This is a genomic window from Candidatus Sulfotelmatobacter sp. (genome assembly GCA_035504415.1).
Lineage (GTDB): Bacteria > Vulcanimicrobiota > Vulcanimicrobiia > Vulcanimicrobiales > Vulcanimicrobiaceae > Vulcanimicrobium.
In genome coordinates, this window is the sequence record DATJRY010000021.1 from 341235 (window position 1) to 397399 (window position 56165).

The window sequence follows — 56165 nt, forward strand, 5'->3', positions numbered from 1 at the left end:
CGGTTGCGCGTGCTGCACAGCTGGCAGGACCCGGCCGACAAGATCGCCGCCGACGTGCGCACGCTCCTCTCCTAGCGGTCAGCGTTTGGCGGCGGCGGCTGCCAGCGCCGCGAACTCTTCGCGGCCGAAGGCCGTGCCCGCGATCCCCCAACCGCCCTCCGCGGCTTCGGTCAGCAGGACCCAGGTGCGCTGCGCCTGGGTCGGATCGCCGGCGATCTTGGCGACGATCGCCGTCGCGTCGGCGACCAGCTGCCGCTGTCCCGCTCGGTCGAGCACGCCGGGCGGCGTGATCACCTGAACGCGAACGGTGCGGGCGCTGCCGTCGGCCGCGGTGTTGACGGCCTCGGCCGGCAGGCGGTGGATGTAGCAGCCGGTGTTGTGCAGATGGGCGGGACCGGGCGTCGTCACGCCTTCCGCGCGCAGGAGCGCCTGCGTGAGCTCCTCGGCCAGTTGCCGGTCGGACCCGGCGGGGAAGAGGTCCGCCGCTGCGGTGACGTCGATCATGGGCACGGCCCGGCTCCTTCTGCGACTATGACGATATGCATAGACGATAGGCTATGACGGTCAGCATAGTCAAGACAACGCCATGGCCGGTGAGGTCCGGGCGAAGATGGTCGCGGGCGCGATGCAGCTCTTGGCGCGCCAGGGGCTGCAGAGCACCTCGTTCTCCGAGGTGCTGGCACTGACGGGCGCGCCGCGCGGCTCCGTCTACCATCACTTCCCGGACGGCAAGGAGCAGTTGGTGACCGCCGCGATCGATCACGCCAGCGCGCTCGCGCTGGCCTACGTCGAACGCGCCGCCGGCGGCGACGCCGAGCAGATCACCCGCCGCTTCTTCGCGATGTGGCACGGCGTGCTCGAGCACTCGCGGCTGACGGCCGGCTGCGCCGTGCTCGCGGTCGCCGTCGCGGCCGACACCGACACGCTGCTGGAGCATGCGGCGAGCATCTTCCGCGGTTGGCGGGCGCGGTTGACGGAGCTGCTGGTCGACGGTGGGCTGGCGCAGGCCGACGCGGTGCGCTTCGCGACGACGCTGATCGCCGCCGCGGAGGGTGCCGTCGTGCTCAGTCGCGCCGAGCGCAGCCTGGAGCCGCTCGAGCTCGTCGCCGACGAGCTGGCGGCCCAGGTGCGCAGGCTCGCGCGCGGGTCAGTGGCAGGCGACTGAGACGATCTGCTGCCCCGGCTCGAAGTCGACCGTGTTGCCGGCGATCGAGGTGGGACCGAAGGTGACCGTGTTGCCGGAGATCGACGAGCTCAGCAACGTGTTCCAGGCCAAGCCCGAGCCGCCGTGGTTGCTGTACGAGTCGAAGTTGCAGGTGGTCTGCGAACCGAACCCGGCGCTGTCGGCGACGGAGATCTGCGGGATGTTCGCCCCGAAGCTGATGTCGGTCGTGCCCGGGTTGTAGACCGACAGGTAGACGACCGGCGTATACCCCGTCGCCGCGTTGTCGGCCGGGACGGTCGGCGTGACGTCGCCGTTGTCGAGCCCGTCGTTGAAGATCAGCGTGCCGCTCACGCTCGGTGCCGCGAACTGCGCGGTGATCGTGATGTTGTCGTACGTCGGCTCGGTGACGAGGGGCGGCGTCTGGTTGGCGGTCAGCGTGAGCGTCGCCTTCGTCGACGCCGGGAAGACGTAGGTCGGCGTCGCGGCGCCCGTCGGACTCGCGGTCGGCGTTGCGGTCGCGGTGGCGCTCCCGGTCGGGCTCGCGGTCGGCGTGGCCGTCGCGCTGCCGCTCGGCTTGGGCGTCGGCGTCGCCGTCGCGCTGCCGGTGGGCGTCGCGGTCGCGCCGGCGGACGGCGTCGAGCTGCTGGTGCCGCCGCAGGCGGCGAGGCCGGCGGCCATCGCCAGACCCAGGCCACACGTCAGGAACGCTAGAGAACGTCGCATGCCTCGAAGTCTAGCGGGCGCTCCGTTACAACGGCGTTACACGGTTCGCTTCGCGCCGGCCAGTACCGCCAGCTCCGGCGACGGTTCGGCGCCGAGCTCGCTGGCGAGCAGGGTGCGGTACTTGCGGTAGGCGCGCTGCGCGGCCGCGCGTCCGTCACCGGCCAAGATGGCTCGAATCAGCAACTCCCAGGCCGGCTCGTCGCACTGATCGTGAACCAGAACGCGCTCCGCGTACGCGCGTGCCGCGGCATCCCGGCCGTGCTCGAGAGCGTCGTGGCCGAGCCGCAGCAGCACGCCCCGCGCGATCTCCTCGACGCGCGGGGCGAACGGTGCGGTCCACTCCCACGCCGCGAGCGTCGCCGGTAACGTCCCGTCGGTGACGCGCGCATATCCTTCGAGTCGCGCGCGCAGGTCGGCCGTCAGCGGAGCGCCGGCAGCCAGGCGCAGCGTCCGGTCGCACTCGTCCAAGTCGACGCGCACGTCGGCGGCGAGCTGATACTCGCCGGACGGCAACTGGCGGACCACGTCGTGATCGTGCAGGCGTTCGCGCACCCGGCGAACGGAGACGCGCAGCAGCGAGCCGGTCCCCTCGTGCTCGGGCCAAATCGCATCGAGCAGCTCCCCACGCGTGCACGCGCGGCGATGAAGCGCGAGGTAGACGACCAGCTCGCGCTCGCGATTGGAGAGCGCGACCGGCTCGTCGCCACGGCGCACCACCCCGTCGAAGATCGAGACCGACAGACCGTCCGCGCTCTCGACCGGTTCGACGAGCCTGCGCGCGCGGAGGCGCCGCACCAGCGGCCCGAGCAGCCCCAGCTCGTCGTCGGCACCGCGGGCGTACGCGTCGATCGCCGCCGCGAGCGCCGGCGCCTCCACCAGCCCGGCCGTCGTGCGGGCGCGCGCGACGAACGCGGCGCGCTCGCGCGGCACGCACTCCGCGCAGACGATGCTCGCGATGGCGATGTTCGCGGGCTCCGCCGACGTCTCGGCCGCATCGAGCGCGCGCCGCGCGTACGCCGCGCGCGACTCGCCCTCGCTGATGCCGCAGGCCACCAGCGCGGCGTAACCGCGCTGCCGCGGCCGCTCGAACGCCTCGCGACGCTGCAGCGGCCCGAGGTCGCCGCGCAAGCTGGCGCGGAACACCTCGGTCCCCTTGGCGGTGTTCGGCCGCACCGCGCTCTCCAACTCCAGCGCGTACTGTTCGACCAGCGCGTCCTCGCCGGCGAACCAGGCGCCGAAAACCGCTTCTTGCAGGGCGAGCGCCGTGACGGTGGCGTCCCCCGATTCGTGCGCCAGCGCCACCGATCGGTCGAGCAGCGCGCGTTCGGTCGCGCGCGGTTGCGTCAAGCGCGCGACGCGTGCCACGACTTCTTGCAAGCCGAGCGAGCGGGTGAACGCGACGTCGGCGAAGTACGGCTCGGCCTGCGCCCACAACCGCAACGCGTCGGCGAAGCGCCCGACCCGCGTCGCGACGCTGGCTTGAAAGAGCAGGCGAATGCCGCGGTACCGGTCCGGCAACGCGGTGCCCGGTGGCGTTAGCACTTCGAAGATCTCCAGCGCCTCGTCGTGCCGGCCCAAGTTCGTGAGGACGTTGCCCAAGCTCGTCAGCACGCCGATGCGGGTCGGCAGCGGCGTATCGTCGGTCAGCGCCTCACGCACGGCCAGCGCTTCGTAGAGCCACTGCCGCTGGGAGATCCCGCTCGAACGGACCGCGGTCGCCGCCGCCCACAACGCGCCGTGCCGCATCAGCTCGCGTTCGTCGAGCTTGCCGACGACCTCGGCGAACAGGGGCGGCACCTCGTTGACGAACAGCTCGTACTGACCCTCGAGCAGGTGCGCAGCGCGCGCCGGCTCGCCGGCGGCCTGATAGAGCTGCGCGCCGCGCAGCGGCGCCCGTGGCGCGAGCCGTTCGGCGGCGCGCAGCAGCATCGCGCGACAGCGTTCCGGATAGCGCTCGTGCAAGGTCGCGCGCGCCAGCGGGTGGGCCTCGTAGGCGTCCTCGCCGATGCGATAGACGAAGGGCGAGGAACGGGCCACTTCGGCCAGCTCGGCGGCGGCCGCCGGATCGTCGAGCACCTGGGCGATCTCCTCGCCCCGCGCGCCCGGAATGCTGGCGATCGCCATCAGCCGCTCGAACTGCCGCGGCGCGAGCACGGCGAAGATCTGTTCGACCAGATAGTCGTAGAGGTCGACGAACTCTAGGCCGCTGGTGACCTCGAGCGCTTTGCTCAGCGAGCCTTCGCGCGCCAGCCGCGCGAACAGCAGCACCGCGATCGGCCAGCCGCGCGTGATGCGCGCGATCTGATCGAGCGCGCCGCGCGGCAGCTCGGCGTCGCGAAACGCTTCGGCGATCTCGCCCGCGTCGAACGCCAGCTGCTCCTCGCGCAGCGTCACCAGCTCGTGCGGCGCGGCAAACCGGCTCAGCGTGAGCGGGAGCGCGCGGCGAGAGCAGATCGCGATCTGGCGCTGCGGCGGGGTGCGTGCCAACAGCCGTGCCAGCAAATCGATCCGCTCGACCGACTCGGCCAGGTGCTCGGCGTTCTCGAACACGAACAGCGGCTGTTGCGGCGACTCCGACCACGCATCGAGCATCAAGCCGGCCCACGTCGCCACGTCGTCGGCGTCGGCCAGCCGCTGCTCGGCCAGCGCGCGTTCGCGCCGCGCGTCGCCGCCGGCCAGCGCGCCCGCCACCCGTCCGGCGAAGTCGACGCTGCCGGTCAGATCGCGACAGTCACAGACCGCGTATGAGGTGAACGTCTGCGCATATTGGCGGATCGCCGCGCTCTTGCCGTAGCCGGCCGGTGCGATCGCGGCGACGATGCGCGGCGCGCCGAGCGAGAGCCGCTTGGTGAGCGACGTGCGGGGAATCTGGTGCCGCCAACCTGCGGACGCGTCGACCCTGGGCATCGTTCCGTACGTTCGGAGCGATTTCGTGCGCCTGCGACGGTGGACCTACGCTTTCTCGACGATCCCCGTTCGCCTCCGCAACGCGCGTCCGGTGCGCCTTCTCAGAAACGCGCCGATGCGGCGCGAATGCGCTACGTGAGGACCGGCAAGGTCGCGAAGCTTCCGTTGACGATGGCGGTCGACGGGCGTCCCAGCCACTGCTCGAGCACCGTCGCGTAGACGGTCCGGAAATCCGTCGAGAACGGCAGATTGCCCATGCTGAGCTGCGCGAGCTCGGGGTGCCGGCCGTACAGGCCGCCCTTGACGCCGCCGCCGATGAGGAACAGCGGTGCGGCCTCGCCGTGATCGGTGCCGCGGCTGGCGTTCTCTTCCACCCGCCGGCCGAACTCGCTGAAGGTCATGGTCAGCACGCGGCGGTCGTTGCCGTGCGCGGTCAGGTCGGCGTAGAACGCGGCGACGGCGTTCGCGAAGTCGGCCAGCAGCCGGTCCTGCGTCTGCGGCTGGGTCGTGTGCGTGTCGAACGAGCCGTGCTGCACGTAGAGCACGCGCGTACCGAGCTTGGAGCCGACGATCTGCGCCGCCAACGCGAGACTGCGCCCGAGCGGCGTCGCCGGATAGGTCGCGTCGGTCTTGTAGCCCGCGATCAGCTTGGGCAGCTCTTGCGCGCCGCGCTGGGCGTGGTCTTCGATCTCGGCGACCTGCGCCAAGTACGGCGAGTCGAACGGCACCTGCGCATCCTGCGCGAAGGCGTGGAAGGCGTCGCGGTTGAGCGCGACCCGGTCGCTGACCAAACCGTAGCCGCGCAACGCGTCGATGGCGGGGACGTCGGTCGTCTTGGCGACCAGCACCTCCGGCAACACGTTCGTCAGCGCGACGGCGTTGAAGAGGTTGTCGTGCGGCAAGCCGGCGCCGTCGAGATAGCGCCCGAGCCAGCCGGTCGAGACGTAACCGTCAGGCGTCGCCGTCTGCCAGATCTCCGTCGAGCGGAAGTGCGAGTGGTCGGGGTTGGGGTACCCGACGCCCTGCACGACCGCGACCTGCCCGGCGTCGTACATCTTCTTGAGCGGCGCGAGCGCGGGATTGAAGCCGACGACGTCGTCGAGGCGCAGCACGTTGCCGGCCGGAATCCCGATCGTGGGCCGGAAGCGGTAGTAGTCGGGCATCCCGAACGGCACCACCGTGTTGAGGCCGTCGTTTCCGCCCTGCAGGTTGACGACGACCAGCACGCGATCGTCGTCCGCACCCGCGGCACCCAGCGGCGCCTGCGCGAGCGCTCGCGCGAAGAAATCGTCGGTCCGTCCGACGACGGTAAGCCCCGAGAGCGCACCCAGGAGAAACGACGAACGAGAGAGCTGCATCGGCGTGAGTGTTCCTTTATGCCAACTGATACGCAGGCATCGCCATCGTCAGATAGGCTGCGCCGCGGACGCGTTCGTCGATGTTCTCGACGGAGAGCTGGGCCAGGGCCGATTGGCCGCTGCCGGAGAGATACGAGACGAGCTGCGTCTGGGCGGCGTGCGAGACGTCGCCCTGCAGCATCGTGTCGGTGAGGATGAAGGCGACTTGCGTCGGGTCCATGGTGCGCATCGTCGGCTGGATCCAGGCCGCGTCGGCCGTCATCTTCGGGTTCTCGGCGACGGCGTTGGCGAAGTTCTCGCGGGTCAGCACCGTCTGGCTGTTGAGCCAGGCCGCGCCGCCGTCCCAGCCTTTGACGTTGGGCGGATAGAACAGCACCTGGCCCATCGCGCGCAGCGCGCCGAGCTCGGCCGGCCGGACGTCGGAAACGCCGAACAGCTGATGCGTTCCGACGACGAACTGCACGGGGCTCTTGACCAGCGCCCGATAGGCGCGGTCGCTGTAGAAGACGTTGCTGGCCAGCAACGTCGCCATCACCGGGCGCAGGTCGAAGTCGTGGTGCCGTAAGAGCGCCGCGACCTGATCGACCAGCGCGGGCTCGGGATCGTCGTAGACGAAGAACGAGAGCAGCTTGGTCGCGAAGAAGCGCGGGCACGCGGGCTGCTGGAAAATGATGCGCACGATGTCGCCGCCGTCGAAGTTGCCGGTTTGGCGCAGGAACGTCTTGACGCCCTCGTCGTGCTGGAAGCGCCGTGCCACGAACGTTCCGGTGTCGTCGGCGTTGCGACGGAAGCTCCAGCCGGTGAACGCTCGCGCCGATTCGCGCACGTCGGTCTCAGTATAGTTTCCGATTCCGAGCGTGAAGAGCTCCATCAGCTCGCGGGCGTAGTTCTCGTTCGGGTGCGCCTTGACGTTGACGTTGTTGTCGAGGTAGCGCAGCATGGCGGGGTCCTGCGAGACCCGCAGCGTCAGTTCGCGCACGTTGCCCAGCGCGAAGGTGCGGAAGAGCTGGTTCTGTGCCAGCAGCTCCTGCTCGGTCGTGCCCTTCTCCGGCGAGCTGGTGAAGTGGCCGTGCCAGAACAGCGCCATCTTCTCTTGCAGCGGCGCCGGCGTTGCGATCATCCGCTCGAGCCACCAGGTCTGCAACGCGATCAGGTTGTCGCGGCGGATGACGTTGTTGCGCATCTGGAACGATTTGCGCGCGGCCACGGTCGCGTCGTCGGTAGCCGCGTTCTTCCCGTACAGACCCGGCGGCGCGACCAGCTGCGGCTGCAGCAGCGGCGGCTCGGCGGCCGGCCCGTCGTCGAAGCGCACCAGCGCGGCGGCCGCCTGCGCCGGGCCGAGCGACGTATACCGGTCGACGTCGGCGGGCGAGCCGCCGAAACCGGCACGCCGCAGCAGGTGGGCCGCGAGCCGGCGGTTCCACGGTCCGGCGTACGGGCGGAGCGCGGTCGTCGCATCGAGCGAACCGGCCGGGCGATATGACGGTGAAGCGAGAGTCGTCTGCGGAGCGGCCACGATGCCAGGATAACGCCAGGGACGCGATTCGCGCACGGCGGCATGGATATTCTCATCCCGCCCTTAAAAACGGCAATCGTGAGCCTGCTCGAATCCCACGTCGACCGCGACTCGGCCTTCGAACACAACGCCGCGTCGATGGCGACGCTCGTCGAGGATCTGCGCGCCAACCTCGCGCGCGTGCGCGGCGGCGGCGGCCCCGCGGCGGTCGAACGCCATCGCGCGCGCGGCAAGCTGACCGCGCGCGACCGCATCGACCGCCTGGTCGATCCCGGCAGCGCGTTCCTGGAGCTCTCGGCACTGGCCGCGCACGACATGTACGGCAACGACGCACCGGCCGCCGGCATCGTGACCGGCATCGGCGCGGTGTCGGGAACCGACTGCGTCATCATCGCCAACGACGCGACCGTCAAAGGCGGCACCTACTATCCGATGACCGTCAAGAAGCATCTGCGCGCGCAGGAGATCGCGGCGCAGAACGGTTTGGCGTGCATCTACCTGGTCGACTCCGGCGGCGCGTTCTTGCCGCTGCAGGACGAGGTCTTCCCCGACCGCGACCATTTCGGGCGCAACTTCTACAATCAGGCGCGCATGTCGGCCGAGGGCATCCCGCAGATCGCCTCGGTGATGGGCTCGTGCACGGCCGGGGGCGCCTACGTGCCGGCGATGTCCGACGAGACCGTCATCGTCAAGGACGAGGGGACGATCTTCTTGGGCGGGCCGCCGCTGGTGCAAGCCGCGACCGGCGAGATCGTCACCGCCGAAGAGCTGGGCGGCGCCGACGTGCACACTCGGATCAGCGGCGTCGCCGATCACTTCGCCGTCGACGACGAGCACGCGCTCGGCATCGTACGGCAGATCGTCGCGCACGTCGACCGCCGGCCCTACGATCCGTGGCCGCTGCGCACGCCGCGGCCACCGGCGCGCGACCCGCACGATCTGTACGGGATCATCCCGGCCGACGCGCGGCAGAGCTACGACGTGCGCGAGGTGATCGCGCGCCTGGTCGACGGCTCCGACTTCGCCGAGTTCAAGGCGCGCTACGGCACGACGCTGGTGTGCGGCTTCGCGCACCTCGAGGGCCACCCGGTCGGCATCCTCGCCAACAACGGCATCTTGTTCAGCGAGTCCGCGCTCAAGGGCGCGCACTTCATCGAGCTGTGCTGCAAGCGCGGCATTCCGCTGCTCTTCCTGCAGAACATCACCGGGTTCATGATCGGGCGCGAGTACGAGAACCGCGGTATCGCCAAGGACGGCGCCAAGCTCGTCACCGCGGTCGCCTGCGCCGAGGTGCCGAAGTTCACCGTCGTCATCGGCGGCAGCTTCGGCGCCGGCAACTACGGGATGTGCGGACGCGCCTACGCGCCGCGCCAGCTCTGGATGTGGCCCAACGCGCGCATCAGCGTCATGGGCGGCGCGCAGGCGGCCTCGACGCTGCTGACGGTGCGCATGAACGCCGACGCCGAGCGCGACAAACCAGCGCTCAGCGCGGCCGAGCAAGACGCGTTCAAGGCGCCGATCCTCGAGAAGTACGAGCTCGAGGGGAACCCGTATTACTCTTCGGCGCGGTTGTGGGACGACGGCATCATCGATCCGCTCGACACGCGCCGCGTCCTGAGCATCGGCTTACGCGCCGCGCGCTACGCGCCGCCGAAAGCGACGACCTTCGGCGTCTTCCGCATGTAAGCGTCAGCGCTGCGACAAACGTCGCTGGCGTGACAAAGGTCGGAGGCGACTGGAAAACGTCGAGTAATCGACCGATCACTAGGCCCATGAGACTGCGGATGGGTACTCAGCTCGCGTTCGGCTTTTTCGTTCCGATCGCGGCACTGGCGCTGGCGATCGTCGCCGTCACGGCCGAGATCGCGCACGTGCAAACGCTCAAAGACGACTTGCTGCTCAAGTCGAACATACGCGCGCACACGCGCGACATTCTCTTTCAGGTCACGGCGGCGCGCTACGCGACGCGCGGCTACACGCTCACGCTGCAGCCCAAGAATCTCGAAGCGCAGCACGCAGCGATCGTGACGGCGCACGACGACGTGGCCTTCGTCGTCGCGCACGAGGCGACGCTGCCGGCGGCCCTCGCACCGCAGATCGACGGACTCGACGCGATGGTCACCGCCATCGACCAGCGCAGCACCGAGGTCGCGGATCTCGCCAAGCGCGATCGCGCGATCGTCCTCGAGACGTACATGGGCCACACGAGCGGGCGCGACGCGCACGCGAGCGCGGTCATTGCGGGCAACGTCGGCGGCTTCGCCGCGCTGGCGCGGACGCTCGACGTCATCCTCAAGGCGGCGGGCGCTTCGGCCGACGCTTCGGCGGCGACGATGCACGACCAGCTCGTCCTGCTCGAACGGCTGCTGCTGGGGATCGGTTTGGCGACGGTGCTCGCGACGATCGTCGTCGCCGGACTGCTCGCGCGCCGTATGACTCGCCGGCTCAGCCGCGTCTCGGGCGCGCTCGACGCGATCGTCAGCGACGATTTCGAACGGCTCTCGCAAGCGCTCGACCGGCTCGCGCACGGTGATTTGCGCGTCGGCTTCCGCTCGGAACGCGTGGCGCTCGCCGATCCGTCGGCCGACGAGATCGGCGATCTGACCCGCAGCTACGACGCCCTGGCGGCCGGCCTGGGCGCCGTCGGCGCGCGGCTCAACGACGGGACCGCGCAGTTGCGCTCGCTGATCGGTGGCGTCGTCACCGCCTCGCGCAGCCTCTCGCTGGCCTCGGACCAGACGTCGAGCGCGGCCAATCAGGCCTCGGCGGCCGTCGAGCAGATCGCGCGCGCCGTCGAGAGCGTGGCCGAGGGAGCCAAGGAACAAGCGCACCGCACCGCGCAGGCCAGCGCGGCCGTCGAAGAGCTGGCGCGCTCGGCCGAGATGATCGCGACGACCGCGGCCCATCAAGCCGGTGCGATCCAAGACGCGACCGGCGGCTTGCAGAAGCTCGACGACGGGATCGCCTCTCTCTCCACGCACGGCGACGACCTGGCGCGCAGCGCGCGCGACGCGACGCAAGAGGCGGGCGGCGGGAACGACGCCGTCACCCGCACGCAGGCCACGATGCGCCAGCTGCGCGAGGTTTCGCAGCGAGCCGCGGAGGCGATGCTCGCGCTCGAAGAGCGTTCGCAACAAGTCGAGACGATCGTACGGGCGATCGAAGAGATCGCCGAGCAGACGAACCTGTTGGCGCTCAACGCGGCGATCGAGGCGGCGCGCGCCGGCGATCACGGCCGGGGCTTCGCGGTCGTCGCCGACGAGGTCCGCAAGTTGGCGGAACGCTCGGCCGGCGCGACCAGCGAGATCTCGCAGATCCTCAGCGCGATTCGGCGCGAAACGCTCAACGCGGCCCAAGCGATGCGCGCGTCCGACTCCTCGATGGAAGACGGACTCACGGTCGCCGAACGCGCCGCCGCGGCGTTGGCCGGGGTCGAGCGCGCGATCGAGACGACGACCTCGGTCGCCGAGGAGCTCGCCTCGCGCGCACGCGCGATGCGCGACGCCTCGCTGCACGTGACCGAGAACGTCGCCAGCGCCTCGGCCGCGGTCGAGGAGAACGCCGCGGCCGCCGGCCAGATGCGCGTCACGACGCACGAGATCACCTCGACGATGACGCCGGTCGCGCAGGCGGCCGAGGAGCAGTCGGCGGCCGCGCAGCAGGCGGCGCTCGCGACGGGCGAGCTGGCCTCGGGCGTGGTGGAGATCGACGCCACGGCGCGCGCCCTGCGCGATCAGGCCGAACAGCTGGACCGGCTGGTGGCGCGCTTCATCGTCGACGGCGACGCGCCGCTGGCGGTGCCGGGCTTCGGCGCGTTGGTGGCCGCCGGCTGAGCCCGTCTCCTCACCAAGCTGAGACGATGGTGGGGAAACGGTAAAGAACGTGCTAAACCCGGCCGCGCTCCGCGCCGACGTTACCTTTGTATGAAGGTGCGCATCGGAGCACAGATCGCGGCCGGGTTCGCCGTGCCGCTGGTCGCGCTCGTCATCAGCCTGGCCGCGGTCGTCACCGGCTTTGCCGCGACGAGCGCGGCCAAGAACGACTTGCTCGAAAAAGGCGTCTTCCGGGCCAACGCGCGCGACATCAGCGTGCAGAACGCCTATCAGCGCGAGGCCATCGCCCGCTTCGTCCTGACCCGCAGCGCCGACGCGTACACCCAGTATCAGACCGCCGGCGACGTGGCGACCAAGGACCTCGCGTACATCGAGGACCATCAGGCCTCGGTCCCGGGCGCGAAGGAAGCGTCGGCCCAGATCAGCTCGCTGATCGGTTCGATCCAGGAGCACGACGAAGCCGTCATCACCGCGGCGACCAAGAACCCGCAGGCGGTGCTGGCCGCGTACGGCGGGACGAAGACCGGCGCGTCGGCCCCCATCGCGGCCGCGCTCGCCGGCGCCGCCAGCGCGCAAGCCGATCTGGGCAAAGCGATCACCGCGCTGATCAAGGCCGCCTCGGTCGCCTCGGACAAGTCGAGCGCCGCTTTCGACGAGCGCACGCGCACGACCGAGTACGTGCTGATCGGCCTGGCCGTGCTGGCGTTGGTCGTCTCGACGCTGCTCGCGCTGTGGCTGACGCGGCGCATCCGCAAGCGGTTGGCCGACGTCTCGCAGCGGCTCGACGCGGTCGTCAGCGACGACTTCGCGCGCCTCTCCTCGACCCTCGACCGGCTCGCCGACGGCGATCTGCGGATCGCGTTCCGCTCCGAGCGCGAGACCATCCACGACGACAGCGGCGATGAGATCGCCGACGTCGGCCACGCCTACGATGCGCTGGTCGACGGCTTCGCCGCGATCGGCGAACGGCTGACGGTCGCCGCGCAGCGGCTCGGCGACGCGATCGGCGGCGTGACCCGGGCCTCGCGCAGCGTCGCGCTGGCCAGCGATCAGGCCTCGGCGTCGGCCGCGGAGGCGTCGCGCGCGGTCGAGTCGATCGCGCACACCGTCGACGAGGTCGCGAGCGGGTCGCGCGATCAGGCGACCAAGATCGCGCAAGCCAGTGCCGCCGTCGAAGAGCTGGCGCGCGCCTCGGCCGCGATCGCGGACGGCGCCAACGCGCAGTCGACCGCGATCCAGGAAGCCGCTTTGGCCATCGAGTCGCTCGACCGCGAGATCACGCGCCTCTCCGAGGCCGGTGTCTCGCTGGCCGGCGCGGCGCGCAGCGCCTCGAGCGAAGCCGACGCCGGCGAGAACGCCGTCGAGGCGACGCAGCGCGCGATGCGCGATCTGGGCGAGGTCTCGCAGAAGGCGGCCAACGCGATGATCGCGCTCGAAGGCCGGTCGAGCGCGGTCAGCGAGATCGTCTCGACGATCGAAGAGATCGCCGACCAGACGAACCTGTTGGCGCTCAACGCCGCGATCGAAGCGGCGCGCGCCGGCGAGCACGGCCGCGGCTTCGCGGTCGTCGCCGACGAGGTCCGCAAGCTGGCCGAACGCAGCACCGCGGCGACCAAGGAGATCTCGTCGATCTTGCAGGCGATCCGGCGCGAGACGCTGACCGCCGCCGAAGCGATGCGCGGCTCGAGCGGCTCGATGTCGGAAGGGATCGCGGTCGCCTCGCGCGCTTCCACCGCGCTGACCGCGGTCGCGCAGGCGATCCGCTCGACGACCGAGTTCGCCGACGACCTCGCGCAGCGGGCCGGTTCGATGCGCACCTCCTCGCAGACGCTCACGGCGAACATCGCCAGCGTCGCCGCCGCGATCGGCGAGAACGCCGCTGCCGCGGGTCAGATGCGGCTCACGACGCAGAGCGTCACCGACTTGATGTATCCGGTCGCTCGCACCGCCGAGTCCCAATCCAACGCCTCGTCGCACGTCGCGATCGCGACCAGCGAGCTGGCCGCGGGCGTGCAAGAGATCGACGCGACCGCGCGGGCGCTGCGCGATCAGACCGAGTCGCTCGACGCGCTGGTCGAACAGTTCCGGCTGGCCGATCCGGCCGACTCGCTCTCGCTCGCGCACCCCAACGGCGAGTCGGACGCGCAGCTGGCCGCGCTGGAAGGGCCGCTGGCGCTGCAGAGCTGACCTGCGGCGGTCAGATTCCCGCGAACCAGGCGTAGCCCTGGTCTTCCCAGTAACCGCCCGCGCCGGGCAGCGTCGCGGCCAGCTCGATCCGCTGCACCCACTTCGCGCTCTTGTAGCCCAGCTGCGTCGCGATCCGCAGCCGCACCGGCGCACCGTAGTTCGGCGCGAGCGGCTTGCCGTTGAGATCGGTCGCCAGGATCGTCTGCGGGTGCGCGGCCTGGTGCATGCTCAGCGACTCGTAATAGGCGTTGCCGAGCTGATCGCGGTCCAGGCAGTGAAAGACGACGTAGCGTGCCCGTTGCGCCGGCCGCGCCAACGCCAGCACCGTGGAGAGCTGGACGCCGGTCCACTTGCCGATCGCGCTCCAGCCCTCGACGCAGTCGTGCCGGGTGATCTGCGTGACCTCGCCGAGCGCGCGCAGCTCGCGCAGCGTCAGCCGCTGCGGCGCGGCGACCAGCCCGTCGACGATCAGCCGGTAGCGCGCGAAGTTCCCGCTCACCAGGCCGTCATAGGTGGGATCGCTGGGCGTGTCGAGGCTGTCGATGGGGTAGTCGCCGCGCGTGATCGCGTTCTCCGGGTACTCGCGCGCCAGACCGCGCGTCCCGATCACCGAGAGGTCGACGCGGTTCGCGCTCGCCAGCACCGCGCGCAGCGGCCCTTGCGTGAGCGAGTCCTTGACGCTGCTGCAGCCGGCCAGCCCGATCGACGCCAGCGAGGAGGCGAGAAAGAGCTTGCGCTTCACGGTCCGACGCCGTCGTAACGCCCGAGCACGTACCAACCCGTGATCATCGAGCGGACGTTGTTCCACGCGCCCGTCGTCACCACCAGCAACAGGTGACCGAAGGTGTAGACGACCAGGATGCCCATGAAGACGAAGTGCCACAACCGCGCGAACTGGCGGCCGCCGAAGACCTGCGTGAGCCATGGCAGCGTCGCGTCGATTCCCGGCGAGAGCGCCAGCCCGGTCACCACGACCAGCGGGAAGAGCACGAACAGCACCAGCGTATAGGCCGCTTTCTGCAGCGGGTTGTACGTCCCGTGCGGCGGCGGCGTCTTCCGCAGTCGCAAGTAGTACGCCTGCATCGGCCAGAGCTTGGGCAGATCCGACGGTCGCAAGAGCAGTTCGCGCAGCGAGCCGCGCGCGGCGGCCGTCACCAAGTAGACGAACATCGCCAGCACCAGCATCCAGGCGAAGAAGAAATGCCACAGCCGGCCGTCGGCCAGGTCCTGTTCGCCGGGCAGCGTCATCCAGCCGGGGAACGCGCGCGGCGCCTCGCCGTGCTCGCCGTCGTCGGTATAGCCGAACACGTTGGTCGTCACGAAGCTATGACCGAAGACGGTCGTCGTGCCGACCGGGTGACCGTTCACCAGCGCGGCGCGGAACCACAGCACGCGGTGCGCGACGTCGCTCTTGTCGGACGCGTCCAGATACGGCGCGGCATTGAAGATCTGCAGGCCGCTCATGACCAGCACCAGGATCGAGAGCGCCCACAGCCAGTGGCCGAAGCGCGCGCCGAGCGTGTGGCGGTAGACCGCGCGCGGTTGGCCCGGCGACTCGCTCATCGCTCGGCGACCAGCGTGCGCACGGCGCGCTCGATCTCGGCGTCGTAGCCCTCGCCGACGAAGCGCTCGCGCAGGCGTCCATGCTTGTCGAACAGCAGTTGCGTCGGCCAGGCGGTCACGCCGTAGGCGTTCCAGATGCGCGAGTCGTCGTCGTAGACGACGGGCCAGCTGATTCCCTGGTCCGCCAGCGCGGCGCGCAGGTTGGCGTGGACGCGCTCCTCGGGCAGCTCGGGCGTGTGCACGCCGATGATCGTCACCGCGTCGGTGCCGTACTCGCGGCGCAGATGTTGCAGCTCGGGCGTGACGTGCCGGCAGTTGATGCACGAGAAGGCGAACACGTCGACCAGCGTGACGCGTCCGTCGGTCGCGGGCGGCGCGGTCACGTTGGCCCATCCGCCGCCGGTGAGCACCGGCGCCAGCGTGAGCGCGCTGGCCAGCAGCGGCGCGATGAAGCCGATCATGCCGTGACCTCCTGCGGAACGACGATCGAACGGCCGGCGGTGCGCAGGCGTCCGGCCTCGACCAGTTTAGCGATCTCGACGCTGACGGTCTCGCGGGTGCTCCCGACCAGCGAGGCGACGTCGGCGTGCGTCAAGCGCAGCGCGACCTTCGTCCCGCCCGACACGGGAACGCCGTGCTCGAGCGCGAGCTTGCGGTAGAGGTGCTCGATGCGGTCGCCGACCCGGGCGTAGGCCAGGTCTTCCATCGTCGAGCGGGCCGCGTCGAGCTTGTCGCTGAGCAGCCGGGCGACGTTGAGGGCCAGCGCCGGATCGCGCGTCAGCAGCGCGAAGACGTCCTCGGCGCGCGAGGTGCACAGCAGCGAGTCCTCCATGACGACCGCGACCGTCGTGCGCGGCTCGTCGCCGAACAGCACTTCCTCGCCGAACAGGTCGCCCGGACCGAGCAGCGCGACGGTGACGTCCTTGCCGTCCTCGGTCAGCCGCGCGATCCGCACCGCTCCGCGCTTGACGAAGTAGACGATGCGGGTCGTGTCGCCTTGCTCGAAAACGTGCGTGCCACGCGGCATCTCGCACATGGTGAACAGGTGCTCGGCCTCCGCGACGCCGTCTTCCGTCGTCTGCGCGAAGAGCCGGTTCTGCCGCAGGTACCAGACCTTGTTGGCGTCGGTCATCTCGTTCATGCTAGCACCGGCTTCATGACGACGCGGTAAGCGCGCTTACCACCTCAGTGGCCGCCGGCCGGGCCCTGGACCACCTGGACCAGGTCCTGCGGCCGAATCCAGCGCGCCATCGCCGCCCGCACGCCGGCCGGCGTCGCCGCCAGCTGCGCCAGCGCGTCGATGCGGTCTTGGTCGAGCGGCTGCCCGATCGACGCGTAGGCGAGCATCTCGTCCGCGACCGACTCGTACGACTCGTGCGCGACCGGGATCGACCCGACCACGAGCGCCTTGGCACGCAGCAGCCGGCCCGCGTCGAGCGGGCGCTTCTGCAGCGCCGTCAGGTCGGTGACGACCAGACGCGACGCCGCGGCGACGTTGCGCGGATCGGCGCCGTACGAGATGGTGAAGCGGCTGCGATTGCGTCCGGGCGCCACGGCAGAGTCAACGGTGTAGGCGTAGCCGTGGATTTCGCGCAGGTCGTGGTAGAGCAACGAGGCGTAGAAGCCGCCCGTCAAGACGGTGTTGGCCAGCTGCAAGAGCGGCAGGTCCTTGTCTTGGTAGGTCAGCGGCAGCATCTCGCCCAGCGTCACCTCGGCTTGAATCCGTCCGGTGGCCGGCACGTACGCGGTGACGCGCTTGTTCGGCCGCACCGGCGGCGGAAAGACGTTCGGCGTCGGCCCGGTCGCGTGCCAATCGCCGAAGTACTTCTCGACGCTCGCGCGCGCGGCGTCGGGCGTGACGTCGCCGATCACGACGATGGTGGTGAGGTCGGGTCGATACGATTGCTGGTAGAACGAGCGCACGTCGTCCAGCGTGACCGTGCTCGCCGTCTGCGGCGTCGGCGTGCGCCGGCCCGGATCGCCCGGCGGGAGCAGCGCGTCCGTCAGCGCGACCTGCGCGCGATAGGCCGGGCTCTGCACGGTGCCCTCGAGCTCGCCGACCACCTGCTGTTTGACGATCGCGAACGCGTCGGCGGGGAAGCGCGGGTGCAGCTCGTCGTCGGCAAGCAGCTGCACGCCGCGGTCGAAGTCCGAGGAGAGTACGTCCAAGCCGAAGCTCGTTCCGGCCGAGACGTTGGCCGCGATCGCGTCGAGCTTCGTCTGGTACGCGATCCGGTCGTCGGACTGCGTCCCGAACTCGAACAGATTGTCGGTGATGTCGTCGATGCCGTCCTTGCCGGGCGGGTCCTGCACGCCGTCGTTGTGCAGCACCAGGCCGCGCAGCACGACGGTGTGCGAGATCTGCGAGGGGACGACGATCAGCTTGATCCCGTTGGGCAGGGTTTCTTGCGTCGGCGCCAACGTCGAGGGCGCGACGGTCAGGTGCGAGAGGACGTTCTTGGCGAACGCCGGCAGCGGCGTGTTCGGATTGGGGACGACGGTGTTGTTCTCGCCCTCGCGACCGCCGAACGCGGCGCCGGCGGCCGCCTTGGGCGTCGAGATCGCGACCGTCGCCGTGCTGTTGTCGTAGTCGGTGCGCAGCACGCGGTTGACGTCGTCGACGGTGACCTTCGCGATCCCCGCCAGGTCTTCGTCGGGCGTGCGGTGCTCGACGGCCAGCGCGTCGCTCCAGGTCGAGGCCAGTCCGCTGACCGAGTTGACGGCGAACTGCGCCTGCGCCAGCTCGCGCTTCTTCATCACCTCGACCAGGTCGGCCGGCACGCCGGTCTTCTTGTAGCCGTCGATCACCGCTTCGACCTCGGCGACCGCGTCGTCGCCCTTGGTCGACACCGGTACCGCCGCGCCGACCAGCGACACGCCGGCGGCCGGATAGGTCTGTCCCTGCGCGAAGGTCTGCAGCGCCTTGCCCGAGACCTGGAGATCGTACAACGCGCCGCGCGGGCTGTTGAGGATGTCGCTGAGGATCTCGGACGCGTAGTAGTCGGGGCTGTCGTAGCCCGGCACGCGGTAGGCGACGAACGCCAGCGTGATCGGGTCCGAGCTGTTGTCGCGCAGCGTGAGCGGGGTGAGCGGCTGCAGCCGCACCGGCTGGCGCGCCGGCAGCGCCGCCGACGGATCGTCGGCCCACAGCGCGGTGACCTTCGCGATGGTGGCCTGCGGATCGACGTCGCCGGCGATCACGTAGATCGCGTTGTTCGGATGGTACCAGCGATCGTAGAAGCGCCGCAGATCCGGCGCCTGCAGCTGCTTGAAGCTGGCCACCGTGCCCAGCCCGGTGTCGGCGTACGGCGTGCCGGCCATGACGTGCTCGATCGCCTTCGTGTAGAGCCGGTAGCTCGCGCTGGAGTTGTCGCGGGTGACTTCTTGCGTGATCGCGCCGCGCTCTTCGTCCCATCCCTGCTGCGAGTCGAGGATGCCGCTCGCGCGCGAGCGCTCGAGATGCAGCGCGATGTCGAGATCCTGGGTCGGCACCTCGAAGAAGAACTGGGTGATCTCGTTCTGGGTGTCGGCGTTGAACGTGCCGCCGGTGACCGCCATCGTCTGCGCGAACTGCGAGGCGCCGATCGTTCGGCTGCCGCGGAACATCATGTGCTCCTGCGCGTGCGCCGTGCCGGTGACCGACTCGTCGTCGGCGCCGGCCAAGTAGTTCATCCAGGTCGAGACGACCGGGGCCAGGCGGTCGCGGATCACGACGACCTGCATCCCGTCGGGCAAGGTCGCGCGGGTCACGTCGGCGCTGAGCGGCTGGGGTTGCGCACCCGCCGGAGCCAAGGGACCGGCGAGGAGTGCCGCGGCGAGCGCGGCGGCGGCGAAGGGGCGCAGGCGGTTCATGGTCTCTGAACGTTCCGAGCGGACGAGGCGGCACCTCGCGCACCGTGGAACGCCTGCGTCCGTGCCCGAAGCCGCCCTCCGCGTCACCCGGCAGGCGAGGCGCGTCCGCGTGACGCTGGCCCGCCCCGACGTGCGCAACGCCTTCAACGCCGCGCTGATCGCGGAGCTGCGCGACACGTTTCTCGCCCTCGCCGTGGAGCCGCACGTTCGCGTCGTGATCCTGGAAGGCGAGGGCAAGGTCTTCTGCGGGGGCGCCGACGTCAACTGGATGCGCGCGTCGCTCGATCTCTCCGAGGACGACAACGTCCACGACGCCGAGGCGATGTCCGACATGTACCGCGCGATCGACCGCTGCCCGAAAGGCGTGATCGTGCGCGCGCACGGCGCGGCCCTGGGCGGCGGCGCCGGGCTGTGCGCGGTGGGCGACGCGGTCGTCACCGACGCCGAAGCGATCTTCGGCTTCACCGAGACCAAGCTCGGCATCATCCCGGCCGTCATCTCGCCGTTCGTGCTGGCGAAGATCGGTGCCGGCAACGCGCGCCGGTACTTCTTGAGCGGCGAACGTTTCGACGCGCGGACCGCGCAGGCGATCGGCCTGGTGCACGAAGTCGTGCCGGGCGACGCGCTGGACGGGACGGTCGACGCGATCGCGAGCGAGCTCGAGAGCGCCGGACCCGAAGCGGTGGCCGCCGCGAAGGGACTGATCCCGCAGGTGCTGGCGGCCAGCTACGACGGGAGCCGCACGCTGACCGCGCGCGCGATCGCGCGCCGCCGCACCAGCGCCGAAGGACAGGACGGGCTGCGCGCCTTCCTCGAGCGGCGGCCGGCGGGGTGGATCGCGCCGTGATCCGCCGTCTGCTGATCGCCAACCGTGGCGAGATCGCGATCCGCATCGCGCGCGGCGCGCGCGAGCTCGGCATCGTGCCGGTCGGCGTCTACTCCGACGCCGACGCGCACGCGCTGTTCCGCTCGTCGATGGACGCCACGCTGCGCATCGGCCGCGGTCCGGCCGGCGAATCGTATCTCGACGGCGAGCGGATCGTCGCCGCCGCGAAAACGCTGGGCGCCGACGCGATCCATCCCGGGTACGGCTTCCTCTCCGAGCGCGCCTCGTTTGCCCAGCTGGTCGTCGACGCGGGGCTGACGTTCGTGGGGCCGACGCCGGACGCGATCGCGGCGATGGGCTCGAAGATCGACGCCAAGCGCCGCGTGCGCGCGGCGGGCGTCCCGGTCGTTCCCGGCTACGACGGCGACGACCAGCGCGATGCGGTGCTGCGCGAGCACGCAACGCGCATCGGCACGCCGCTGCTCATTAAGGCGTCGGCGGGCGGCGGCGGACGCGGGATGCGGGTGGTCGAGAACCTTGCCGACTTCGACGAGGCGCTGGCGAGCGCGCGCCGCGAAGCCAAGGCGGCCTTCGGCGACGACGCGGTGCTGCTCGAGCGGTACCTGACGCGCCCGCGACACGTCGAGTTCCAGATCCTGGCCGACGCCTACGGCGCGACCGTGCACCTGGGCGAGCGGGAGTGCTCGATCCAGCGCCGTCACCAGAAGGTCATCGAGGAGGCGCCGAGCGTCGCGCTCGATCCCGGCCTGCGCGCGCACATGGGTCAGGCCGCCGTCGAAGCCGCGCGCAGCGTCGGCTACACCAACGCCGGCACGGCCGAGTTCATGCTCGACGCCGACGGCGCGTTCTACTTCCTGGAGATGAACGCGCGCCTGCAGGTCGAGCACCCGGTGACGGAGCTGGTGTACGGCGTCGACCTCGTGCACGAGCAGCTGCGCATCGCCGGCGGCGAACGCTTGCGCTTCACCCAAGCCGATCTCGTGCCGCGCGGCTGGGCGATCGAAGCGCGCCTCAACGCCGAGGATCCCGCGCACGACTTCCTGCCGCAAGCCGGTACGATCGCGACCTTCGAAGTCCCGCGCGGCCCCGGCGTGCGGCTCGACAGCGGCTTCGCCGCCGGCAACGAGGTGCCGGTCTTCTACGACTCGCTGCTGGCCAAGATCATCGTGTGGGGCGCCGACCGCGACGCCGCCGTCGCGCGCCTGGCCGTGACCCTGCGCGAGACCGACGTCGCGGGCGTGGCCACGAACCTGCCGCTGCTGCGCGCGATCGTCGGCGACGAGCGCTATCGCGCCGGCGAGACGACGACGCGCTTCCTCGACGAGCGGATGCCGACGTACCACCTGGGCATCCCGCGCGCCACCGAGGCCGCCAAGCTGCGCGTCGCCGCGGCACTGCTCGCGCGCGCCGGCGACTGGCGGCTCGGCGGCGTCGGCGTACCGCTGGCATACGCGATCGACGGCGACCCGGTCCGCGCCCACGCGACCTTCGACGGGACGCGCTGGCGGCTGAGCGGCGACCTGATCGCGACGATCGAGGCCAACGGCTGCGACGCGACCGCGACGCAGACCGGCGGCACCGTCGCGCTGAACGGCAGCATCGTGCGCTGGACGTGGCTGGCGCCGCCGAGCGCGTCGGCCGACCACGGCGCGCACGCCGCCGGCTCCGGTGAGGTGACCGCGCCCATGCCGGGCAAGATCGTCAGCGTGGCGGCTGAGCCCGGCGCCCACGTCGAGCAGCGCGCGCTGCTGATCGTGCTCGAGGCGATGAAGATGGAGCACCGCATCGAGGCCCCGATCGCGGGCACCGTCGGCGAGGTCCGCGTCAAACCCGGCGACCTGGTCGCCAGCGGCGCGCTGCTGGTCACCATCGGCGCGTAGCCGTGCGCGTCATCCTGATTCCCGGCTGGAACGAGGCGGCGGCGCTGATGCGCACCTTCGACGAGGGGCGGCACGGGATCGACGGGCTGGCCGCCTATGGCTTCGACTGCTCGATCTTTCCGGTCGACGGCGACGACCCGCTGCGCGAGCGGATCGATCGCTTCGCGGCGTTTCTCGACGCGCTGCGCACCCGCGAGGGCGACGAGGCGTTTCCGGTCGCGACGGTGGGCTACAGCATGGGCGGCCTGGTCAACCGCGGCTTCTTACGCGCGTATCCGCATCGCGCGCACGAGATCGCGGCGACGGTGCAGATCGCGGCGCCCAACGGCGGCCTCATCACCAACTACGCCGTCGGCACGCTGCGCATCGCGCGCGTCCCCACCCACGTCTTGGCCGACCTCGACGTCGCCTCGCCGTTCGTGACCTGGCTGAACGGGACCGGCGGCTGCTGGGTGCCCGATCCCGACAACGCCCGCAAGCAGCGCTGGAAGCTCGATCGCGAGCCGTGGGTCGCGCCCGAGGGCCACCGCGTGCTGCACCTGGCCGGCCGGATGCCGAAGTACGGCTTGCAGAGCGACGGCGTCGTCATGATCGAGTCCGCGTCGCTCGACGGTGCGCTGACGTGCACGACGCTCGACGGCGACGCCGCCAACCACCTCAACCTCGGCGCGGCGTCGAACCTGTTCGCGACGATCTTCCGCCGCTTCCGGCACGACGACGCGGTGTGGCCGACGTGCGTCGCGCAGATCGCGAAGTTCTTGCGCGGCGAGCCGGTGGAGACCCAGATCACGACCGCTTGATGAGTCGCATCCCGGTCGACGGCGACAAGTAACCGGGCCGTCCAGCGGGAACACGGGGTCGGGTGAGCACCACCCGGCCTCCGTCTTCCCTCGCCATTCGCACCGGTTCGTTCTGCGACGGCACGCCGGCCGCCGCGCGGCGCAACGTGACGCTGCTGGTCGAAGGCGACCGGATCACCGCCATCCGGCCGAACGACGGCCCCGTCCCGGCCGACCGCACGCTGGAGGCGGCCTGCGTCGTCCCGGGGCTGATCAACGCGCACGCGCACCTGGAGGCCAACGGCGAGCCCGACCTGGCCTCGGTGATCGTCTTGCGCACGCCGCTGCAGCGCGCGCTCTACGCCGCGCAGAACGCGCGGTTGGCGCTGCAGGCCGGCGTCACCACCGTGCGCGACCTGGGCGCGGCCGACGGCACCGCGATCGCGGTACGCGACGCGGTCGAAAAGGGCGAGCACCCCGGCCCGACCATCATTCCCGCCGGCCGCGCGCTGTGCATGACCGGCGGGCACGGGTTCTTCATGGGCCGCGAGACCGACGGCCCGTGGGACGCGCGCAAGGCCGTGCGCGAGCAGCGCAAAGCGGGCGCCGGCGTCATCAAGCTGATCGCGACCGGCGGCGTGCTCACCAAGGGCGCCGTGCCGGGACAGGACCAGCTGACCGAGGACGAGATGCGCGCGGCCGTCGACGAGGCGCACACGCACGGGATGCGCGTCGGCGCGCACGCGATCGGCACCAGCGGAATCAAGAACGCGCTGCGCGCCGGCGTCGACTCGATCGAGCACGGGCACCTGCTCGACGACGAGGCGATCGCGCTGTTCCTCGAACGCGGAACGCGCCTGGTGCCGACGCTGGCGGCGGTGACCTGCATCGTCGAGAACGCGCAGAACGGGACGCAGCCGGACTTCGTCGTGCGCAAGGCGCTCGAGCTCAACGAGCGCGCCGGCGAGAACGTGCGCCGCGCCTGGCGGGCCGGCGTGCGCATCGCCGGCGGCTCCGACGCCGGGACGCCGTACAACTTCCATCAGAACTACGCCTACGAAGTCGAGCTGATGGTGCGCGTGCTTGGCATGGCGCCGCTCGAGGCGCTGCACGCGGCGACGCAGAGCGCGGGCGAGCTGCTCGGCGTCGAGGCCGGCGTGCTCGACACCGGACGCCCGGCCGACGTACTGCTGCTGGCGGGCGACGCCGGCACCGACGTGCGCGCGCTGCGCGACCCGCAGGCCGTGATCAAGGCGGGCGCGATCGTTCACCAGCGTGCCTGACGGCAGTCTGGCCGGACTGCGCGTCGCGATCCTCGCGCCGATCAGCTGGCCGGCGCCGCCGCCCGGCTACGGCCCGTGGGAGCAGGTCGCCTCCGACATCGCCCGCGGCATGGTCGCGCGGGGACTGGACGTCACGCTGTTCGCGACCGGCAACTCGCGCAGCCCCGGCAAGCTCGCATCCGTGATCCCCGTCGGACTCAACGAAGACCCGGCGCTCAACGGCGAGGTCAGCGTCGAGTTGCACATCGCCTCGCTGTTCGCGCGCGCGCGCGAGTTCGATCTGATCCACAACAACTTGGATTGGAAGCCGCTGCTCTACGCGCTGGCGACCGACGCGCCGCCGCTGCTCACGACCGTGCACGGCTTCTCCTCGCCGCCGATCTTGGGCGCGTACTACGCCGGCGCGGCGCGCTCGTTCTACTGTTCGATCAGCGACGCCGATCGCGACCCGGGCCTGGCGTACCTGGCGACGACCTACAACGGCGTCGACCCCAACGCGTGGACGTTTCGCGAGCACCCCGGCGACTATCTGCTGTTCTTCGCGCGCTTCCACCCCGAGAAGGGCGCGCACCTGGCGATCGAGGTCGCCCGCCGCGCGGGCGTGCGTCTGAAGATGGCCGGCATTCCGCACGACGAGGCATACTTTCGCGAGCAGGTCGCGCCGTACATCGACGGCGACGCGGTGCAGTACCTCGGCCACGTGCAAGGCGCCGCGCGCGACGAGCTGGTCGGCGGCGCGCTGGCGCTGGTGCACCTGACGACGCGGCCGGAACGCTTCGGTCTGACGCTGATCGAGGCGATGGCGTGCGGCACGCCGGTGCTGGGCGCGCGCATGGGCTCGATCCCCGAGATCGTCGTCGACGGCGTGACCGGCTATCTGTGCGACGACGTCGCGCAAGCCGTCGCGCGCGTGCCGGACCTGGCGACGCTCTCGCGCCGCGCGTGCCGCGCGCACGTCGAGGCGACCTTCTCGCTCGAGCGGATGACGGAGCGCTATCTCGCCGCCTACGCCGAGGCGCTGCGCTTGTGCCTGCCGCCGCCCCCGACCGACGAACAGCTGCGCTGGCGCGCCCACGACTGGTGGGACCGGCCGCAGGCGTTTACCGACCTCCCGCCCAAGCCGCGCAGCCGCTGATGTTCGCGTTCGTCGTCTCCCTGCGGCGGCCGCTCGACGAGGCCGACCGCGCGACCCTCGCCGCGCTCGCGCGCGTCAACATTCCGGTCCACGTCCTCGATGCCGCGACGCTGGACCCCGCGCGCTTGGCGGACGCGTGCGCGCTGCCGCCGCGCCTGGTCATGGTCGCCGTCGACGACGCTGCGTTGGGCGAACGGCTCGCCGCCGGCGGCTACGACGCGCACGTGCTCGGGGCGGGCGAACCGCTGGCGAACGCGCTGCCGGCGCTCGAGGTCGCGTTCTGCCGCGCCTCGCTCGAGCTGCGCGGGTTGGTGGCGCGGCTCTTCCGCCGCCCCCACTAAGCGCCGATCGCCGCCGCCTGGAGGACGACGAACTCGGCCCCGGCCATCGTCAACCGGCCGGCGTCGCGCAGCTTGCCGACCTCGACCGAGACCGTCTCGCGCGTCGAGCCGACCAGCGAGGCGATGTCGGCGTGGGTGAGCTTGAGCGTGATGCGCACGTTGCCGTTCTGTTCGCGCACGCCGTGCTCGTCGGCCAGGCGTTGGAACAGGCGCACGATGCGATCCGGCACCTTGAGCGCCGCCAGGTCCTCGATCGTCGAGATCGCCTCGTCGCGCTGCTCGTGCAGATAGCGCGCCATGTTGAGCGCGATCGCCGGCTGCGTCGCGATCAGCCCGAACAGGTCTTGCGCGCGCGAGGTGCACACCAGCGCGTCCTCGATGACGGTCGCGATCGTCTTGCGCTCGGTCTCGCCGAACAGCGCTTCCTCGCCGAAGACGTCGCCCTGGCCCAGGATCGCGATCGTCACTTCCTTCCCGTCGGCGGTGACGCGCGAGAGCCGCACGCGACCGCGCTTGAGGAAGTAGACGGTGCCGGCCGGATCGCCTTGCTCGAAGAGCATCGTTCGCCGTCCGCGCTCGAGGATGGTGAAGAGGTGGTTGCAGCCCGAGAGCACGTCCTCGCCCACCCGCTCGAAGAGCCGGCTCCGGCGCAGATACCAGACCTTGTTCTCACGGACCATCCGGAACGTCCCCACCACTCTCGTCGGGCGGTTCCCTTCGCCACCGGCCGCGGCCGGCCATGGGCGACCCGGACCACATGTTCACGATTTGACAACTGACCGGCGGTCAGTCAGTATAGCGGAGCCCATGGCGATCCGGCTTTCCGGTCACCAGCCCTTCGTGCGGTACTTCGCGGCCCGTACCGTCTCGGAGTTCGCCTACCAGATGGCCGGCGTCGCGGTCGGGTGGCAGGTCTACGCGCTCACCCGCAGCGCGTTGGCGCTCGGGCTGATCGGCCTGACCCAGTTCGTCCCTTCGGCGCTGCTGGTGTTCGTGGCCGGCCACACGGCGGACCGCTACGACCGCCGGCGCGTCGTCGCGATCTGCCGCGTCGTGCAGGGCCTCGCCGCGGCATACCTCGCCTGGGGCAGCTTAGCGGGCCGGCTGCGCGTGCCGGATCTCTTCGCCGCGGTCGTCGTGCTCGGCGTCGCCTGGTCGTTCGAGAGCCCCGCCGACGCCGCGCTGCTGACCGGTGTGACGCCGGCGGGGATCTTCCAGCGCGCGGCGGCGACCGTCAACGGCGCCGGCGAGGTCGCCTCCATCGCCGGACCCGCGGTGGGCGGGCTGGCCTACGCGCTCTCGCCCGGCGTGCCGTACGCGCTGATCGCCCTCTTCTCGCTGGTCGCGGCGGTGCTCGACCTCACCATCCGGCTCGAGCGGCCGATCACCGTGCGCGAAGCCAGCTCACCGCGCGAGATGTTCGCGGGCGTCGCGTTCGTGCGCCGCAGCCCCGCGATCTTGGGGACCATCTCGCTCGACCTGTTCGCGGTGCTGTTCGGCGGCGTCACCGCGCTGCTCCCGATCTACGCACGCGACGTGCTGCACACCGGGCCGTGGGGCCTCGGCCTCTTGCGCAGCGCGCCGGCGATCGGCGCGCTGGTGACGGCCGCACTGCTCGCCCGTCACGGGATCGCGCGCCGTGCCGGGCGCAAGATGTTCTGGGCCGTGATCGCGTTCGGGGCGGCGACGGTCGTGTTCGCCGTCTCGCACCTGCTGTGGCTCTCGGTGCTGGCGCTGGCGGCGCTCGGTGCGGCCGACGCGGTGAGCGTCGTGGTGCGCTCGGCGCTGGTGCAACTCGGAACGCCGGACGCGATGCGCGGCCGCGTCGGCGCCGTCCACTACCTGTTCGTCAACGCCTCCAACCAGCTCGGCCAGTTCGAGAGCGGCGTCACCGCGGCGCTGCTCGGCGCGATGCCGGCCGCGGCGCTGGGCGGCGTCGGCACGATCGCGGTCGCGCTGCTGTGGATGCGGCTCTTCCCCGGCCTGCGCGCCGTCGACCGGCTCGAATGAGCGCCGAAGTGAAGCGCCCGCGCACCAAGCCGGCGGCGGTGCGGCGTGAGGAGCTGCTCGACGCGGCCGAACGGCGCTTCGTCGCGCACGGCGTCGCCGCGACCAGCGTCGAGGAGATCGTCGCCGACGCGGGCGTCGCGAAGGGCACGTTCTACCTGTACTTCGACGCCAAGGAAGCGCTGCTGCCGGCGTTGCGCGACCGGTACGCGACCGCGTTCCGCGTGACGCTCGCCTCCGCCGTCGCGCGCCGGAAGCCGGACGACTGGGCCGGCCGGCTGCGCACCTGGGTCGAGGTCGCGGTCACCGACTACCTCGAGCGGGCCGCGCTGCACGACGTCGTGTTCCATACGGGAGGAGCGCGCGTGCTCGATCACCACGGCGACTTTCCGGTCGTCGACGACCTCGCCGCGCTGCTGCGCGAGGGCGCGAGAGCCGGCGCGTGGTCGGCCGAGACGCCGCGCCAGACCGCGCTGATGCTCTTCCACGCCCTGCACGGTGCGGTCGACGACACGATCGCCGGCAGCGAGCCCGTCGACCGCAAGCGTCTCACCGTTGCGCTGGTGCGCTTCTTCCGGCGCGCGGTCGCCGCGGTCTGACGCGCGCGCGGGCTCGCGCGCTCAGAACGTGCGGTCCAGGACCGAGGTCAGGTTGCCGTGCAGCACGTCGGTCGGGATGACCGGACAATCGGGGACGCGCTGCGGCCCCTTCTCGGTCGCCGTGTCGGCGACCCAGCACTCACCGGGCACGATCGCGCAATAGCACGTCCGCACGTTCATGCGGCTCAACGCGCGCGCCAACGTGGGCGCGAACAGCGCGCTTTGGAAGTGCATCATGCGCATGCTCACGCCCGGCCGCAGCACCATCCCCGGTCCGCCCGACGCGAAATCCACGCCGACGGTGCCGTGGGTGCGGCCGGCACGCTGAATGATGTGATCGCCCAGCAAGGCATGCAGGACGGCGACGAAGTCGGGCTTCGAAACGCCGTCGACGGTCACGACGACGCTTTGCAGCACGGCCGGACCCAGGCCGTTGTTGGTCAGCGCCAGCGCGACCTCGGGCGGGTGCAGATCGGAGGAGACCGAGACGTAGGGCCACACCTGCGCGTTGAGCTCCTGCTGGATCACCTGGGTCTGCCACCAGGCCACGCCGGTCGCGGCCGTCGACATCACCAGCGCACAGATCGCGATGATCAGATCGAGGCGCAGGCCTTTGCGCAGCGCAGCCGTCTCGGCGTCGTTCGGCTCGACGCTCATCGCAGCGCGGCGGCGCGGTCGTCGACCCAGTGCAACACGTTTCGTCCGCGCTCGGCCTTGGCCAGCGCATCGTCGACGGTCTCGCCCAGGACGGTGAAGTGGCCCATCTTGCGGCGCAGCGCCGCGTGCGCCTTGCCGTAGAGGTGCAGCTTGAGGTCGCGCTCGCGCAACAGCTCGTCGATGCCGCCCAGCGTGTCGCCGGCGCCCGCACCCAGGATGTTGACCATCACCGCCGGCGCGAACTGGCGCGGCTCGACCAGCGGCAGACCGCAGATCGCGCGCACGTGCAGGTCGTACTGGCTGACTTGCGTGGCGTCGAGCGAGTAGTGGCCGCTGTTGTGGACGCGCGGCGCGATCTCGTTGACGAGCAACTCGTCGCCCAGCTGGAAGAACTCGACGCAGAACGTGCCGACGATCTCGAGCCGCTCGGCGATCGTGGTGGCGTAGGCGCGCGCGCGCGCGGCGATGGCCGGGTCGATCCGGCCCGGCACGATCGTCGTCGCCAGCACGCCGTGGTCGTGCTGGTTCTCGGAGGTCGGGAAGGCGACGATCTGGCCGGCTTCGTTGCGCACCGCGATGATCGAGAGCTCGCGATCGAACGGGATCAGCCGCTCCCAGATCAGCGCGCGTCCCTTCGCCTGGGTCCACGCCCGCGCGGCCTCCTCGGGCGAGCGCACGACCCACTGACCTTTGCCGTCGTAGCCGCCCAGCGTCGTCTTGAGCACGCCGGGATAGCCGATCTCGGTGGCGGCCCAGTCCAGCTCTTCGCGCGTGCGCACCGGGGCGAAGTCCGCCGTCGGGATCCCGCACTCGCGCACGAAGGTCTTCTCGAAGATGCGCTCTTGCGTGATGCGCAGTGCCGTCGAGCCCGGGTGCACGATGCGACGGTCGGCTTCGAGTGCCAGCACCGACTCGAGCGGGATGTTCTCGAACTCGTAGGTCACCACGTCGCTGCGCGCGCCCAGCTCGCCGATCGCGCGCAAATCGTCGTAGGCGGCGACGATCTGCTCGTCGGCGACCTGACCGGTCGGCGAATCGGGAAACGGCTCGAGCGTGACGACGCGCAAGCCCATCCGCTTCGCTTCCAGCGTCAGCATGCGGCCCAATTGGCCGCCGCCGAGGATGCCGATCGTACGGATCACAGCGCGGTCGCCTCGACCTCGGCCGCGACGCGTTCGCGGCGCTCCGCCAACCGTTGCGCGAGCGCCGGGTCGTGCAGCGCGAGGATGCGCGCGGCGAAGAGCGCCGCGTTGGCGGCGCCGCCGATCGCCATCGTCGCGACCGGCACGCCGGCCGGCATCTGCGCGATCGAGAGCAGCGAGTCGAGGCCCTTGAGCGCCTTCGACTCGACCGGCACGCCGACGACCGGCAGATCGGTCTTGGTCGCGACCATCCCCGGCAGGTGCGCGGCGCCGCCGGCGCCCGCGATGATGACCTGCAGACCGCGCCCGGCCGCTTCGCTCGCATAGCGGAACATCAGGTCGGGCGTGCGGTGCGCCGAGACGACCTTGAGCTCGAAGGGGACGCCCAGCTCCTGCAGGGTGGTCGCGGCCGCCCGCATCGTCTCCAGGTCCGACTTCGAGCCCATGATAATGCCGACGCGAGGCGCTCCGTTCACGGTACCGCCGTTCGCGCGGTTCCGCGTGGTTCCATGCTCGTGAGCCGGCGGCCGGGCGTCGCCCGCCCGAGCCGCCGGCCGTTCGCGCCCGCCGCGCTAGGGCTTGCTGCTCAGCGCGCAGTTCGTCGTCGGATCGAGGACCAGGATGAACGTGTTGGACGGGTTCGTGAACTGCTTGCTGATGGAGTAGAGGACGCCGTAGGCGTTCAGCGGCTGGCTCGGCGGCTTGAAGTACACCCCGAAGCTATAACTGCTGGAGAGCCCTAACGGGTGAAGGTTGTAGACCTTCCCCATGAACTGGACCTCGGCGCGCTCCATCAGGGTCTTCGGATCGATGTTGTAGGTCGTCGTCGCCGTCATGCCCAGCAGGTGGCCGAACTTCGCCCTGCAAGCCGGGTCTTTGGCGGGGTTGCGGCTGCCCGTCTGGTTGAGCCCGTACAGATAGCGCGTGACGGTCTGGGTTCGACCGGTTTGCGCGGATGCGGGCACAATCGCGGTAGCGGCGAAGCCGAACGCGACGAAGGCCGCAGCCAGGAATCGAATGCTGTTCTTCATGGTGCTTTCTCCCGAAAAAGAATGTGTTCGTCGAGCCGCACATGAGGAAAGAACAGCGCGCAAGGTCGTGATAAATGCACACCCGATACGTTCCACACCCGTGTTTCCCGACGACACGCGATCCGTTGATCGATGACTGCTCGCCGCGTGGCGAGCAGATGGATGTCGGTGTCCTTTTCTACACCGGCAAAGCGAGCGGTGTCAAGCGATGAGGTTTTCGCTCGGGATCAACTACTGGCCGCGGCGCAGCGCGATGGCGATGTGGCGGCGTTTCGACGCGGGCGAGATCCGCGAGGACCTGGCGCGCATCGCCGAGCTGGGGCTCGACTCGGTCCGGTTCTTCCTGCGCTGGGCCGACTTCCAGCCCGAGCCGCGGACGCTCGACCGGACGATGCTCACGCGGCTGGAGACGTTCGCCGACCTGGTCGCGCAAGCGGGACTCCAAGCGATGCCGACGCTGTCCTGCGGCCACATGAGCGGCGTCAACTGGCTGCCGTCGTGGTCGCTCGACCCGGCCACGACCACCGCCCGCTTTCGCACGATCACCGAACGGGGCGAGTCGCCGAACGGGATCGGCGACTTCTACCTGCCCGGTCCATTGCTCGAAGCGCAGGTGCGTTTCGCGCGCGCGGTCGGCGAGCGTCTGCGCGCGCATCCGGCCGTGACGGCGTGGGACCTGGGCAACGAGTTCAGCAACCTGCGCGAGCCGACGTCGGCCGACGCCGCGGCAACGTGGAGCCGCGTGCTCGTCGACGCGCTCGAGGCGACGTCGGGCATTCCGTCCACCGCCGGGACGCACGGCGAGGACCTGACCCTCGACCGCGCCCTGCGCCTCTCCTCGCTGTGCTCGTCGTATCCGTACGCCACGATGCACGGGTACAGCGTCTACAGCGCGTTCGCGCGCGATCGCCTCGATCCCGAGGTGGTGCCGTTCTTGGCGGCGCTCGCCTCGAACTTCAGCGGCAAGCCCGTGCTCTTCACCGAGTTCGGCAACCCCGCGTGTCAAGCCGGCACGACGCTGCCGCTCGCGTGCCTCGACGAAGACGAGATGGCGACGTACTGCACGCGCGTGCTCGACCGGCTGCACGCCGACGGCTACCTGGGCGGCTGGTGGTGGTGCTGGGCCGACTACGCCGACGCGCTGCGCGACGAGCCGCCGTTCGATCGCGCGCCGCACGAGCGCGCCTTCGGGATCATCCGCAGCGACGGCAGCACGAAGCCGGTCGCCGACGCGCTCGCCGCGTTCGCGCGCGAGCGCCGCAGCGTCGCACCGCCGGTCGCCGACCGCCCCGTCCTCGACGAGCGAACCTACTACGCCGCGCTGCCGCAGGCGACCGGCGAGGCATATCGGGTGTACCTCACGCGCGTCGAGGAACGGCGCGGTGCGATGCGGTAAGCCGAAGCGGTGCGCGAGAATACCCTCAAACGCCGGCTCGACGCCGGCGAGACCGTCCACGGCGCGTGGCTGATGCTGGCCGAGCCGCTGGCGGCCGAAGCGATGGCCAGCGCGGGCTTCGATTGGCTCTTGATCGACATGGAACACGGGCCGATTCCCTTGCAGGTCGCGGCGACGATGGTGACCGCGCTGCGCGCGGCCGGCGTGACGCCGTTCGTGCGGCCGGCCTGGAACGAACCGGCGCAGATCCAGCGCGTGCTCGACCTGGGCTGTTCGGGGATCGTCGTCCCGGTCGTCAACACCGCCGACGACGCGCGGCGGGTCGTGCGCGACGCCCGCTTCCCGCCCCTGGGCGAGCGCAGCCGCGGCGCGGTGCGCGCCAACCTCGCCTTCGGCACCGACGGCAACACCTACAGCGAACGGGCCAACGACGAAGTGCTGGTCTACGTGCAGATCGAGACGGAGGAAGCCGTCGAGAACTGTGCGGCGATCGCCGCCGTCCCGGGCGTCGACGGCGTGTTCCTGGGCCCGAACGACCTCGCCGCGTCGGGCGGCAAGCGCTGGCCGGACGTCTGGAAGCGCGACGAGGTCTACATGAAGAAGATCGCGCACGTCGCGCAGGTCGCGCGCGCGGCCGGCAAGCACGCCGGCATCCTCGCGCGTGACGGCGCGATGGCCGGCGAGATGGCCGCCGCCGGCTACGATTTCGTCGGCGTCTCGAGCGACATCAACTACCTGATGGGGACCGCGAAGCGCGAGCTCGAGGCGGCGCGGCGCGGAACGGGATGAACGTCGCGCTGATCACCGGCGCTTCGTCGGGGATCGGCAACGCGCTGGTGCTGCTGGCCGCGCGCGCCGGCTATCAGGTCGTCGCGATCGGACGCAACCAGATCGCGCTCACCACGCTCGCCAACCGCGTGCGCGCCGAAGGCGGCGAGATCGAGGTCGGCGCGTTCGACCTGGCCGACCCGCACAGCGCGGCGGCCGTCGTCGCGCTGGCGCACCGCGCCTTCGGTCCGATCGAGCTGCTGGTCGCGAACGCCGGCGCGGCGGCGGTTGGCGAGCTGTCGGCGCAGAGCGACGCGGCGCTGCAAGGACAGTTCGGCCTGCACGTGATCGGGCCGGTCGCGCTGGTGCGCGAAGCGCTGCCCGACCTGCAGGCGCGCGGCGGCCACGTCTTCCTGGTCGGCAGCGGCGTCGCACGCGTGCCGATCGGCGGCATGGGCGCGTACCCGCCCTCGAAGGCGGCGCTGCGGTCGGCCGCGACGATCGTGCGCCGCGAGCTGCGGCCGCGCGGCGTCGCGGTGACCTACGTCGATCCCGGCGCGGTCGACACAGCGTTCATGACCCGCGCCGGGATGCCGGGCGCGCCGCCGCGGATGCTCGTCGCGCCCGAGACCGTCGCGCGCAAGATGCTGCTCGCCGTCCGCACTCGCCCCCGCGAGCTGAACGTCGCCCCGTGGCAGACCATGGCCGTCGCGCTGGCCGCGAGCTTCCCGCGCCTGACGGACCTGCTGCTCGAACGAATGCCGGCGCTGACCGGCACGCAGGCGGCGACGACGCCGACCGTCGCGGCGAGCACGTCGGAAGCGTTGCCGCAACCGACTCCGCCCGCGCCGGAAGAGCAGCCGGCGGAGCCGTTCGACGCCGCGCTCGATCCGGTCCGCCGGCGCATGGAACGCGTGCGGATGGGCGAGCCGTTCGTGCGCGGGCTGCTGCGCGCCGACGCGGTGCTCGATCCGCACGAGGTCGCGCTGGCGTGGGCGGGGATGCCGAACAAGAACGAGCGCGCGGCGACGGTCGAGGTGCTCGAAGCGCTGGCCGACGCCGGATTTTTGGCGCGCGAAGGCGAGCACTACCGCGTGCTGCGCGCGGCACCCGACTGATGGCGCTGCCGCCGCGCATGCGCGCGATCGTGCACGACGCCGGCGCGCGCGGCGCCGTACGCCTCGAAGAGCGACCGCTGCCGGTCCCCGGCCCCGGCCAGGTGTTGCTGCGCGTGCGCGCGTGCGGCGTCTGCCGCACCGATTTGCACATCATCGACGGCGAGCTGCCGCCGCACCGCGACCCGATCGTGCCGGGCCATCAGCTCGTCGGCGAGGTCGTGGACGGCGCCACCGCGGAGCGACCGCTCGGGATGCGGGTCGGCGTCTCGTGGATCGCCTCGACCGACGGCACCTGTCCGTTCTGCCTGCGCGACGAAGAGAACCTGTGCGACACGCTGCGCTTCACCGGCTACGACGTCGACGGCGGCTATGCCGAGTACGCGGTCGCGCGCGCGGACTTCACCTATCCGCTCGACCCGGCGCTCGACGACGTCGTCGCCGCGCCGCTGCTGTGCGCGGGGATCATCGGCTTCCGCGCGCTGCGCGTCGCCGAGGTGCTGCGCGGCGAGCGCGTCGGGCTGTTCGGGTTCGGCGCCTCGGCGCATCTGATGGTGCCGATCCTGCAGGCGTGGGGCTGCGCGGTCTACGTCGCCACGCGCGGCGAGGAGCATCGCGTCTTCGCGCGCTCGCTGGGTGCGGCGTGGGTCGGCGACGCGACCGACGTCCCGCCGGTCGCGCTCGACCGGGCGGTGACCTTCGCGCCGGCCGGCGCCGTCGTGCTGGCGGCGCTGCGCTCGCTGCGCAAGGGCGGCGTCGTCGCGATCAACGCGATCCACCTCGACCAGATGCCGGCCTTCGACTACGATTCGCTGCTGTGGGGCGAACGGCAGCTGCGCTCGGTCGCAAACATGACGCGCGAGGACGCGACGACGTTCTTGGAGATCGCGACCGCGGTCGGCGTACGCCCGCACGCGACGGCGTTCCCGCTCGAGCGCGCGGCCGACGCGATCGCCGCGATCCGCTCCGACGCCGTCGACGGTGCCGCGGTGGTCGTCCCCTGAGGCGATGCGCGAAGAGATCGGTGCGGCGGCCAACGCCGCGCTGGTACGCAACCTCGTCGACCGCGGCACGATTCGCAGCCAACGCATCGCCGCCGCCTTCCGGCGCGTCCCCCGCCATCACTTTCTCCCCGACCTTCCGCTCGAGACGGTCTACACCGATCAGGCGATCGCGCTGCGGCACGAAGGCGGCATCGCGATCAGCTCGTCCTCGCAGCCGGCCATGATGGCCGAGATGCTCGAGCTGCTGCAACCGAAGCCCGGCGAGCGGGTGCTGGAGATCGGCACCGGCAGCGGCTACAACGCGGCGCTGCTGGCCGCCTTGGTCGCGCCGGACGGCACCGTCGTCAGCATCGACCTCGAGGGCGATCTGGTGGCCGCCGCGCGCGAACGGCTGCGGGCGCTGGGCGCGGCAAGCGTGTGCGTCATCGCGGGCGACGGGGCGCTGGGGGATCTCGACGATGCGCCGTTCGACGCGATCGAGGCGACGGTCGGCGTGGCTGATCTCCCGGCCGCGTGGAGCGGCCAGCTGCGCGAAGGCGGCCGGCTCGTCGCCCCGTTCGCGATTCGCTCGCTGCAAAAGATCGTCGCGTTCGAGCGGGTCGGCGATCGGCTCGAGAGCCGCGCCACGCTCGACGGCGCGTTCATGACGCTGCGCGGTCCGTCCGCCTGGGCCGAGACCGGCGCGATCGCGCTCGACGACCCGAACGTGATCGTGCGCGTGAGCGATCGCAGCACCGTCGACGTGCGGGCCATCGCGCGCGCGTTCGCGTCGGCGTTCGTCGACGTCGCGCCGGCGCGTCCGCTGGTGGCCGAGACGCTGTGGGACGGCTTCGCGCTGTGGCTGGCGCTGCACGAGGAACGCTTCGCGCGGTTGACCGCGCTCGACGAGGCGAGCGCGACGCGCGTTCCCAACACGATCCCCGACGCCGACGCACCGAGCGGACGCGCCTCGACGCTGGGCGTCGCGCTCGGGCGCGAGCTGGCCGTCTTCGCGAACGTGAGCGGCGCGGTGGTCGTGCGCCGCTACGGCCCCGACGACGGCGCGACCGCGCGGCTACAGGCGCAGCTGATCGCGTGGGACGACGCCGGACGTCCGGGCAACGCCGAGCTGCAGGTCATGGTCATCCCGCGCGACCGCGGCGCCGCGCGGCCGACGCTCGCGCGCGATCCGCGCGCACGCATCGTCGAGCAGCCCTCGTCGACCGTGTTGGTCAGTTGGCGCTGAGCGCTACCAGTACGCGACGTCGCGCTGCTGGGTGTCTTTGTACTTGCCGAACGTCGCGGGGTCGTCGTGGAACTCGCGGATGAGATCGTCGATGCGTTGCTGGTCGAGCGGATGATTGCGCAGCCAGGACGCTTCGCCCTTGCCGTACGTCGCGGTCATGATTTGGAAGAACCACACCATGCCCCACGGATTGAACTGGTTGGTCGCGGCCAGGATGCGCGCGCCCTCCTCGTCGGCCTGGGACTCGATGTGCCGCGATTGGGCGGCGTCCGAGCCGGCGACGGCGTACTGCGACCCGTAGTCGACGGCGGCGCCGCCCAGCGGCCCGAGCAAGACGTTCGCCAGGATCGAGCCGAGCGTCGCGACCGTGCTCTTCGCCTGCAGCGCCGCCATCCGTTTGGCGACGTGGTGGAGCACCATGTGACCGGCCTCGTGCGCCAGCACCCCGGCCAGCTCGTCCTTGTTCCTGGCCAGCCGGAGCAGCGGCTCGTTCACGTAGATGTTCCCGCCGGGGACCGAGAAGGCGTTGGCCGAATCGCCGCGCACGATGTAGTAGCGAATCGGATACGGGTACCGCGAGCGGACCGTCTCGGCGATGACCGAGCCGACCTCGTTCAGGTGCTCGTAGAACGACGAGTCGAACAGCAGGTCGCCGTCATCGCGCAGTTGCGCGAAGGTCTCGCGCCCGACTTCCGCCTCGTCGAGCGCAGCGAGCGCGGGCAGGACGTGCGCGAGCTGCGTGACGCCGACGGTCGCGATCAGGCTTCGGATGAACGCACTGCGATGCACGAGCGAACCTCGCGGAAGGGGCACGGTTGACTCGACTGATGGATCGCCGAATCGCCGGGTGTGCGGTGCTGGCACTGGCTCTCGTCGCCGGTGCGTGGCGTCCGTCGGGCGCCGCGAGCTCGACCGTCACCGTTCCCCGGGGCGCGTTCTTCGGGATGCACGCAACCGGTCCCGCCGACCCCCAAGTGCTCTTGCACCTCGCGATCGAGCTGCAGCCGCGCGGCGATCTCGACGGGCTGGCGGCCAAGATGAGCGATCCCACCGACCCGGCGCACCGCCAGACCATCACGGCCCAGGGCCTCAGCGCGCGTTTCGGCCGGCTGCCCGAGACGCGCGCGCTCGGACGGATGCTGCACACCGCCGGCGCCAGCGACATCTACGTCGCCGAAGACGGGCTGGTCGCGGGCGGCCTATTGCACGTCGACCAAGCCGAGCGCTTCTTCCACGCGCACTGGCTGCGCTACACCGACGGCACGCACGTCGTGCTGGCGCCGGCGGGCCCGCTGACGGTGCCGTTCGCGAACGCGCGCGACGTGCGCGGCGCGGTCGTCGCGACCATCCCGCGCTTGGCCGACACGCGGCCGTCGTTCACCTATTTCCGCGGCGACTGGTACGAGCCGTCGCGCTTTCGCGACCTGATGCAAGCGGTCCCGAACGGCGGCGTCAACGAGCGCATCGTGCTGGTCGAAGACGCCTCCGACCGCGTCGACCTCAACGACGCCCACAAGCTGCTGTTCTCCGACGGCGCCCCGGCCGGCGCGTCGGCGGAGCTGGTCACCGAGCGCAGCTTCGTGTTCAAGTCGGCCTCCGGCGAATGCGGCCGCGACGACCGTGGGCAAGAAGCCGCCATCGACGTCGGCGCGGCGGTGACGATGGCGCCCGCCGCCGCGGTGCAAGTCGATTACGACGACGCGTGCTCGGGCGGCAACGACGGCACGCTGGCGCTGGCGCGCGCGCTCGACCAGAGTCCGACCGTCATCGTCTTCCCGTTCGCGGTCGGCCCGGTCGACACGACCATCGCCGATCGCTACGGCCTCACGCCGCTGCCGCAGCTCGAAGCGATCGTGCGCGGCATCCCGCTCGTCGTGCCGTCGGGCGACGACGGCGCGTACGGCTATCGCGAGCCCGGCATCGAGAAGCCGCGCGTGATCTGGCCGTGCGTCTCGCCGTACGTGATCTGCGCCGGCGGGACGCAGCTGGGCGATCGCGACGGCGTGATCGACGAGGCGCCGTGGAACGATCTCGACCACGCCGGCGGCGGCGGGATCTCGAACGAGCCGCGCCCGCGCTGGCAAGACGCGCCGGGCGACTATCTGTTCTCGCCGCAGTACGTCAAGAACCGCGTCGTCCCCGACGTCTCCGCCGACGCGGCCGGACACTTGCGCGTGTTCTGGCACGGCTACGGGATCGGCGGCGTCGGCGGCACCAGCGAGAGCGCGGCGATCGTCGGCGGGGCGCTGGCCGCGATCAACAGCCTCGTCCCGCCGCAGAAACGCCTGGCCTCGGTCGGTGACCTGTACGTGCTCGCCAAGACTGCACCGGAGGCGTTCCGCGACGTGCAGCGCGAGAACGATCGCGGCTGGAAGGACAACACGCTGCGCCCGCGCCGCGTCCCGCTGCCGAAAGACTACGTCGGCCTGGTGCCCACGCCGGCGCCGCTGGTGCGCGGCTGCAGCGACTTGCAGCCCGACGGCTGCACCGTGACCAAGGGCTTCGACGCCGTTACCGGGATCGGTTCGCTGCTCGAGAAACCCGCCGTCGCTGCGCTGAAGAGCTGATCAGCGCGAGAAAGAAGATCACCGTCGCCAGCAGCACGATCGTCGCGCCGCTGGCGGCGTGGAGCTGGAACGAGGCGTACAGGCCGCCGACGCACGAGGTGATCCCGAACGCGCACGAGATCAGCATCATCGGGATGAAGCGCCGCGTCAGCTGCGCGGCCGCCGCTGCCGGCGTCACCAGCAGCGCCGCGACGAGCACGATCCCGACCAGCTCGAGCGACACGATGATGGTCAGCGCCAGGATCACCAGCAGCGCGTCGTCGACGAAACGTTCGCGAATGCCGGCCGCCTGCGCGACGATGGGGTCGAACGAGGTGTAGAGCAGCGGGCGCCACAGGGCGCCGACGATCACCGCCGTCGCCAGGCCCAGGCCCAGCACCATGGCGAGATCGTACGGCGAGACGCCCAGGATGTTGCCGAACAGGTAGCTCTCGAGGTCGACCGTCGCGCGGGTCGAGCGCGACATCAGGAAGATGCCGACCGCGAAGGCGGCGGTGAACAGCACGCCGATCGCCGTGTCGAGCGAGACGCGCGCGCGGCGGTGGACGAACCCGATGCCCAGGGCGGTAATGATCGTCGCCGCCGCCGCCCCGGCCCAGTAGTTGGCGCCGCGCAGATAGGCGATGACGATGCCGGCGAACGAGGCGTGGGCGAGGCCGTCGCCGATGAACGAAAGCTTGCGCAGCACGACGTAGGTCCCCAGCGTCGAGCACAGCGCGCCGACGACCAGCGCCGCGATGAACGCGCGCTGCATGAAGTCGTACTGGAACGGGGCCAGCACCGCGTTCAGGACGCTCATCGCCGGTGACCGTGTACGTGCGTGTGCTCGCGAATGCCCGCGTACGCGCCCGACGCGAGGACGTCGGCCGGTTTGCCGTCGGCCAGCACCTTGCGGTCAACGACCAGCAGCCGGTCGAACCACTCCGGCGCACGATCGAGGTCGTGCGTGGTCATCAGCACCGGCAGTCCCTTCGCGACCAGACCGCGGATGAGCGGCAAGAGCGCGTCTTCGGTGGCCGCGTCGACGCCGGTCGTCGGCTCGTCGAGCAGCAGCAGCGCGGGCTCTTGCGCCAGCGCGCGCGCGACGAACACGCGTTGCTGCTGGCCGCCGGAGAGCTCGCTGATGTGGCGGTCGGCGAGCTGGCCGAGGTCGAGTGCGTCGATCGCCTCCGCGACCGTCTCGCGGTCGTGCGCCGAGAACGGTTGAAACGGCAGCAGCCGTGGATAGCGCCCCATCCCGACGACGTCGCGCACGCTGACCGGGAAGTTCCAATCGACGTCTTCGATCTGCGGTACGTAGCCGATCGTCCCCGGCCGCAGTGCGCGTGGCGGCTTTCCTTCCACCCAGACCGTGCCCTCGGTCGGCAAGATGAGGCCGGCCACCGTCTTGAGCAACGTCGACTTGCCCGAACCGTTCGGACCGACGACGCCCAGCGCCGTGGCGTACGGCAGATCGAAGTCGACGCCGTCGAGCGCGGTGACCTTGTCGTACCGCACGCGCAGGCCGCGCACGGAGACCGCCATGCCGGCCCCGTCGGTCATCGCAGGCTTTGCACGATCGTATCGGTGTCGACGTCGAGCATGCCGATGTAGGTCTGCACCGCGGGCTCCGCGCCCAGCGAGTCGTCGTAGAGGAAGGCGATTTTGACGCCGCCCAGACTCGCCGCCAGCGTCCGCGCCAGCTTGTCGCTGTATTCGTGTTCCGCGAAGACGGCGGGGACGTGGATCGCGCGCGCCTCGCGGATGATGTCCGCGATATGGGCCGGGTTCGGTTCGGCGCCGGCGACGGGTTCGATTGCGCCCACGATCCGTAAGCCGAAGCGCCGCGCGTAATAGTCGAAGGCGTCGTGGAAGACGATCATCGCGCGGCGCCGCGGCGGGATGGTCGCGATCTTGCCGCGGATGCGGGCCGTCAGCGCGACCAGCTGCTTGTCGTACGCCGCCGCGTTGGCGCGATAGTCGGCGGCGTGCGCGGGATCGGCCAAGACCAGCGCGTCGCGCACCTTGTCGACGTAGTGCTGCGCGTAGACCGGGTCCATCCACAGGTGCGGGTTCCCGTTGACGACCGGCAGGCCGTCGGTGCACACGACGATGCGCAGGTTCGGGTCGCCGGCGTTGGTCAGCGTCGCCTGCAGCCAACCCTCCAGGTTGGCCCCGTTCTCCACCAGGACGTCGGCGTCGCGCAGGGCGGCGATGTCCTGGGGCGTCGGCTGGTAGTCTTCGGGAGACGCGCCGATCGGAACCAGCGAGACGATCGAGGGTCCATCCCCCGCCGCACCGCGGGCCAGCGAGGCGAGCGTGGGCGTGGTCGCCACGATGCGCAGCGGCCCCGCCGCTCGCTGGCCGCCACCGTGCGAACACGCGACGAGGAGCAGCGCGAGGAACGCGGCGTAGCGACGAAGGGGCATCGCCCTCTCTCTCGGCGCGCCGCCAGGTCGTCCCTTCGGCCCACCCACCCGGACCGCCCCAGCGCCTCCGTAAGGCTTTGACAGGGGGGACCCGGCTACGGTAGAATCGCCCGTCGGCCCGTGGGGGTGTAGCTCAGTTGGTAGAGCACTTGCTTCGCATGTAAGGGGTCAGGAGTTCGAGTCTCCTCACCTCCACCACGTCCAGAAAGCCCGCCTTGTACAGAGAGCGGGCTTTTTCTTTGCGTCCGCGCGCCGTAAGGAATGGAACGCAAGCCCCGCGAGGCGCAACATCAACCGTCAGGCAGCGAGATGCGTCGCGCTCCTGGGGTACGAGGGCGGCACGGATGGCCGCAGCCGGCCCGTCGAGCCTATGGGAGGTCGAGAGGCATACAAACGACCTGGAAGCCGCATGAGAAGCACGGTGAGCTGACGGGACGCGGAGATCTGCCCGACAGCGTCTTCGCCTTTCCGAAGGAGCGCAAAGAACCGTTGACCGACGCCGGCCACGTGCGCAATGCGATCGCGCGCTTCGATCAAACGATCGATGTTTCCGACGATGACCGAGCGTTGGCGTTTGCCAACATCAAGAAAGCCGCCGAATACTACGGCGTCGACATGACGGAAACGGACTGGCATCAACTCGGCAGCACGCCGCACACCGGGCGGACCGCCGAGCAGCGCCGCGAATCGGCACGCGAAGCCGTCGCGACAAAACGCGAACGAGGAGAGCTGTGAGGGCACGACGCCTCACAATCGTTATCGCGTTTCCTGGCTAAGCATTCAACAGCTGCGACTTCGTCGCGTACTATCTGGCCGCGAGCGGATCTCCGTGGGCGAAGATCTGACGTTCTCCGGCGAGGGTGTCCATGAACTCGCGCATGCGGACGATGCGGCCGCCGGCGCAGGTGAACACGAAACAATAGTCGTTCTCGTACTGTGCGCCGTTCGGCAGCGGTGACGACAAGTGGAGCTCGACGACCGCCGTCGCGCCGTCGGCGTGCCAGCCGTGGAACGACACGGCGACGTCGACGAACAGCCGGTGCATCTCGACGGCCAGGAAGTGCGCGATCGGCGCGGCGCCGACGAAGCCGCTTGCGGCGCCCAGCGCGCGCGCCGTCGCGTTGCCGGGCGGCGCGATCCACTCGGCGTCCGGCGCGAAACAACGCGCGATCCGCGCTTCGTCGCGGCTTGCCATCGCGGCGAACGCCTCTTTGACGAGCGCCAGGGTCTGGGCTGATTCCACGAGTCACCTCCAACGGAGGGCATCGTGCACCTCCGGCGCCCGTGGTGCTCGCGGTTTTCGGCCGTGGTCGCCTGGCCGGGATGGGTCCGGTGACCATGTCCGAAAACCGCCAGACCGGCCGTTGCGGCCGGATTATCGTCAGCACGATGGACCTCGATCGCACCGCCTGTTATCAGGCACTGTTGGCCCGCGACGCGCGCTACGACGGCGTCTTCTTCACCTGCGTGCGCTCGACGGGCGTCTATTGCCGCTCGATCTGTCCGGCGCGGCCGCCGCACTTGCACCACTGCGTGTTCGTGCCGTCCGCCGCCGCCGCGCAGGCGGCGGGCTTCCGACCGTGCCTGCGTTGCCGGCCCGAGTGCTCGCCGTCGTTCACCGGCTGGCAAGGTTCGGCGAGCGTGGAACGGGCGCTCGCGCTGATCGAAGGCGGCGCGCTCGACGACGCCGGCGTCGACGCGCTCGCGAGCCGGCTCGGCATGGGCGAGCGGCAACTGCGACGGCTCTTCCAGCGTCACCTCGGCGCGACGCCGATCGCGGTCGCGCAGACGCGGCGCGTCCACTTCGCCAAGCAGCTGATCCACGAGACGGACCTGTCGATGACGCAGGTCGCGCTCGCGAGCGGTTTCGGCAGCGTCCGCCGGTTCAACGAGACGTTCCACGCCCTCTACGGACGCGGCCCCAGCGAGCTGCGTCGCCGGCACGCGAGCGCCGCCGCGCCCGGCTCCGGCATCACCCTTTCGTTACGCTATCGTCCGCCGTACGACTGGCCGGCGTTGCTCGGCTTTCTCGCGACACGCGCCATCCCGGGCGTCGAAGTCGTCGCCGACGACACGTACCGGCGCGTCATCGAGATCGACGGCGCGCTGGGCACGATCGAGGTCGCGCACCAGCCGCGCGATGCCGCGCTGCGCGTCACGGTGCGCTTTCCGCACCTGCAAGCGTTGCCGGAGATCATCGCGCGCACGCGCCGCCTGTTCGATCTCGGCGCCGATCCGCACGCGATCGCACGCACGCTCGAGCGCGACCCGGTCCTGGCGCCGTTCGTCGCCGCGCGTCCGGGCCTGCGGGTGCCGGGCGGTTGGGACGGGTTCGAGATCGCCGTGCGCGCGATTCTCGGGCAGCAGATCACCGTCACGGGCGCGCTGCACGCCGCCCGCCGACTCGTTCACGCGCTCGGCCGGCCGATCGACGCCGCGACGGCGTTGCCGGGCCTGACCCACGCCTTCCCGGGGCCCGAACGATTCGGCACCGACGGTTGCGCGACCATCGGCGTTCCGCGCGCGCGAGCCGCCGCGCTGACGGGCCTGGCCGCGACGGCGTTCGCCGAGCCCGATCTGTTCACGCCGCAGCGCAGCCTCGAGGACGCGGTCGCGCGGTTGCGGGCGGCGCCGGGGATCGGCGAGTGGACCGCGCAGTACATCGCGATGCGCGCCCTGCGCGAGAACGACGCGTTCTTGGCGGCCGACGTCGCGCTGCAGCGCATCCTCGCCGTCGGCGGCGTGCGCCCGACGGCGCGGCAGCTGCTGGCGCGCGCCGAGGCCTGGCGACCGTGGCGCGCGTACGCCGTGCTCCACTTGTGGACGGCCGAGGCGCTTGCGGCCTCGTCCGCGGGCGAGACCGATGCTGCGCTTACTGCGTGATCGCCTGGCCTCGCCGATCGGCGAGATCCAACTCCTCACCGACGCCGACGGCGTCTTGCGGGCGCTCGACTTCACCGATCACGTCGCGCGCATGGAGCATCTCCTGCGCCTGCAGAACGGTCCCTATGCGATCGCCGACGGGGCCGCGCCACCCGCGATCGCGCGTGCGCTCACCGCGTACTTCGCCGGCGAGATCGGTGCGCTCGACGCGCTGCCGGTCGCGACCGGCGGGACGGACTTCCAGCGCGCGGTGTGGGCCGCCCTACGCGACATTCCGGTCGGCACTACCACGACCTACGGTGCGCTGGCGAAACGGCTCGCGAGCCCGACCGCCGGTCGCGCCGTCGGCGCGGCGAACGGCGCGAACCCGATCGGGATCGTCGTGCCGTGTCATCGCGTCATCGGCGCGAACGGCACGCTGACCGGCTACGGGGGCGGAATATTCCGCAAGCGCTGGCTGCTCGAGCACGAGGCCGGCGCGCTCGGACTGATCAGCGCGGCGGATCGAGGTGGTGCTTGCGAATGAGGGCCTGGGCTTCGCTGCCGCGCAGGTAGTCGAGGAACGCTTGCGCCGCGGCCGCGTGCGCCGCGCCGTTGACGACCGCGCCGCGGCTGACGGTGAACACGTCGTCCTCGGCCGGCACCGGAATCGCTTCCAGCTCGTCGGTGACGTCGGAGCTGAAGCCGATCGCCGCGTCGGCGAGACCGTTCTTGACCGCGGCCGCGATCTCGGCCGAGGACGGCTTGGTCGTCGCGACGTTGGCCATCACCTTGCGCTCGAAGTCCGACCCGTAGCCCTTGGACGCCTTGGCGAGCACTTCGTGCGCGTAGGTCGCCGGCGGCGAGTTGGCGACGCCGAACGCGACGCGCACGCCGGGGTCGGCCAGGTCGCGCAGGCCGTGAATCTTCTTCGAACCCTTGGGGACCAGCACGACCTCGTGGTAGCCGAGCACGCCGACCGGCGAGCCGATCTTGCTCGCGATCGGCGAGAGCGCCGTCTCGCCGACCATGATCAGGTCGACCGGGGCGCCGGCCTGGACCTGGGCGACCAGCACCTGCGCGCCGCCGTACGAGGCCTGGATCTTGACCCCCGGGTGCGAGCGCTCGAAGGCGGGGATGATGTCGTTCATCGCCGGGTGGGCGACGGCGGCGATCAGCGCGACGACGTCGGTGTCGGCCGAGGCCGGGGCGATCGCCCCGAACGCGATCATGAGGGAGGCCAGAACGGCAAGCGCGGTACGTTGCATACCTGCCTATCGTCGGCCATCCGGCCGGCCCATTCGAGCGTCCGCTCCGTTCAGCTAACGTAAACTTAGCAGACGTTCGCTCATGGTGAAAGCCGGCTCACAGCTGCAAGAAGCCGTCGGCCTGGCTCGAGAACCCCGGAATCTGCGGTCGCGCGTACGTGAGCAGCACGCACGTGACGAGCGCGAACGCGATCAGCGGCGCGAACAGCGCGAGGATCATGGCGAGCGTGAACAGCGCGATCGTGACGTACGATCGCGCCAGCGCCCGGCGCCGCATCGCCAGCGTACCCGGCTTCTGCGACGATCGTCCGATCGCTTCGTGGGCAAAACCGTGGTAGGTGAAGTTGACGAACAGGATGCCGGCCGCATAGATGAAGACCGGGACGGGTGCGAAGCGCGTGTCCGCCATCCAGGCCGTCGCGAACGGCACCAGCGAGGCGGCGAACATGTGCGCGAAGATCCATAGCGTCAGGCGCGCCGTCGTCGCGCCGGCCGAGCGCAACAAGAAGTGGTGATTGATCCACATGATCGCGATCAGCAGGTAGCTCACCACGTAGCTGAGCGCGGTCGGCCACTCGTCGAACAACGCCGCGAACGTCGGGTGCGCGGGCAACCGCAGCTGCAACACCATGATCGTGATGATCACCGCGAACACGCCGTCGGAGAAGCTCCCCACCCGTGAGTGGCTGAGGATCCGGCGCGCCTCCTCGGACGCGCCGGTGCGTTCACTCTCTTCCATCGGGCACCCCATACCAAGCGGTGATGACGTACTTCGTGCCGCGCGCGACCGGCTCGGCGCGGTGCAGCAGCGAGGGCGAGAAGGCGATCGCGACGCCGGGCGAGGGCTGCACGACCACGTCCGCGTCGAGCAGCGCCGTCGCGCCGCCCGCCAGATCGTCGTTGAGATAGCACACCAGCGAGAGCGTCCGGCGCGGGTCGTCGGGCGCGGGCCGATCGCGGTGCTCGACGTACTTGCCGCCGACGTGATAGCGAACCAGTTGGCATTCGGTCAGCACCGACCCGGGCGCTACCTTGGCCGCAAGTCGTGCGGTGACGACGGCGAGTCGATCGCGATACGCGCCGGCGTGCGGACGATGCAGCTCCTCGGGCAAGAACTCCGCCTCGCGGATCGACGCGTCGACCGCGAGGTTCTCGTTGATGCCGGCCGGCACCCAACACGGCGAATCGGCCGCGATCATCACCGCCGCCGCCGCTTCGACCGGCGCGAAGGCGCGCAACACGTAGACGCCCGGCGCGATCTCGACGGGGGCGCTCGCGGTGCGCGGGACCAGCTCGGCCGCCCGCGCGCTGGTCAGCTCCAAGCGTTCAGCTCTCGTCGTTCTCGAACGCGATCAGCATCTTGCGCAAGAGGCCCGTGAGCTGTTTGCGTTCCGCGGCGGTGAGGCCGGGGACGATCTGGTCGGCGACCGCGTCGCGCGCGGCGTTCGCGCGCTGCACCGCGCGCCGTCCTTCGGGCGTGATCGAGAGCAGCACCGAACGGCGGTCGGCGGTGCCGTGCTGGCGCTCGATGTAGCCGGCACGCTCGAGGCGATCGAGCCGGTTGGTCATCGCGCCCGACGAGCAGATGAGCGATGCGGCGACGGTGCCGGGATTCTTCGGCTCCTCGCCGCCCAAGGCCAGCGAATTGAGCACGTCGACCTCGCCGTGCTTGAGTCCCAGCTTGCCGAACACGTCGGCCAGCCGCCGGTCGAGGAAAGAAAGTACCCGATAGAGCCGGCTCGCGACTTGCACGACGTCGTCGTCCTCTCGCTTGTCCGGCAGCTGGGCGAGCGTTCGGCCGATGAAGTCCTGTTTCACCGCCCTCAGCCTACCACGGAAGAACTTGTCCGTCAAGAATCTTTATATCGAAATACTTGACTCAGCACGACCTCGGGCATAGTATTTTGATATGAAGATTTCTCGCTTCGAACAGAACTGCGCCGGAGCCGCCCGATGAACAGCTTGACCGGGAAGGTGGCCATCGTCACCGGCGGCTCCAAGGGCATCGGCGCCGGGATCGCGCGCGGTCTCGCCAGCGCCGGCGCGGCCGTCGCCGTGAACTATTCGTCCGACCGGGCCGGCGCCGAGCGCGTCGTGACCGCGATCCGCGAGGCCGGCGGCCGCGCCCTCGCCGTCCAGGGCGACGTCGCGAAGGGCGCCGACGTCGAGCGGCTGTTCGCCGAGACGGCCAAGGAGCTGGGGCCGCCGAGCATCGTCGTCAACAACGCGGGCGTGTACCGCTTCGATCCGATCGAGCAGGTCACCGAGGACGAGTTCCGCCGCGAGTTCGACACCAACGTGCTCGGCACGCTGTTGGTCAGCCGCGAAGCGGCCAAGACGTTTCCCGCCGCGGGCGGCAGCATCGTCAACATCAGCTCGGTCGCGAGCACGGCACACATGCCGGGCGCGTCCGTCTACTCAGCGACGAAGGCCGCGCTTGACGCGGTGACGCGTTCGCTGGCCGCCGAGCTGGGGCCGCGCAAGATTCGCGTCAACACCGTCGCGCCGGGCCCGGTCGACACCGAAGGCTCGCAGGCCGCCGGCGTCATCGGCAGCGACTTCGAGAAGGCGATGGTCGCGCAGACGCCGCTCGGACGCATCGCGAAGCCCGACGACATCGCGCCGGTCGTGGTGTTCCTAGCCTCCGACGACGCGGGCTGGCTGACCGGTGAGCGCGTGAGCGCGTCGGGCGGTCTTCACTAAGCGACGCCGAGGTAGTTCGCCAGCCACATGATGCCGCGCGAGAAGCAGCTGACCTCGTCGCGGCAGGGCTGCGCATGCGGCGCGTCGCGCAAGCGGCTCCAGACCTCCGCGCCGCCCATGCGCACGAGCTCGTCGAAACGGCTCGACCACTCGACCGTGTGGTCGCCGACGATGCGCCGGCAGACGTAGAGCCGGATGACGCGCCCGCCGACGGCGACCTGGCAGATGCGACCGGGCACGATCTCGTCGACCTCGTCGAACGGAAAGGACTCGACCGATGCACTCATGACGACCTCTCTTCGAAGAACGTGCGAACGTCGTCCGCCAGCTCCGCCGGTGCCTCGAGCGCGGCGAAGTGGCCGCCGCGCGGCATGCGCGTGTAGCGTTGCAGGTTGAAGCCCCGCCGCAGCCATGCCGCGGGCGGATTCCAGATCTCGTGGGGAAACGCGGCGTACGCCAGCGGTGGCGCGATGCGCTCCTCGCGCGCCAGCGCCATCGGATCGTGGGCGTTGTCGTAGTAGATCGCCATCGAGCTGCCGATCGCGCCGGTGAACCAGTACAGCGAGACGTTGGTGAGCAACAGATCGGGCGAGAACGGCGGCTCGGCGGCGTCGCTGCGATCGCTCCAGTAGTAGAACTTCTCGACGATCCACGACGCCAGGCCGGCCGGTGAGTCGTTGAGCGCGCTGGCCGGCGTGCGCGGCGTCGTCCGGTGCAGGTGCCCATAGGCGCCGCGCGCTTCCGCCCACGCGGTGAAACCGGCGAGCGCCGCGCGCTCCTCCGCGTCCAGCGGCGCGCTGCCTTCGCCGAGCCACGGCCGGTACGAGCTGCCCACGAAGTTGAGGTGCACGCCGATCACGCGCTCGGGCGCCAACCGCGCCACCAGCGAGGAGACGCCGGCGCCGACGTCGCCGCCTTGCAGCCCGAAGCGCTCGTAACCGAGCGCGGTCATCAACGCCAACCACAGCCGGGCCACTTCGCGATTCGGCGTCGTACCGCGGCGCGCCGAGAACGCGTAGCCGGGCAGCGAGGGGACGACCAGGTCGAACGCCGGACCGTCGCCGTTGCCGAGCAGCTCGATCACCTCGAGGAACTCGACGAACGAACCGGGCCAGCCGTGCGTGAGCACCAGCGGGATCGCCGGCCGGCGCGGCGAGCGCACGTGCACGAAGTGGATGCGCGTCCCATCGAGGTCGGCGACGAACTGCGGCAACGCGTTCAGCCGCGCTTCGTGCGCGCGCCAATCGTAGCGCTCGCGCCAATACGTCACCAGCTTGCGCAGGTAGACGGGATCGGTGCCGCGGGTCCAATCGGGCAAGCCCTCGTCTTCGTGCGGCCAGCGCGTTCGATCGAGCCGCGCGTGCAGGTCGGCAACGTCGGCGTCCGTGATCTCGATCCGAAACGGCGTGACGGTCATCGCGTCCTCGCCGTTGATCTGGCCCGTCGCGGCGCCCGTTTCCTCCCGCAGCGTTTCTCCGGCGCGCGGTGTTGACGGACACGATGAAGATCGCCGTCATTGGAGCCAGCGGACGCGTGGGCTCGCGGATCGTCGACGAAGCGCTCGCGCGCGGACACCAGGTCACCGCGATCGTTCGCGACGTCGACAAGGTCGCGCCGCGACCGCACCTGGTGGCGCGCGCCGGCGACGTCAAGGATCCCGCCGCGCTGGCGAAGGTGCTCGCCGGTCACGACGTCGTCGTCAGCGCGGTGCGATTCGTCGACACCGACCCCGCGGCGCTGATCGCAGCCGTCAAGGCGTCGGGTGTTCCGCGCTACCTGGTCGTCGGCGGTGCCAGCAGCTTACTGGTCGCGCCGGGAAAAGAGCTGGGCGATCAACCGGATTTTCCGGAAGCGTACAAGCCCGAGGCGAACGCGGGGCGGCAGTTCTTGCGCATGTTGCGCGCTGAGCCGGAGCTGGTATGGACGTTTCTCTCGCCGTCGGCGTTCTTCGCGCCGGGCGAGCGCACCGGGCACTTTCGCACCGGTGACGAGATGTTGTTGACGGGTCCCGACGGGAAGAGCGCGATCTCGATGGAGGACTACGCGATCGCGATGCTCGACGAGATCGAGCATCCCGCGCACGAACGCGCGCGCTTCACCGTCGGATACTGAGCGCCAACCACTTACAGGGCGGCCAGGACGGTCTGCGCGGTGTGCGTCGCGCTGGCGGCGGTCGTGACGAGGTCGGCACCCAGCACGAGGATCGCCACGATGGTGGCGGAGGCGAGGAAGCTGCGGAACATCGGGAGGTCTCTCCTTAGCGGGCGAGCTGGCGGGTCAACTATTTTCGTAAGTGATCCGCTGCCGTCACGATAGCACCGCGCCCGTCGGCTGTCAATTAAAAATCTAGTTAGACGGCGGACCGGGGTCGGCGGCCCGGCGGGCGAAGGGGTCCGCGATGGCCGATGAGCGCTGGAAGTTCGACGGGGTGCGGGTCGTCGCGGGCTGCGACCTCGACCCCAACACCCCCCAGACGCAGGGGATGAACCGGGCGGCCGCCATCACCCGGGCCACCGCCGGGGCCGAGAAGCTCTGGGCCGGGACCGTCGTCATCGAGCCGGACGCCAAGACCGGCGCCCACCACCACGGGGCGCTCGAGAGCGTCATCTACGTCGTACGCGGGAAGGCCCGGATGCGCTGGGGCGAGGCGCTGGAGTTCACCGCCGAGGCCGGCCCGGGCGACTTCATCTTCGTGCCGCCCTACGTGCCGCATCAGGAGATCAACGCTTCCGCCGGCGAGCCGCTCGAGTGCGTGCTCGTTCGCAGCGGCCAGGAGCCGGTGGTCGTCAACCTCGACATCCCGGTGGTCGAAAAGCCGGAAACCGTGCACTGGATCGACGACATCCACCGCCGGGCTCACACGGACATTTAACCAAAAAGGCGCAGCCGGGCCCTTCCCGCAGCGGAAGGGTGCTAGGGCGCACCTTCGGAACCCGTATACCCACATGCTCCGCTTCCTAACGCTGCGTCATGCAGCGGCGCTCTTCGTCTTTGGCGCCGCTAGTTTGTCCGCCCTTCCCGCCGCTGCTCGCCCGGTTCCGCCGGTCGAGGCCAGCTACGCCGCCGTCCTCCGCTCCATCAATCCGCATCTCCCCGTCGGCCAGGCCCGTGCCTACGCGCGCTCCATCGTCAAGGACGCCACCCGCACGCACCTCGATCCCCGCTTCATCATGTCGATCGTCACCGTCGAGTCCCACTGGGAAGCCAACGCGATCTCGCGCGTGGGCGCTCGTGGCCTCGGCCAGCTGATGCCGCACACCGCGGCGCTGCTCGGCGTGAACGCGTGGAGCCCGTACGACAACCTGCGCGGCACCGCGAGCTACCTCAAGTCGCTGGTGGCGACGTTCGCCGGCCACAAGAACGCGATGTCGCTGGCGATCGCCGGCTACAACGCCGGCCCGAAGGCCGTCCAGAAGTATCACGGGATCCCGCCCTACGCGGAGACGCAGACCTACGTGACCCGCGTGCTGCACATGTGGAACATCCTGCGCGGCAAGGTCGGCCGGGCGTTCGCGCCGGGACCGGCCGCCGTCGCGGTCCGCCGCGTCGCGCCGCCCGACGAGCGCGAATGGATCAGCGGCCGCGACACGATCGTGCCGCCGGTCGTCCCCGCGGCGGTCAACCCGACCACGACGGCGCCGGCCGCGAGCACCGACGCGGCCACCAACGGCGCGTCGGCGACGAGCACCGTCCCCGCGACCACGACGGCACCCGTCGCCCCCTCGGCGACGACCAGCGCGACGAACTGACGCGGCGCCGCGCCGATCGTTCAGATCGGCGCGGTCGCTTCGCTCGCGAGCGGGAACCCGAACGGCGCACCGCTCGTCGTGAACCCGGTCTTCACCGCGTAGGCCCACATGTGCGCGAGCAAGTTGATCTGCTGGGGCGAGTACCACAGCAGCTCGGTCGGGTTTTGGAAGACCGTCCAGAAGTGCGGCAGATTCCAGAGCGGATAGTACAGGTTCCGATCGCCGATCAAATCGCGCACCGGTTGCGGTAACGCGTCGAACCACCGCTGGTTGAGATCGTTGTAGAGCCAGAAGACCTGCACCGGCTCGGCGTCGGGGTACGGCGGGATGGCGAACGGGTTGGGCTGTTCGATCCGGTAGCGATCGGCGAACACCGTCGTGCCGCCCGCGGCGCGCGCCGCTTTGAGTCCCTTGACCAGCGCGGGCCACTGCGCGGTCGGGAAGATCTGCGTGTTCTGGCTGTTCCCGAAGTCGCTCTTCGGGATGTGTCCGAACAGGCGGCTGATCTGTCCGTCGATCCCGTCGACACACCCGTCGTCCGGCGATCCGATCGGATACGGCGAGTTGACGAACGCGAACACGACACGGTAGCCGCGCCGCAAGAGCGGCACGATCCCGACGTTCTCGAGGATCCCGCCGTCGCCGATCGTCACGCTTCGTCCGGGCGTCGTCCCGGCGGACTGCGGCGCGAAGTAGTTGAACTGCGGCGCCACCGAAGGGATGCCGATCTCGACGACGGCCGATGCGAACGCCGAGCTGCTGCTGCCGGCGACGTCGGAGAGCAAGAACCGGTACGCCGAGGTTCCGACCGTAACGACGTCGTTCACCGGCGGCGCGCTCGGCGCTTGTTGCGCGAACCCGACGTTCTCGACGAAGCCGCCGCCGAACGGACCGCTCTGACCCAGCGTGAGCTGCGGCTCGCCGGCGTACGCCGCGGTATACTCGAAGGGGCCGTACTGCTGGCCCGGCAGGTTGGCGATGTCCGCGCTCACCCGCTCCAGCGCGCTGACGGTGCCCGGCCGCGGTGCCAAGTCACCGCTCGGCGAGAGCACGGGGCTCTGCGTGATGTAGGTGCCGCCGGCGATGAAGAACGGACGATCCGCGTTCTGCACCAGGAAGTCGGCGCTCGAAAGCGACCGGTTGCGCGCGACGATCGCCGCGACCGTCGTGCCGTCGAGCGAGAGATATTGGCTCGTCGACGCGATGCCGAACGGCAGCAACAGCGTATCGTTGATCAGCCGCGACCACAGCTTGTCGTGCGGCGTTCCCCACGCCAGCTCGATCGCCGCGAACAGCGCGAGCTGCGCGTTGCTCAGGTTGAGCAACCCGGCTCCGAGGCACGCCGGTGCCACCGACGCGATGTCGTCGAGCGTGATCTGCTGCGGCTCGAGGTACGCGCCGAGCAGCTCCGTGACGCTCGAGCCGCGCGCGTAGGTGAACGCGGAACCAAACCACGTGCCGCCCGAGACGCACGAGATCGCGCCGATGAACGGCAGCACGCCGGCCGCGGCGAGACCGCGCATCTGGCCGAGCGACGCTGCGCACGAACGCGGACCACCGCCCGAGAAGCACGCGCCCCACTTCCCCGACGCCGCGGAGTAGCGCGGGTTCGTCTGCTCCGGATAGCTCGCACCGGGCAACTGCTCCGGATAGAGCAGGACGTTGAGCGTCGCCGGTTGCGCGGCGACGACTTCGCGCGGCGCGACGTCACGAGCGGACGCGGCCGTGGATCTTGGACTCGACATGCACCACACCTCAGGCAGCGACGAGTGCCGGCCTCGCGGCCGGGCCTCGATTCTACCGCCGCCCGCCGAAGCGGCGCAAGGCGCCTAGGGCGACTTCGCCGGTGCCGGCGCCGAGGTCAGCGTGCCTTGTGGAACGGCGGTCGCCGTCAGCGTCTGCGGCGCGGAGGTCGCGGTGAGCGTCTGCGGCGGCGCGCTCGCCTCGATCTTCGTCGCACCGCTGGCGCCGGGTTCCGGCGAGCCGGCGCGAACCGCCGCCGCGCCAGGCTTCCCGGAGGGCGCCGGGGTCGGCGACTCGGCGGGCTCCGGCAACGCGTAGATCGCGAAGATCGCGGGCCGGTTGGCCAGCAGCTTGAGGACCTGGGCCGTGCCGACGAACAGGATGCGCTGCGGGGGCAGGGTCGGCGCAGCCGAGGGCTGCGGGCCGTGGGCGACGTTCACCCCGCCCGGCGGGTTGGTCGGGAACTGCCCGTTGGGCATGCGGGTCGGCGTCGGGGTGGGTGTCGGCGTGAACAGGCTCGACTGCGGCACACCGGAGGGCGTCGGGCTCGGCGAGGGGGTTGCGCCCGCCGCCGGGCTGCCGGCAGCGGCCGGATGCTTCGCCACGGCCGCCGGCGGCGGCGTCGCCGTGGTGTCGACCTTCTCGACCGCGAGCCGGTAGACGCTGTCTTTCTCACCCGAGTTCCAGAGCGCCATCCCGAACTCGCCGTCGCGGTACTCCGTCACGATGTCGCGCGGGATGTCGATCGCGATGCGCGGATAGCTGCTCAGCGTCGCGTCGTGCGTGGGCAGCAGCTCGATGTACGCCAGCGGGCGGGCCGGGTGCTCGCGTCCCTTGCGGTGCTTGCCCTTGCCGCTCTTGAGGTTGAGATCCGGGCCGTCTTCGGGCTTGTGGATCGAAAGCGTCACGCCGATCGCGATCTCGACGGCGGTGGGCGAGGGGGCCGGCGTGGGGTTCTTTCCCTTGCTCGGCGCGGGCGTGGCGGGGCCGGCGGTCGGGAACGCGATCGCTCCGCTGAAGCCGTCCAAGCTCGGCAGTTCCTGGAAGTCGGCCCGGTCGCCGTAGGTGAGGACCGCGCTGGCGGACGAGGGGCTCGGCGCGGGCGTCGGGTTGACGCCGAAGTTCGGCGACGAGAGCGTCTGCGGCATGGTGCCGGTCGAGCCGAACGAGCCCGAGCATGCGGCCAGTCCGGCACCGACCAGGATGAGCAAGACGAAGCCGCGCGGCCACATACGCACGACGCCGGAGGTTCGCCCCGCGCCGCCCGTCTCTCCTATGCAATGCGCCGCATCACGCGGCGAGAAACGTCAAATATCTTCCTCGCCTCCCTTGGCGAGGAACGCAGCACGTGGGACGTCTCCTCGTAGGCGCTGCGGACTACGGCTGCTCGACGTAGACCTCGGCGCCCTTGGCCAAGAACTCGGCGGACTTCTCCGCCATCCCCGACGCGGCGTACTCGCGCACGTCTTGGGTGATCTTCATCGAGCAGAAGTGCGGTCCGCACATCGAGCAGAAGTGCGCGACCTTCGCACCCGGTGCGGGCAGCGTCTCGTCGTGCATCGAGCGCGCCGTGTCGGGATCGAGGCTCAGGTTGAACTGATCCTCCCAGCGGAACTCGAAGCGCGCCTTGGAGAGCACGTCGTCGCGATGGCGCGCGCCCGGATGTCCCTTGGCGACGTCCGCGGCGTGCGCCGCGAGCTTGTAGGTGATGACGCCGGTCTTGACGTCGTCCTTGTCGGGCAGGCCCAGGTGCTCTTTCGGCGTGACGTAGCACAGCATCGCGGTTCCCATCCAACCGATCATCGCGGCGCCGATGCCGCTGGTGATGTGGTCGTAGCCGGGCGCGATGTCGGTGACGAGCGGGCCGAGCGTGTAGAACGGCGCCTCGTGGCAGACGGCCAGCTGGCGATCCATGTTCTCTTTGATCAGGTGCATCGGCACGTGGCCGGGGCCTTCGATCATCACCTGCACGTCGTGCTTCCAAGCGATCTGCGTGAGCTCGCCGAGCGTGTCGAGCTCGCCGAACTGCGCGGCGTCGTTGGCGTCGGCGGTGCAGCCGGGCCGCAACCCGTCGCCCAGCGAGAACGTCACGTCGTACGCCTTCATGATCTCGCAGATCTCGTCGAAGTGCGTGTAGAGGAAGTTCTCCTGATGGTGCGCGAGGCACCACTTGGCCAGGATCGAGCCGCCGCGCGAGACGATGCCGGTGATGCGGTCGGCCGTCAGCGGCACGTAGCGCAGCAGCACGCCCGCGTGCACGGTGAAGTAGTCGACGCCCTGTTCCGCCTGCTCGATCAGCGTGTCGCGATAGATCTCCCAGGTCAGCTCCTCGGCCTTGCCGCCGACTTTCTCGAGCGCCTGATAGATCGGCACCGTGCCGATCGGGACCGGGCTGTTGCGTACGATCCACTCGCGCGTCTCGTGGATGTTCTTGCCGGTCGAGAGGTCCATGACGGTGTCGGCGCCCCAGCGGCTCGCCCACACCATCTTCTCGACCTCTTCTTCGATCGACGAGCTGATCGCGCTGTTGCCGATGTTGGCGTTGATCTTGA

The 56165-nt window shown here is 70.6% G+C and carries 55 protein-coding genes and 1 tRNA gene (2 of these 56 cut by a window edge); 27 read left to right on the forward strand and 29 right to left on the reverse strand.

Translation table 11 applies throughout. From position 1 onward, the window contains the following. Positions 1-75, forward strand: the 3' portion of a protein-coding gene (locus VMD91_19475) for an SCO family protein (protein HTW86262.1). It extends 513 nt beyond the left edge of the window; the window shows 75 of its 588 coding nt (coding positions 514-588); the start codon falls outside the window, past its left edge; its stop codon occupies positions 73-75. A 3-nt stretch (positions 76-78) separates the two neighbouring features. Here VMD91_19475 and VMD91_19480 read toward each other — a convergent pair whose 3' ends face one another. After that, positions 79-504: a tautomerase family protein gene (locus VMD91_19480; protein HTW86263.1), complete on the reverse strand. Its 426-nt coding sequence runs from the start codon at positions 502-504 to the stop codon at positions 79-81. An 82-nt stretch (positions 505-586) separates the two neighbouring features. Here VMD91_19480 and VMD91_19485 point away from each other — a divergent pair, with 82 nt between their 5' ends. After that, a complete protein-coding gene (locus VMD91_19485) occupies positions 587-1165 on the forward strand; it encodes a TetR/AcrR family transcriptional regulator (protein ID HTW86264.1) in 579 nt (192 codons plus the stop codon). On the opposite strand, the gene VMD91_19490 is transcribed toward VMD91_19485, so the two are convergent. From VMD91_19490 to VMD91_19505, 4 genes are all read right to left on the reverse strand, one after another. Further along, positions 1148-1888, reverse strand: coding sequence for a hypothetical protein (locus VMD91_19490; protein ID HTW86265.1), 741 nt, complete (start codon positions 1886-1888; stop codon positions 1148-1150). The two genes, VMD91_19485 and VMD91_19490, sit on opposite strands and share 18 nt — an antisense overlap. A gap of 36 nt (positions 1889-1924) precedes the next feature. Beyond that, positions 1925-4795 carry a BTAD domain-containing putative transcriptional regulator gene (locus VMD91_19495; protein HTW86266.1) on the reverse strand — a complete coding sequence of 957 codons (2871 nt, stop codon included), beginning with the start codon at positions 4793-4795 and terminating at the stop codon, positions 1925-1927. A gap of 131 nt (positions 4796-4926) precedes the next feature. Continuing rightward, on the reverse strand, positions 4927-6153 hold the full coding sequence (locus VMD91_19500; protein HTW86267.1) for a DUF1501 domain-containing protein: 1227 nt from the start codon (positions 6151-6153) through the stop codon (positions 4927-4929). A 16-nt stretch (positions 6154-6169) separates the two neighbouring features. Further along, complete coding sequence (locus tag VMD91_19505; GenBank protein ID HTW86268.1) at positions 6170-7669, reverse strand: DUF1800 domain-containing protein; 1500 nt, start codon at positions 7667-7669, stop codon at positions 6170-6172. A gap of 78 nt (positions 7670-7747) precedes the next feature. Between VMD91_19505 and VMD91_19510 the strand changes: the two genes are divergently transcribed. From VMD91_19510 to VMD91_19520, 3 genes are all read left to right on the forward strand, one after another. Continuing rightward, on the forward strand, positions 7748-9355 hold the full coding sequence (locus tag VMD91_19510) for a carboxyl transferase domain-containing protein (protein HTW86269.1): 1608 nt from the start codon (positions 7748-7750) through the stop codon (positions 9353-9355). Positions 9356-9453: 98 nt separating this feature from the next. Next, entirely contained in the window at positions 9454-11502 is a 2049-nt protein-coding gene (locus tag VMD91_19515; protein HTW86270.1) for a methyl-accepting chemotaxis protein, read from the forward strand. Positions 11503-11592: 90 nt separating this feature from the next. Beyond that, complete coding sequence (locus VMD91_19520) at positions 11593-13689, forward strand: methyl-accepting chemotaxis protein (GenBank protein ID HTW86271.1); 2097 nt, start codon at positions 11593-11595, stop codon at positions 13687-13689. Between the two features lie 10 nt (positions 13690-13699). Here VMD91_19520 and VMD91_19525 read toward each other — a convergent pair whose 3' ends face one another. Genes VMD91_19525 through VMD91_19545 form a run of 5 tightly spaced genes read right to left on the reverse strand, consistent with a single transcriptional unit; the run spans position 13700 to position 19104 of the window. After that, positions 13700-14431 (reverse strand): molybdopterin-dependent oxidoreductase, encoded by a 732-nt coding sequence (locus VMD91_19525; protein ID HTW86272.1) that lies wholly within the window; start codon positions 14429-14431, stop codon positions 13700-13702. Continuing rightward, entirely contained in the window at positions 14428-15252 is an 825-nt protein-coding gene (locus tag VMD91_19530; protein ID HTW86273.1) for a cytochrome b/b6 domain-containing protein, read from the reverse strand. Before VMD91_19530 ends, VMD91_19525 begins: the two co-directional genes overlap by 4 nt. Then, a complete protein-coding gene (locus VMD91_19535) occupies positions 15249-15713 on the reverse strand; it encodes a redoxin family protein (GenBank protein HTW86274.1) in 465 nt (154 codons plus the stop codon). The genes VMD91_19530 and VMD91_19535 overlap by 4 nt, the downstream gene beginning before the upstream one ends. Continuing rightward, positions 15710-16393 carry a Crp/Fnr family transcriptional regulator gene (locus VMD91_19540; GenBank protein ID HTW86275.1) on the reverse strand — a complete coding sequence of 228 codons (684 nt, stop codon included), beginning with the start codon at positions 16391-16393 and terminating at the stop codon, positions 15710-15712. Before VMD91_19540 ends, VMD91_19535 begins: the two co-directional genes overlap by 4 nt. 44 nt (positions 16394-16437) lie before the next feature. Beyond that, positions 16438-19104, reverse strand: a complete 2667-nt coding sequence (locus VMD91_19545; protein HTW86276.1) for a pitrilysin family protein — start codon at positions 19102-19104, stop codon at positions 16438-16440. Positions 19105-19213: 109 nt separating this feature from the next. On the opposite strand from VMD91_19545, the gene VMD91_19550 reads away from it, so the two are divergent. From VMD91_19550 to VMD91_19575, 6 genes are all read left to right on the forward strand, one after another. Then, positions 19214-19951 (forward strand): enoyl-CoA hydratase-related protein, encoded by a 738-nt coding sequence (locus VMD91_19550; GenBank protein ID HTW86277.1) that lies wholly within the window; start codon positions 19214-19216, stop codon positions 19949-19951. Then, positions 19948-21831, forward strand: coding sequence for an acetyl-CoA carboxylase biotin carboxylase subunit (locus VMD91_19555; protein ID HTW86278.1), 1884 nt, complete (start codon positions 19948-19950; stop codon positions 21829-21831). Before VMD91_19550 ends, VMD91_19555 begins: the two co-directional genes overlap by 4 nt. Positions 21832-21833: 2 nt before the next feature. Beyond that, the gene (locus tag VMD91_19560; protein ID HTW86279.1) at positions 21834-22631 is read left to right on the forward strand and encodes a hypothetical protein; all 798 of its coding nucleotides are present in this window, start codon (positions 21834-21836) and stop codon (positions 22629-22631) included. Between the two features lie 62 nt (positions 22632-22693). Beyond that, positions 22694-23893 carry an amidohydrolase family protein gene (locus VMD91_19565; GenBank protein ID HTW86280.1) on the forward strand — a complete coding sequence of 400 codons (1200 nt, stop codon included), beginning with the start codon at positions 22694-22696 and terminating at the stop codon, positions 23891-23893. Next, on the forward strand, positions 23886-25028 hold the full coding sequence (locus VMD91_19570; GenBank protein HTW86281.1) for a glycosyltransferase family 4 protein: 1143 nt from the start codon (positions 23886-23888) through the stop codon (positions 25026-25028). The genes VMD91_19565 and VMD91_19570 overlap by 8 nt, the downstream gene beginning before the upstream one ends. Then, positions 25028-25369, forward strand: a complete 342-nt coding sequence (locus VMD91_19575; GenBank protein HTW86282.1) for a hypothetical protein — start codon at positions 25028-25030, stop codon at positions 25367-25369. The genes VMD91_19570 and VMD91_19575 overlap by 1 nt, the downstream gene beginning before the upstream one ends. Here VMD91_19575 and VMD91_19580 read toward each other — a convergent pair. Further along, on the reverse strand, positions 25366-26049 hold the full coding sequence (locus tag VMD91_19580; GenBank protein ID HTW86283.1) for a Crp/Fnr family transcriptional regulator: 684 nt from the start codon (positions 26047-26049) through the stop codon (positions 25366-25368). The genes VMD91_19575 and VMD91_19580 overlap by 4 nt on opposite strands. A 127-nt stretch (positions 26050-26176) precedes the next feature. Between VMD91_19580 and VMD91_19585 the strand changes: the two genes are divergently transcribed. Further along, positions 26177-27379, forward strand: coding sequence for an MFS transporter (locus VMD91_19585; GenBank protein HTW86284.1), 1203 nt, complete (start codon positions 26177-26179; stop codon positions 27377-27379). Beyond that, positions 27376-27975: a TetR/AcrR family transcriptional regulator gene (locus VMD91_19590; protein HTW86285.1), complete on the forward strand. Its 600-nt coding sequence runs from the start codon at positions 27376-27378 to the stop codon at positions 27973-27975. The genes VMD91_19585 and VMD91_19590 overlap by 4 nt, the downstream gene beginning before the upstream one ends. A gap of 21 nt (positions 27976-27996) precedes the next feature. Here VMD91_19590 and VMD91_19595 read toward each other — a convergent pair whose 3' ends face one another. The 4 genes from VMD91_19595 to VMD91_19610 all read right to left on the reverse strand — a co-directional run bounded on the left by VMD91_19595 (position 27997) and on the right by VMD91_19610 (position 30805). Then, positions 27997-28632, reverse strand: a complete 636-nt coding sequence (locus VMD91_19595; GenBank protein ID HTW86286.1) for a hypothetical protein — start codon at positions 28630-28632, stop codon at positions 27997-27999. Next, a complete protein-coding gene (gene purK, locus VMD91_19600; GenBank protein ID HTW86287.1) occupies positions 28629-29774 on the reverse strand; it encodes a 5-(carboxyamino)imidazole ribonucleotide synthase in 1146 nt (381 codons plus the stop codon). Before purK ends, VMD91_19595 begins: the two co-directional genes overlap by 4 nt. Then, positions 29771-30250, reverse strand: a complete 480-nt coding sequence (gene purE / locus VMD91_19605) for a 5-(carboxyamino)imidazole ribonucleotide mutase (GenBank protein ID HTW86288.1) — start codon at positions 30248-30250, stop codon at positions 29771-29773. Before purE ends, purK begins: the two co-directional genes overlap by 4 nt. Positions 30251-30346: 96 nt before the next feature. Continuing rightward, on the reverse strand, positions 30347-30805 hold the full coding sequence (locus VMD91_19610) for a hypothetical protein (protein HTW86289.1): 459 nt from the start codon (positions 30803-30805) through the stop codon (positions 30347-30349). 208 nt (positions 30806-31013) lie between these two features. Between VMD91_19610 and VMD91_19615 the strand changes: the two genes are divergently transcribed. From VMD91_19615 to VMD91_19635, 5 genes are read left to right on the forward strand one after another with little or no spacing between them, the layout of a single operon-like run. Next, complete coding sequence (locus tag VMD91_19615; protein ID HTW86290.1) at positions 31014-32201, forward strand: hypothetical protein; 1188 nt, start codon at positions 31014-31016, stop codon at positions 32199-32201. A gap of 9 nt (positions 32202-32210) precedes the next feature. Further along, complete coding sequence (locus VMD91_19620; protein ID HTW86291.1) at positions 32211-32990, forward strand: aldolase/citrate lyase family protein; 780 nt, start codon at positions 32211-32213, stop codon at positions 32988-32990. Beyond that, the gene (locus VMD91_19625; protein HTW86292.1) at positions 32987-34087 is read left to right on the forward strand and encodes an SDR family NAD(P)-dependent oxidoreductase; all 1101 of its coding nucleotides are present in this window, start codon (positions 32987-32989) and stop codon (positions 34085-34087) included. The genes VMD91_19620 and VMD91_19625 overlap by 4 nt, the downstream gene beginning before the upstream one ends. After that, positions 34087-35088 carry a zinc-binding alcohol dehydrogenase family protein gene (locus VMD91_19630; protein HTW86293.1) on the forward strand — a complete coding sequence of 334 codons (1002 nt, stop codon included), beginning with the start codon at positions 34087-34089 and terminating at the stop codon, positions 35086-35088. Before VMD91_19625 ends, VMD91_19630 begins: the two co-directional genes overlap by 1 nt. A gap of 4 nt (positions 35089-35092) precedes the next feature. Further along, positions 35093-36313, forward strand: coding sequence for a methyltransferase domain-containing protein (locus VMD91_19635; GenBank protein HTW86294.1), 1221 nt, complete (start codon positions 35093-35095; stop codon positions 36311-36313). Positions 36314-36316: 3 nt separating this feature from the next. On the opposite strand, the gene VMD91_19640 is transcribed toward VMD91_19635, so the two are convergent. After that, entirely contained in the window at positions 36317-37102 is a 786-nt protein-coding gene (locus tag VMD91_19640) for a M48 family metalloprotease (GenBank protein ID HTW86295.1), read from the reverse strand. A 38-nt stretch (positions 37103-37140) separates the two neighbouring features. Between VMD91_19640 and VMD91_19645 the strand changes: the two genes are divergently transcribed. Next, a complete protein-coding gene (locus tag VMD91_19645; GenBank protein HTW86296.1) occupies positions 37141-38880 on the forward strand; it encodes a protease pro-enzyme activation domain-containing protein in 1740 nt (579 codons plus the stop codon). On the opposite strand, the gene VMD91_19650 is transcribed toward VMD91_19645, so the two are convergent. Genes VMD91_19650 through VMD91_19660 form a run of 3 tightly spaced genes read right to left on the reverse strand, consistent with a single transcriptional unit; the run spans position 38825 to position 41288 of the window. Continuing rightward, complete coding sequence (locus tag VMD91_19650) at positions 38825-39679, reverse strand: metal ABC transporter permease (GenBank protein ID HTW86297.1); 855 nt, start codon at positions 39677-39679, stop codon at positions 38825-38827. The genes VMD91_19645 and VMD91_19650 overlap by 56 nt on opposite strands. Further along, positions 39676-40422: a metal ABC transporter ATP-binding protein gene (locus VMD91_19655; protein ID HTW86298.1), complete on the reverse strand. Its 747-nt coding sequence runs from the start codon at positions 40420-40422 to the stop codon at positions 39676-39678. The genes VMD91_19650 and VMD91_19655 overlap by 4 nt, the downstream gene beginning before the upstream one ends. Continuing rightward, entirely contained in the window at positions 40419-41288 is an 870-nt protein-coding gene (locus tag VMD91_19660) for a metal ABC transporter substrate-binding protein (protein ID HTW86299.1), read from the reverse strand. The genes VMD91_19655 and VMD91_19660 overlap by 4 nt, the downstream gene beginning before the upstream one ends. A 122-nt stretch (positions 41289-41410) precedes the next feature. On the opposite strand from VMD91_19660, the gene VMD91_19665 reads away from it, so the two are divergent. Continuing rightward, positions 41411-41486: transfer RNA gene (locus VMD91_19665), tRNA-Ala, on the forward strand. Between the two features lie 111 nt (positions 41487-41597). Continuing rightward, the gene (locus tag VMD91_19670; GenBank protein ID HTW86300.1) at positions 41598-42023 is read left to right on the forward strand and encodes a DUF6582 domain-containing protein; all 426 of its coding nucleotides are present in this window, start codon (positions 41598-41600) and stop codon (positions 42021-42023) included. A gap of 70 nt (positions 42024-42093) precedes the next feature. On the opposite strand, the gene VMD91_19675 is transcribed toward VMD91_19670, so the two are convergent. After that, positions 42094-42531 (reverse strand): nuclear transport factor 2 family protein, encoded by a 438-nt coding sequence (locus VMD91_19675; GenBank protein ID HTW86301.1) that lies wholly within the window; start codon positions 42529-42531, stop codon positions 42094-42096. A 146-nt stretch (positions 42532-42677) separates the two neighbouring features. Between VMD91_19675 and VMD91_19680 the strand changes: the two genes are divergently transcribed. Beyond that, positions 42678-44171 carry an AlkA N-terminal domain-containing protein gene (locus VMD91_19680; GenBank protein ID HTW86302.1) on the forward strand — a complete coding sequence of 498 codons (1494 nt, stop codon included), beginning with the start codon at positions 42678-42680 and terminating at the stop codon, positions 44169-44171. Then, on the forward strand, positions 44152-44697 hold the full coding sequence (locus VMD91_19685) for a methylated-DNA--[protein]-cysteine S-methyltransferase (protein ID HTW86303.1): 546 nt from the start codon (positions 44152-44154) through the stop codon (positions 44695-44697). Before VMD91_19680 ends, VMD91_19685 begins: the two co-directional genes overlap by 20 nt. On the opposite strand, the gene modA is transcribed toward VMD91_19685, so the two are convergent. The 4 genes from modA to VMD91_19705 all read right to left on the reverse strand — a co-directional run bounded on the left by modA (position 44663) and on the right by VMD91_19705 (position 47236). Continuing rightward, the gene (modA, locus tag VMD91_19690; protein HTW86304.1) at positions 44663-45382 is read right to left on the reverse strand and encodes a molybdate ABC transporter substrate-binding protein; all 720 of its coding nucleotides are present in this window, start codon (positions 45380-45382) and stop codon (positions 44663-44665) included. The two genes, VMD91_19685 and modA, sit on opposite strands and share 35 nt — an antisense overlap. A gap of 133 nt (positions 45383-45515) precedes the next feature. Continuing rightward, positions 45516-46157: a TMEM175 family protein gene (locus VMD91_19695; GenBank protein ID HTW86305.1), complete on the reverse strand. Its 642-nt coding sequence runs from the start codon at positions 46155-46157 to the stop codon at positions 45516-45518. Next, entirely contained in the window at positions 46144-46740 is a 597-nt protein-coding gene (locus VMD91_19700; protein HTW86306.1) for a 2OG-Fe(II) oxygenase, read from the reverse strand. Before VMD91_19700 ends, VMD91_19695 begins: the two co-directional genes overlap by 14 nt. A 4-nt stretch (positions 46741-46744) precedes the next feature. Continuing rightward, positions 46745-47236 (reverse strand): MarR family transcriptional regulator, encoded by a 492-nt coding sequence (locus tag VMD91_19705; protein ID HTW86307.1) that lies wholly within the window; start codon positions 47234-47236, stop codon positions 46745-46747. 135 nt (positions 47237-47371) lie between these two features. On the opposite strand from VMD91_19705, the gene VMD91_19710 reads away from it, so the two are divergent. Next, complete coding sequence (locus tag VMD91_19710) at positions 47372-48121, forward strand: glucose 1-dehydrogenase (GenBank protein ID HTW86308.1); 750 nt, start codon at positions 47372-47374, stop codon at positions 48119-48121. On the opposite strand, the gene VMD91_19715 is transcribed toward VMD91_19710, so the two are convergent. Both VMD91_19715 and VMD91_19720 read right to left on the reverse strand, forming a co-directional pair. Further along, complete coding sequence (locus VMD91_19715) at positions 48118-48408, reverse strand: hypothetical protein (protein HTW86309.1); 291 nt, start codon at positions 48406-48408, stop codon at positions 48118-48120. The two genes, VMD91_19710 and VMD91_19715, sit on opposite strands and share 4 nt — an antisense overlap. Then, entirely contained in the window at positions 48405-49538 is a 1134-nt protein-coding gene (locus tag VMD91_19720; protein HTW86310.1) for an epoxide hydrolase, read from the reverse strand. The genes VMD91_19715 and VMD91_19720 overlap by 4 nt, the downstream gene beginning before the upstream one ends. An 83-nt stretch (positions 49539-49621) precedes the next feature. On the opposite strand from VMD91_19720, the gene VMD91_19725 reads away from it, so the two are divergent. The 3 genes from VMD91_19725 to VMD91_19735 all read left to right on the forward strand — a co-directional run bounded on the left by VMD91_19725 (position 49622) and on the right by VMD91_19735 (position 51870). Continuing rightward, on the forward strand, positions 49622-50233 hold the full coding sequence (locus VMD91_19725; GenBank protein HTW86311.1) for an NAD(P)-dependent oxidoreductase: 612 nt from the start codon (positions 49622-49624) through the stop codon (positions 50231-50233). Positions 50234-50519: 286 nt separating this feature from the next. Beyond that, complete coding sequence (locus VMD91_19730) at positions 50520-50993, forward strand: cupin domain-containing protein (GenBank protein HTW86312.1); 474 nt, start codon at positions 50520-50522, stop codon at positions 50991-50993. Positions 50994-51126: 133 nt separating this feature from the next. Then, positions 51127-51870 carry a transglycosylase SLT domain-containing protein gene (locus tag VMD91_19735; GenBank protein ID HTW86313.1) on the forward strand — a complete coding sequence of 248 codons (744 nt, stop codon included), beginning with the start codon at positions 51127-51129 and terminating at the stop codon, positions 51868-51870. Positions 51871-51890: 20 nt separating this feature from the next. Here VMD91_19735 and VMD91_19740 read toward each other — a convergent pair whose 3' ends face one another. The 3 genes from VMD91_19740 to thiC form a co-directional block, all read right to left on the reverse strand. Beyond that, positions 51891-53615 carry a hypothetical protein gene (locus tag VMD91_19740; protein ID HTW86314.1) on the reverse strand — a complete coding sequence of 575 codons (1725 nt, stop codon included), beginning with the start codon at positions 53613-53615 and terminating at the stop codon, positions 51891-51893. Between the two features lie 84 nt (positions 53616-53699). Continuing rightward, entirely contained in the window at positions 53700-54851 is a 1152-nt protein-coding gene (locus VMD91_19745) for a hypothetical protein (protein ID HTW86315.1), read from the reverse strand. A gap of 139 nt (positions 54852-54990) precedes the next feature. Beyond that, a protein-coding gene (gene thiC / locus VMD91_19750; GenBank protein ID HTW86316.1) for a phosphomethylpyrimidine synthase ThiC crosses the window boundary here: on the reverse strand, positions 54991-56165 show its 3' portion. It continues 547 nt past the right edge of the window; the window shows 1175 of its 1722 coding nt (coding positions 548-1722); the start codon falls outside the window, past its right edge; the stop codon is at positions 54991-54993.

Coding starts and splice junctions, on each gene's coding strand:
- VMD91_19480 (HTW86263.1), bottom strand. CDS start 504: ATGATCGACGTCACCGCAGCGGCGGACCTCTTCCCCGCCGGGTCCGAC.
- VMD91_19485 (HTW86264.1), top strand. CDS start 587: ATGGCCGGTGAGGTCCGGGCGAAGATGGTCGCGGGCGCGATGCAGCTC.
- VMD91_19490 (HTW86265.1), bottom strand. CDS start 1,888: ATGCGACGTTCTCTAGCGTTCCTGACGTGTGGCCTGGGTCTGGCGATG.
- VMD91_19495 (HTW86266.1), bottom strand. CDS start 4,795: ATGCCCAGGGTCGACGCGTCCGCAGGTTGGCGGCACCAGATTCCCCGC.
- VMD91_19500 (HTW86267.1), bottom strand. CDS start 6,153: ATGCAGCTCTCTCGTTCGTCGTTTCTCCTGGGTGCGCTCTCGGGGCTT.
- VMD91_19515 (HTW86270.1), top strand. CDS start 9,454: ATGGGTACTCAGCTCGCGTTCGGCTTTTTCGTTCCGATCGCGGCACTG.
- VMD91_19520 (HTW86271.1), top strand. CDS start 11,593: ATGAAGGTGCGCATCGGAGCACAGATCGCGGCCGGGTTCGCCGTGCCG.
- VMD91_19530 (HTW86273.1), bottom strand. CDS start 15,252: ATGAGCGAGTCGCCGGGCCAACCGCGCGCGGTCTACCGCCACACGCTC.
- VMD91_19535 (HTW86274.1), bottom strand. CDS start 15,713: ATGATCGGCTTCATCGCGCCGCTGCTGGCCAGCGCGCTCACGCTGGCG.
- VMD91_19540 (HTW86275.1), bottom strand. CDS start 16,393: ATGAACGAGATGACCGACGCCAACAAGGTCTGGTACCTGCGGCAGAAC.
- VMD91_19545 (HTW86276.1), bottom strand. CDS start 19,104: ATGAACCGCCTGCGCCCCTTCGCCGCCGCCGCGCTCGCCGCGGCACTC.
- VMD91_19575 (HTW86282.1), top strand. CDS start 25,028: ATGTTCGCGTTCGTCGTCTCCCTGCGGCGGCCGCTCGACGAGGCCGAC.
- VMD91_19580 (HTW86283.1), bottom strand. CDS start 26,049: ATGGTCCGTGAGAACAAGGTCTGGTATCTGCGCCGGAGCCGGCTCTTC.
- VMD91_19585 (HTW86284.1), top strand. CDS start 26,177: ATGGCGATCCGGCTTTCCGGTCACCAGCCCTTCGTGCGGTACTTCGCG.
- VMD91_19590 (HTW86285.1), top strand. CDS start 27,376: ATGAGCGCCGAAGTGAAGCGCCCGCGCACCAAGCCGGCGGCGGTGCGG.
- VMD91_19595 (HTW86286.1), bottom strand. CDS start 28,632: ATGAGCGTCGAGCCGAACGACGCCGAGACGGCTGCGCTGCGCAAAGGC.
- VMD91_19610 (HTW86289.1), bottom strand. CDS start 30,805: ATGAAGAACAGCATTCGATTCCTGGCTGCGGCCTTCGTCGCGTTCGGC.
- VMD91_19615 (HTW86290.1), top strand. CDS start 31,014: ATGAGGTTTTCGCTCGGGATCAACTACTGGCCGCGGCGCAGCGCGATG.
- VMD91_19625 (HTW86292.1), top strand. CDS start 32,987: ATGAACGTCGCGCTGATCACCGGCGCTTCGTCGGGGATCGGCAACGCG.
- VMD91_19630 (HTW86293.1), top strand. CDS start 34,087: ATGGCGCTGCCGCCGCGCATGCGCGCGATCGTGCACGACGCCGGCGCG.
- VMD91_19635 (HTW86294.1), top strand. CDS start 35,093: ATGCGCGAAGAGATCGGTGCGGCGGCCAACGCCGCGCTGGTACGCAAC.
- VMD91_19645 (HTW86296.1), top strand. CDS start 37,141: ATGGATCGCCGAATCGCCGGGTGTGCGGTGCTGGCACTGGCTCTCGTC.
- VMD91_19650 (HTW86297.1), bottom strand. CDS start 39,679: ATGAGCGTCCTGAACGCGGTGCTGGCCCCGTTCCAGTACGACTTCATG.
- VMD91_19655 (HTW86298.1), bottom strand. CDS start 40,422: ATGACCGACGGGGCCGGCATGGCGGTCTCCGTGCGCGGCCTGCGCGTG.
- VMD91_19660 (HTW86299.1), bottom strand. CDS start 41,288: ATGCCCCTTCGTCGCTACGCCGCGTTCCTCGCGCTGCTCCTCGTCGCG.
- VMD91_19670 (HTW86300.1), top strand. CDS start 41,598: ATGCGTCGCGCTCCTGGGGTACGAGGGCGGCACGGATGGCCGCAGCCG.
- VMD91_19680 (HTW86302.1), top strand. CDS start 42,678: ATGGACCTCGATCGCACCGCCTGTTATCAGGCACTGTTGGCCCGCGAC.
- VMD91_19685 (HTW86303.1), top strand. CDS start 44,152: ATGCTGCGCTTACTGCGTGATCGCCTGGCCTCGCCGATCGGCGAGATC.
- modA (HTW86304.1), bottom strand. CDS start 45,382: ATGATCGCGTTCGGGGCGATCGCCCCGGCCTCGGCCGACACCGACGTC.
- VMD91_19695 (HTW86305.1), bottom strand. CDS start 46,157: ATGGAAGAGAGTGAACGCACCGGCGCGTCCGAGGAGGCGCGCCGGATC.
- VMD91_19710 (HTW86308.1), top strand. CDS start 47,372: ATGAACAGCTTGACCGGGAAGGTGGCCATCGTCACCGGCGGCTCCAAG.
- VMD91_19715 (HTW86309.1), bottom strand. CDS start 48,408: ATGAGTGCATCGGTCGAGTCCTTTCCGTTCGACGAGGTCGACGAGATC.
- VMD91_19720 (HTW86310.1), bottom strand. CDS start 49,538: ATGACCGTCACGCCGTTTCGGATCGAGATCACGGACGCCGACGTTGCC.
- VMD91_19725 (HTW86311.1), top strand. CDS start 49,622: ATGAAGATCGCCGTCATTGGAGCCAGCGGACGCGTGGGCTCGCGGATC.
- VMD91_19730 (HTW86312.1), top strand. CDS start 50,520: ATGGCCGATGAGCGCTGGAAGTTCGACGGGGTGCGGGTCGTCGCGGGC.
- VMD91_19740 (HTW86314.1), bottom strand. CDS start 53,615: ATGTCGAGTCCAAGATCCACGGCCGCGTCCGCTCGTGACGTCGCGCCG.